The 57,671-nt window shown below is 32.5% G+C and carries 49 protein-coding genes and 11 pseudogenes (1 of these 60 running past the window's edge); 30 read left to right on the top strand and 30 right to left on the bottom strand.

Annotation, left to right across the window (positions count from 1 at the left end; all coding sequences use genetic code 11):
* From AC0OM3_RS11525 to AC0OM3_RS11495, 7 genes and pseudogenes are all read right to left on the bottom strand, one after another.
* On the bottom strand, positions 1-366 hold the 5' portion of the coding sequence (locus tag AC0OM3_RS11525; RefSeq protein ID WP_474211879.1) for a hypothetical protein. The gene continues 78 nt to the left of window position 1, outside the view; the window shows 366 of its 444 coding nt (coding positions 1-366); its start codon is at positions 364-366; its stop codon lies beyond the left edge, outside the window.
* 559 nt (positions 367-925) lie between these two features.
* On the bottom strand, positions 926-1,174 hold the full coding sequence (locus AC0OM3_RS11520; RefSeq protein WP_000514061.1) for a hypothetical protein: 249 nt from the start codon (positions 1,172-1,174) through the stop codon (positions 926-928).
* A gap of 103 nt (positions 1,175-1,277) precedes the next feature.
* Positions 1,278-1,853: a TraM recognition domain-containing protein gene (locus tag AC0OM3_RS11515; protein ID WP_474211876.1), complete on the bottom strand. Its 576-nt coding sequence runs from the start codon at positions 1,851-1,853 to the stop codon at positions 1,278-1,280.
* A 40-nt stretch (positions 1,854-1,893) separates the two neighbouring features.
* Positions 1,894-2,352, bottom strand: a complete 459-nt coding sequence (locus tag AC0OM3_RS11510) for a TRAG family protein (RefSeq protein ID WP_474211874.1) — start codon at positions 2,350-2,352, stop codon at positions 1,894-1,896.
* Positions 2,353-2,377: 25 nt separating this feature from the next.
* Entirely contained in the window at positions 2,378-2,509 is a 132-nt protein-coding gene (locus AC0OM3_RS11505; protein ID WP_474211873.1) for a hypothetical protein, read from the bottom strand.
* Position 2,510: 1 nt separating this feature from the next.
* Positions 2,511-2,855 (bottom strand): annotated as a pseudogene (locus AC0OM3_RS11500) (LPXTG cell wall anchor domain-containing protein); the annotation flags it as partial.
* 70 nt (positions 2,856-2,925) lie between these two features.
* Positions 2,926-3,135, bottom strand: coding sequence for a helix-turn-helix domain-containing protein (locus AC0OM3_RS11495; RefSeq protein WP_098391573.1), 210 nt, complete (start codon positions 3,133-3,135; stop codon positions 2,926-2,928).
* 144 nt (positions 3,136-3,279) lie between these two features.
* Between AC0OM3_RS11495 and AC0OM3_RS11490 the strand changes: the two genes are divergently transcribed.
* Positions 3,280-3,663, top strand: coding sequence for a helix-turn-helix domain-containing protein (locus AC0OM3_RS11490; protein ID WP_098391574.1), 384 nt, complete (start codon positions 3,280-3,282; stop codon positions 3,661-3,663).
* Between the two features lie 281 nt (positions 3,664-3,944).
* Here the strand turns inward: AC0OM3_RS11490 and AC0OM3_RS11485 are convergent, their stop codons facing one another.
* Together AC0OM3_RS11485 and AC0OM3_RS11480 are read right to left on the bottom strand one after the other, a co-directional pair.
* A complete protein-coding gene (locus AC0OM3_RS11485) occupies positions 3,945-4,112 on the bottom strand; it encodes a hypothetical protein (protein WP_180985046.1) in 168 nt (55 codons plus the stop codon).
* Positions 4,113-4,133: 21 nt separating this feature from the next.
* On the bottom strand, positions 4,134-5,285 hold the full coding sequence (locus tag AC0OM3_RS11480) for an AimR family lysis-lysogeny pheromone receptor (protein WP_474211872.1): 1,152 nt from the start codon (positions 5,283-5,285) through the stop codon (positions 4,134-4,136).
* A 476-nt stretch (positions 5,286-5,761) separates the two neighbouring features.
* On the opposite strand from AC0OM3_RS11480, the gene AC0OM3_RS11475 reads away from it, so the two are divergent.
* The 4 genes from AC0OM3_RS11475 (at position 5,762) to AC0OM3_RS11460 (ending at position 12,215) form a co-directional block, all read left to right on the top strand.
* Positions 5,762-6,730 (top strand): Replicase RepFR55, encoded by a 969-nt coding sequence (locus AC0OM3_RS11475; protein WP_474211871.1) that lies wholly within the window; start codon positions 5,762-5,764, stop codon positions 6,728-6,730.
* Positions 6,731-7,818: 1,088 nt separating this feature from the next.
* The gene (locus AC0OM3_RS11470) at positions 7,819-8,373 is read left to right on the top strand and encodes a MerR family transcriptional regulator (RefSeq protein ID WP_463713829.1); all 555 of its coding nucleotides are present in this window, start codon (positions 7,819-7,821) and stop codon (positions 8,371-8,373) included.
* A 2,215-nt stretch (positions 8,374-10,588) separates the two neighbouring features.
* Positions 10,589-11,776, top strand: a complete 1,188-nt coding sequence (locus tag AC0OM3_RS11465) for a ParM/StbA family protein (RefSeq protein ID WP_098207737.1) — start codon at positions 10,589-10,591, stop codon at positions 11,774-11,776.
* A gap of 1 nt (position 11,777) precedes the next feature.
* Complete coding sequence (locus AC0OM3_RS11460; RefSeq protein WP_474211868.1) at positions 11,778-12,215, top strand: hypothetical protein; 438 nt, start codon at positions 11,778-11,780, stop codon at positions 12,213-12,215.
* Positions 12,216-12,279: 64 nt separating this feature from the next.
* Here the strand turns inward: AC0OM3_RS11460 and AC0OM3_RS11455 are convergent.
* Positions 12,280-13,957, bottom strand: a pseudogene (locus AC0OM3_RS11455) (helix-turn-helix domain-containing protein).
* Between the two features lie 1,103 nt (positions 13,958-15,060).
* On the opposite strand from AC0OM3_RS11455, the gene AC0OM3_RS11450 reads away from it, so the two are divergent.
* On the top strand, positions 15,061-16,761 hold the full coding sequence (locus tag AC0OM3_RS11450; protein ID WP_474211866.1) for a hypothetical protein: 1,701 nt from the start codon (positions 15,061-15,063) through the stop codon (positions 16,759-16,761).
* Positions 16,762-17,548: 787 nt separating this feature from the next.
* Here AC0OM3_RS11450 and AC0OM3_RS11445 read toward each other — a convergent pair.
* A complete protein-coding gene (locus AC0OM3_RS11445; RefSeq protein ID WP_474211864.1) occupies positions 17,549-18,073 on the bottom strand; it encodes a histidine phosphatase family protein in 525 nt (174 codons plus the stop codon).
* A 294-nt stretch (positions 18,074-18,367) separates the two neighbouring features.
* Complete coding sequence (locus AC0OM3_RS11440) at positions 18,368-19,009, bottom strand: DUF2278 family protein (protein ID WP_474211862.1); 642 nt, start codon at positions 19,007-19,009, stop codon at positions 18,368-18,370.
* Positions 19,010-19,351: 342 nt separating this feature from the next.
* On the opposite strand from AC0OM3_RS11440, the gene AC0OM3_RS11435 reads away from it, so the two are divergent.
* The 6 genes from AC0OM3_RS11435 (at position 19,352) to AC0OM3_RS11410 (ending at position 23,607) form a co-directional block, all read left to right on the top strand.
* Positions 19,352-20,269 (top strand): endonuclease I family protein, encoded by a 918-nt coding sequence (locus tag AC0OM3_RS11435; RefSeq protein WP_474211861.1) that lies wholly within the window; start codon positions 19,352-19,354, stop codon positions 20,267-20,269.
* 128 nt (positions 20,270-20,397) lie between these two features.
* A complete protein-coding gene (locus AC0OM3_RS11430; RefSeq protein ID WP_474211859.1) occupies positions 20,398-21,156 on the top strand; it encodes a hypothetical protein in 759 nt (252 codons plus the stop codon).
* 131 nt (positions 21,157-21,287) lie between these two features.
* A complete protein-coding gene (locus AC0OM3_RS11425; protein WP_474211956.1) occupies positions 21,288-21,578 on the top strand; it encodes a hypothetical protein in 291 nt (96 codons plus the stop codon).
* Between the two features lie 7 nt (positions 21,579-21,585).
* Entirely contained in the window at positions 21,586-21,771 is a 186-nt protein-coding gene (locus AC0OM3_RS11420; protein ID WP_474211857.1) for a hypothetical protein, read from the top strand.
* Positions 21,772-21,869: 98 nt separating this feature from the next.
* Positions 21,870-23,051 (top strand): FtsK/SpoIIIE domain-containing protein, encoded by a 1,182-nt coding sequence (locus AC0OM3_RS11415; protein WP_474211855.1) that lies wholly within the window; start codon positions 21,870-21,872, stop codon positions 23,049-23,051.
* Entirely contained in the window at positions 22,990-23,607 is a 618-nt protein-coding gene (locus AC0OM3_RS11410) for a replication-relaxation family protein (RefSeq protein WP_474211853.1), read from the top strand. The genes AC0OM3_RS11415 and AC0OM3_RS11410 overlap by 62 nt, the downstream gene beginning before the upstream one ends.
* A 39-nt stretch (positions 23,608-23,646) precedes the next feature.
* Here AC0OM3_RS11410 and AC0OM3_RS11405 read toward each other — a convergent pair whose 3' ends face one another.
* On the bottom strand, positions 23,647-23,871 hold the full coding sequence (locus tag AC0OM3_RS11405) for a helix-turn-helix domain-containing protein (protein ID WP_474211851.1): 225 nt from the start codon (positions 23,869-23,871) through the stop codon (positions 23,647-23,649).
* Positions 23,872-24,243: 372 nt separating this feature from the next.
* On the bottom strand, positions 24,244-25,212 hold the full coding sequence (locus AC0OM3_RS11400; RefSeq protein ID WP_474211849.1) for a PIN domain-containing protein: 969 nt from the start codon (positions 25,210-25,212) through the stop codon (positions 24,244-24,246).
* A 192-nt stretch (positions 25,213-25,404) separates the two neighbouring features.
* Between AC0OM3_RS11400 and AC0OM3_RS11395 the strand changes: the two genes are divergently transcribed.
* The 6 genes and pseudogenes from AC0OM3_RS11395 (at position 25,405) to AC0OM3_RS11370 (ending at position 27,422) form a co-directional block, all read left to right on the top strand.
* On the top strand, positions 25,405-25,998 hold the full coding sequence (locus AC0OM3_RS11395; protein WP_474211847.1) for a Y-family DNA polymerase: 594 nt from the start codon (positions 25,405-25,407) through the stop codon (positions 25,996-25,998).
* 36 nt (positions 25,999-26,034) lie between these two features.
* Entirely contained in the window at positions 26,035-26,199 is a 165-nt protein-coding gene (locus AC0OM3_RS11390) for a hypothetical protein (protein ID WP_474211845.1), read from the top strand.
* A 6-nt stretch (positions 26,200-26,205) separates the two neighbouring features.
* Positions 26,206-26,484, top strand: coding sequence for a DinB/UmuC family translesion DNA polymerase (locus AC0OM3_RS11385; RefSeq protein ID WP_474211843.1), 279 nt, complete (start codon positions 26,206-26,208; stop codon positions 26,482-26,484).
* A 20-nt stretch (positions 26,485-26,504) separates the two neighbouring features.
* The gene (locus tag AC0OM3_RS11380; RefSeq protein ID WP_474211841.1) at positions 26,505-26,675 is read left to right on the top strand and encodes a hypothetical protein; all 171 of its coding nucleotides are present in this window, start codon (positions 26,505-26,507) and stop codon (positions 26,673-26,675) included.
* A 15-nt stretch (positions 26,676-26,690) separates the two neighbouring features.
* Positions 26,691-27,020: a YolD-like family protein gene (locus AC0OM3_RS11375; protein ID WP_463713918.1), complete on the top strand. Its 330-nt coding sequence runs from the start codon at positions 26,691-26,693 to the stop codon at positions 27,018-27,020.
* Between the two features lie 32 nt (positions 27,021-27,052).
* A pseudogene (locus tag AC0OM3_RS11370) lies at positions 27,053-27,422 on the top strand (hypothetical protein).
* A 208-nt stretch (positions 27,423-27,630) separates the two neighbouring features.
* On the opposite strand, the gene AC0OM3_RS11365 reads toward AC0OM3_RS11370, so the two are convergent.
* The 4 genes and pseudogenes from AC0OM3_RS11365 to AC0OM3_RS11350 form a co-directional block, all read right to left on the bottom strand.
* On the bottom strand, positions 27,631-27,867 hold the full coding sequence (locus AC0OM3_RS11365) for a DUF2187 domain-containing protein (protein WP_474211839.1): 237 nt from the start codon (positions 27,865-27,867) through the stop codon (positions 27,631-27,633).
* A 25-nt stretch (positions 27,868-27,892) separates the two neighbouring features.
* Positions 27,893-28,132 carry a hypothetical protein gene (locus tag AC0OM3_RS11360; protein ID WP_090978844.1) on the bottom strand — a complete coding sequence of 80 codons (240 nt, stop codon included), beginning with the start codon at positions 28,130-28,132 and terminating at the stop codon, positions 27,893-27,895.
* 344 nt (positions 28,133-28,476) lie between these two features.
* Positions 28,477-28,578 (bottom strand): annotated as a pseudogene (locus AC0OM3_RS11355) (helix-turn-helix domain-containing protein); the annotation flags it as partial.
* A gap of 324 nt (positions 28,579-28,902) precedes the next feature.
* Positions 28,903-29,109: pseudogene (locus AC0OM3_RS11350) on the bottom strand (DUF4158 domain-containing protein); the annotation flags it as partial.
* A gap of 262 nt (positions 29,110-29,371) precedes the next feature.
* Here AC0OM3_RS11350 and AC0OM3_RS11345 point away from each other — a divergent pair.
* Positions 29,372-29,752, top strand: coding sequence for a hypothetical protein (locus AC0OM3_RS11345; protein ID WP_474211837.1), 381 nt, complete (start codon positions 29,372-29,374; stop codon positions 29,750-29,752).
* 195 nt (positions 29,753-29,947) lie between these two features.
* Here the strand turns inward: AC0OM3_RS11345 and AC0OM3_RS11340 are convergent.
* Positions 29,948-31,230 (bottom strand): annotated as a pseudogene (locus tag AC0OM3_RS11340) (IS4 family transposase).
* A 183-nt stretch (positions 31,231-31,413) separates the two neighbouring features.
* Between AC0OM3_RS11340 and AC0OM3_RS11335 the strand changes: the two are divergent.
* Positions 31,414-32,168, top strand: a pseudogene (locus tag AC0OM3_RS11335) (Nif3-like dinuclear metal center hexameric protein).
* Positions 32,169-32,727: 559 nt separating this feature from the next.
* On the opposite strand, the gene AC0OM3_RS11330 reads toward AC0OM3_RS11335, so the two are convergent.
* Complete coding sequence (locus tag AC0OM3_RS11330) at positions 32,728-33,561, bottom strand: matrixin family metalloprotease (RefSeq protein WP_474211835.1); 834 nt, start codon at positions 33,559-33,561, stop codon at positions 32,728-32,730.
* Between the two features lie 236 nt (positions 33,562-33,797).
* On the opposite strand from AC0OM3_RS11330, the gene AC0OM3_RS11325 reads away from it, so the two are divergent.
* Positions 33,798-34,082, top strand: a complete 285-nt coding sequence (locus AC0OM3_RS11325; protein ID WP_102956763.1) for a hypothetical protein — start codon at positions 33,798-33,800, stop codon at positions 34,080-34,082.
* 188 nt (positions 34,083-34,270) lie between these two features.
* On the opposite strand, the gene AC0OM3_RS11320 is transcribed toward AC0OM3_RS11325, so the two are convergent.
* Positions 34,271-36,013, bottom strand: a complete 1,743-nt coding sequence (locus AC0OM3_RS11320) for a patatin-like phospholipase family protein (protein ID WP_474211833.1) — start codon at positions 36,011-36,013, stop codon at positions 34,271-34,273.
* 688 nt (positions 36,014-36,701) lie between these two features.
* Here AC0OM3_RS11320 and AC0OM3_RS11315 point away from each other — a divergent pair.
* Genes AC0OM3_RS11315 through AC0OM3_RS11305 form a run of 3 tightly spaced genes read left to right on the top strand, consistent with a single transcriptional unit; the run spans position 36,702 to position 41,757 of the window.
* Positions 36,702-38,231: a Dyp-type peroxidase gene (locus AC0OM3_RS11315; RefSeq protein ID WP_474211831.1), complete on the top strand. Its 1,530-nt coding sequence runs from the start codon at positions 36,702-36,704 to the stop codon at positions 38,229-38,231.
* 45 nt (positions 38,232-38,276) lie between these two features.
* Positions 38,277-40,745, top strand: coding sequence for a hypothetical protein (locus AC0OM3_RS11310; RefSeq protein ID WP_474211830.1), 2,469 nt, complete (start codon positions 38,277-38,279; stop codon positions 40,743-40,745).
* Positions 40,699-41,757, top strand: a complete 1,059-nt coding sequence (locus AC0OM3_RS11305; RefSeq protein WP_474211828.1) for an NAD(P)/FAD-dependent oxidoreductase — start codon at positions 40,699-40,701, stop codon at positions 41,755-41,757. Before AC0OM3_RS11310 ends, AC0OM3_RS11305 begins: the two co-directional genes overlap by 47 nt.
* A gap of 360 nt (positions 41,758-42,117) precedes the next feature.
* Here the strand turns inward: AC0OM3_RS11305 and AC0OM3_RS11300 are convergent, their stop codons facing one another.
* Both AC0OM3_RS11300 and AC0OM3_RS11295 read right to left on the bottom strand, forming a co-directional pair.
* Complete coding sequence (locus AC0OM3_RS11300) at positions 42,118-43,605, bottom strand: S8 family serine peptidase (RefSeq protein ID WP_474211827.1); 1,488 nt, start codon at positions 43,603-43,605, stop codon at positions 42,118-42,120.
* 236 nt (positions 43,606-43,841) lie between these two features.
* A complete protein-coding gene (locus AC0OM3_RS11295) occupies positions 43,842-44,882 on the bottom strand; it encodes an endonuclease/exonuclease/phosphatase family protein (RefSeq protein WP_474211825.1) in 1,041 nt (346 codons plus the stop codon).
* 539 nt (positions 44,883-45,421) lie between these two features.
* On the opposite strand from AC0OM3_RS11295, the gene AC0OM3_RS11290 reads away from it, so the two are divergent.
* The gene (locus tag AC0OM3_RS11290; RefSeq protein WP_474211824.1) at positions 45,422-46,450 is read left to right on the top strand and encodes an endonuclease/exonuclease/phosphatase family protein; all 1,029 of its coding nucleotides are present in this window, start codon (positions 45,422-45,424) and stop codon (positions 46,448-46,450) included.
* Positions 46,451-46,488: 38 nt separating this feature from the next.
* Here AC0OM3_RS11290 and AC0OM3_RS11285 read toward each other — a convergent pair.
* The 4 genes and pseudogenes from AC0OM3_RS11285 to AC0OM3_RS11270 all read right to left on the bottom strand — a co-directional run.
* Positions 46,489-46,683: pseudogene (locus AC0OM3_RS11285) on the bottom strand (Rpn family recombination-promoting nuclease/putative transposase); the annotation flags it as partial.
* 75 nt (positions 46,684-46,758) lie between these two features.
* Positions 46,759-47,307: pseudogene (locus AC0OM3_RS11280) on the bottom strand (Rpn family recombination-promoting nuclease/putative transposase); the annotation flags it as partial.
* A gap of 133 nt (positions 47,308-47,440) precedes the next feature.
* Positions 47,441-48,349 carry an Rpn family recombination-promoting nuclease/putative transposase gene (locus AC0OM3_RS11275; protein ID WP_463713930.1) on the bottom strand — a complete coding sequence of 303 codons (909 nt, stop codon included), beginning with the start codon at positions 48,347-48,349 and terminating at the stop codon, positions 47,441-47,443.
* A 237-nt stretch (positions 48,350-48,586) separates the two neighbouring features.
* Complete coding sequence (locus AC0OM3_RS11270) at positions 48,587-48,802, bottom strand: hypothetical protein (protein ID WP_474211823.1); 216 nt, start codon at positions 48,800-48,802, stop codon at positions 48,587-48,589.
* A gap of 418 nt (positions 48,803-49,220) precedes the next feature.
* Between AC0OM3_RS11270 and AC0OM3_RS11265 the strand changes: the two genes are divergently transcribed.
* Together AC0OM3_RS11265 and AC0OM3_RS11260 are read left to right on the top strand one after the other, a co-directional pair.
* Positions 49,221-49,595, top strand: a complete 375-nt coding sequence (locus AC0OM3_RS11265) for a CBO0543 family protein (RefSeq protein WP_474211821.1) — start codon at positions 49,221-49,223, stop codon at positions 49,593-49,595.
* 1,218 nt (positions 49,596-50,813) lie between these two features.
* The gene (locus AC0OM3_RS11260) at positions 50,814-51,533 is read left to right on the top strand and encodes an MOSC domain-containing protein (RefSeq protein WP_463713933.1); all 720 of its coding nucleotides are present in this window, start codon (positions 50,814-50,816) and stop codon (positions 51,531-51,533) included.
* A 333-nt stretch (positions 51,534-51,866) separates the two neighbouring features.
* Here AC0OM3_RS11260 and AC0OM3_RS11255 read toward each other — a convergent pair.
* Positions 51,867-52,715 (bottom strand): annotated as a pseudogene (locus AC0OM3_RS11255) (AraC family transcriptional regulator).
* Between the two features lie 353 nt (positions 52,716-53,068).
* On the opposite strand from AC0OM3_RS11255, the gene AC0OM3_RS11250 reads away from it, so the two are divergent.
* The gene (locus AC0OM3_RS11250) at positions 53,069-54,499 is read left to right on the top strand and encodes an IS4 family transposase (RefSeq protein ID WP_474211819.1); all 1,431 of its coding nucleotides are present in this window, start codon (positions 53,069-53,071) and stop codon (positions 54,497-54,499) included.
* 672 nt (positions 54,500-55,171) lie between these two features.
* On the top strand, positions 55,172-56,161 hold the full coding sequence (locus AC0OM3_RS11245) for an ABC transporter substrate-binding protein (protein WP_210627109.1): 990 nt from the start codon (positions 55,172-55,174) through the stop codon (positions 56,159-56,161).
* Positions 56,162-56,297: 136 nt separating this feature from the next.
* On the opposite strand, the gene AC0OM3_RS11240 is transcribed toward AC0OM3_RS11245, so the two are convergent.
* Both AC0OM3_RS11240 and AC0OM3_RS11235 read right to left on the bottom strand, forming a co-directional pair.
* The gene (locus tag AC0OM3_RS11240; protein ID WP_210627110.1) at positions 56,298-56,666 is read right to left on the bottom strand and encodes a VOC family protein; all 369 of its coding nucleotides are present in this window, start codon (positions 56,664-56,666) and stop codon (positions 56,298-56,300) included.
* Positions 56,667-56,687: 21 nt separating this feature from the next.
* Complete coding sequence (locus AC0OM3_RS11235) at positions 56,688-57,158, bottom strand: VOC family protein (RefSeq protein WP_474211816.1); 471 nt, start codon at positions 57,156-57,158, stop codon at positions 56,688-56,690.
* Positions 57,159-57,309: 151 nt separating this feature from the next.
* Here AC0OM3_RS11235 and AC0OM3_RS11230 point away from each other — a divergent pair.
* Positions 57,310-57,671, top strand: a pseudogene (locus AC0OM3_RS11230) (hypothetical protein); the annotation flags it as partial.

Genomic DNA, 57,671 nt, shown 5'->3' with positions numbered 1-57,671 from the left:
AAAATCAATATCTTTCTTCAATTTTCCTTTTTCATAATAAGCAAGGGAATCTCTTCTTTGTGATAATCCCCAATCATAAGGGTTGCTTGAACCTGGTACATCTTCACGCTTTTCATTCAATTCTTGTATCTGAACCTTTTCTTGCTGTGCTACTTTTTTTATAATATGAAGCCAATTCTCTCTTTTCTTCTTAGTGGAATTTAGCATAACAAAACCTGTGCCATCCTCACTCATGAACTTCTTCATTTCTAACGGACTAAGTTCCATTACTTCCCCTTCTCCCGAACTAAAGACAAATGTTGAACCAATACCAATTGCAATTAACAGTCCAACAACAGCGGAAATGATCCACCCTTTACGACTCATGTGTGTTCCTCCCTATGTCATATTTTTATAAGCGATTTTGAAGTGTGATGAGACACTTTTAAACTCCAACATCTGTCTTTATTTTATAACATTTAAAGGAAAGTGGGATAGAAAATGGAAATATCATTTATGGCTGGAATGACGAACCCTGTATTGGCATGCGTATAGAGACTAATCCCGACCTAGCTTCTATATGCCCAATACCGCACTACGTATTTTGGCGTGAACGTAGAACCTTATGTATCTACTGTTGTGATGTTCCTCGCTTCTTCAGAATGTCAAAATGGGATATTCCTCACGAGTACTGACACAAACAGGTCTTTGATACACTGCATTTCCCAGTGGTCACAGATGAGTTTTACGATCTTACTCACCCAACGATAATCGTATACCTAACCCCTCTAGTGACCTTTCGAAGGGAGGCACGCATATATATTGAAAGCCGTATATCATCCTTTTACATCAATACTGAAAGGAAAAGATACGCAATATATATCTAAATTGTCAAAGAGCAAATTACTTTGTGCTATGTTCTCAGCACACTTCAAAATCGCTTTTTTTATTTACACTTTTGTTTTACAGCTACTAATTCCGCATGTTTATTTTTTCGTTTAGCAATTAAGTTTTGATGTTCATCTCTAACCGAGCGCACTTGATAATAGATTTGAGCCACTTTTTCAATGCTTCCTGTGCTATTTTCAATTGCGATGGTACCTTTCAGTTCGTATGTTTTTCCATCAAAAGTTTTAACACTATGAGCTTGTGATGCCGCAATATCATAAAATGTGAGTCTTTTTTCTTTTCCCATATGAACGCCTCCTATTTTTGATAGAGAAGGGAGAAAAACGCTTCTCCCTTGTCTAGTTTTCTAGCCATCTAGATAGGATGAAATAGTAAACAAGTGCTTTAGATCATGCTAGGATTGTTGTGTTATACGAGGTTATGATGCGTTGTGCTGCCTCTTTTCCGTATATGTGCTGTAATGCGGATTGAGATTCAACTACGATTGAATGCTGAATGTGGTATGTTGCGCTTTCTTTTAAAAACTGCTCCATATGAGGGATCGGGTACAAATCATATTGATGAAATACCAGGTGAATCGGTCTTATATTCTTGCATTCTGTTAGATATTGAAGAAAATTTGATAATGCTTCTCCTCTCTCTTGATACGTACTTGTTTCCGTTTCGATACTGATATACACAACCGATTTTTGCTTTACATCCATTTCAAGCATTTCATAACCCATTAGTAAATCATGTTTGATGGTGTGATATCCTTGTTTTCGTTTTTCGTGATGGGTATCTTCATAAAAGATGCCTTTCGGATCAAAAATGAAAATAAAATCATCGGCTGTTTCCTTCACACCTTCTATGACCGTTTTATAAGCTCCAAAACGAGCTTTTATGACACCTGCAATCTTTTCCCCTTCATTCAGTTCTTTCAACGCTCTAATCACCTTTGTATACTTCTTAGCTACGCCTAACATGTATTGCACTCCTTCCTATTTCATTTTCCTCTTCTGACTACTACTGAAACCAAAAATACTCTTTTTGTTCCCCTTGCTTTTCACGTTGATGTTTTTCAAGAATGTATAGCAAAGTGATAGTTATCGCATCCCTTGTTTCTTTTGAATAAAGACCTAGCTCATGGAAGATATGATATGCTGGGTGCTCATTTTCGAGCGAATTTACTACCTCTACCAAGTTCGCTTCACTCTCATACATTTTTTCCGTGAACTCAATAACTTTTTTCACATCTAGGTAATATAGGTTTTTATGCCGTTGATCGAGATACAAAATACTTCCTGCCAATAATTTTGTAGCGGATTCTATCCAATAATCATGTTGCTTTAATGGTTTAATTACAGTTTGAGCGATTGAAATTGCTTGCATCAATTCTTCAGGTAACCAAGCACTCTTGCCCTGCATAACGCCTTCCCCAGGTTTCCCTAAATTTTTCATTTTACCGACGTAGATTTCTGACATTTCATTTCATCTCCCTCTCGGTTTCTTATATATTGCTCCCTATCCAAAAAACAACTGTCCAAATGGGAATTACGAGTATGCATCCATTTCGAAATCCAATAGCAAACCCTAACGGATTTTCATCTACTTCAGTAAAATGAGCCTCATCTTCTTTCATATCATGATTGAGCTTTCTTACAGTTTCTTACTGCAAATACAGCTCCAATAGCTCCAAGTACGACACATGCAAGACCAATCCATCTTATGTATGGATTTTCAGCTTTACCGCCTGTTGTCGGAAGATACGTTTCAATTTTCTTTGGTGTTTGTTCTAGATGTGGTTTCTCTAATTGGGGAATGACAGGTTTTGGGATTTCTTTTGGTTATTCCGGTATCTGTGGTTGTGGCACTTCTGGTTTTTCTGGCTTTTCTCATTGTGGTGTCACTGGTGGTGGTAGCTTCGGTTTCTTCTGATTCTTCACCATATGCTTAATGAATTTAGTCTTTATATTAAAAAAAACAATTATAAAATTGTATCTTTTATAGATTGTTCATTTACAATATAAATGTATAATTATTTTTCATGAAAATAAATCATTCCAACTTTGCTCGATAATATGTTGCAAAAAAAAGATTTTCGACTGGTTCTCCCAAAAAATCCGATATACTTTTTGCCCGACTAGAAATTAAACCCTTTCTACCCGATTCAACATCATACAAAGTACTTATTGGAATTTTAGAACCTTTTGAAACCTCATTAATTGTAAAACCTTTTGATTCACGAAATTCTCTTAAAATCGTCAAGTGTCTCACCCCTTATATACAGTTTATTAGTCTTTGAGCCTAAAGTCAACACTTTAAGTTCCTAATTTCAACACCTTTAGTGTCAATTTTTTACTAAAACCTTATTTTACTATGCAGAATTACGAAATTGGAGTGATAAATAAAATGAAAATCAATGAAAATATTGTAGGGAAAAATATAAAAAAATTAAGAGCTATAAAAGGAGTAAGCCGAAAAGAAATGGCTGAAGATTTAAATACTACTTATAGAACTGTATCTAGTTGGGAAACTGGAGAAAAAACACCACGTTTAAATAAATTAGAGGAAATTGCTACTTATTTAAATGTCAGTGTCCCTTCTTTATTAAAAAAAGAAATTCCGGATGAAGACCTCTTAAAAAGTATTAAAGGTGAAGATCCAGTTGAGCGTTTAGCCCGATTACTCTATGAACGATACATGAGTGTGCCAGATAAACATAAACCTCGTATTGAAGAAGAATTATTAAAATATGCTAGCCAATTAAAAGCGCAAGTTGAACAAGAGGAATAGGGAATCTCCTATTCTTCTTGTTCATAGCTCGCACATAACTCAACAATTTCACTAAAAGTTTGTAAATCAATTGTTTTCACAATCTCCACTAATTCATTTACACTTAATCCCCTTCTTCCCATTGTTGCCCCTCCTTTTTGGCTCTATATTGTGAAAAGTAGTACAAACGTTTCATAATTCCCCGTCGAAGAATTTATAAAACAGTTTATAAAATCACAAAAGACACCGTTCAAAACGATGTCTTTTGTAAAAATATTTATTTCAAATAGAATATAGAAAAATTATCCACCACCGCCGGGATCGACCATCATTCTATACATCATATACTGATTCCCAGAATTTTTAGCTTTTTGGGAGTACTGTTGTGTTTCCATTTTACCTTGTGAACTATTCACTAAGGTTAATAACAGCATAGCGGCTACTATTAATATATATAACTTTTTCACCATTTTCTCACCATCCCTTTACAACTAAATTATATTTTCTGCATATTCATCATATATTAGTTCAGCAAATTTTACATACAGGAAATCATTATTTACTTTAAACATATCAATAGACTGTTTAATTAAATGTATATCTTTTTTAGCCATTCCCAAATAACACGTTTGAAGTGGTGTTAAAGTTTTTCTTTTTGATCTAATTCCTTCAAGTATATTTATCGCTTGTTGATATTTTCCTTTTTTAACTAAAAATAAAGCGTATTCAGCCGGGTGTAATCTATCAAAATCAATTTTATTTATATCTTTCCACCAAAAAATTCTAATGAAGTTAATATCATTTAGAGCTATATTGTATTTTAAACTACCTTTAGCACCATTCAATACGTTTAACGCCTCTTGGAAGAAATATAAAGATTTTTTATAATCAGAAAACATAAGGTTTTCTCCACTCCTAATGTTCAACAAAGCTTCCATAACAGGGAAGAAATCTATATCCTTATATGTTCTTAATTCACCATTTTCTCTTACAAATTGTAGTGAGTTATTTTTCCTTAATATTGAATAACTCCAAAGCTCTTTTACCCAAAATCCGTATAAACTCTTTAAGTGAATATTGGTTATTAATTTATCATCTGTAATATTCTTCTCGACTCTTTCCTTATAACCTTGCATTAATCCAAAATCCCCTAAATCACAAAGAATTAACATACTCAGTATATCACAAAAAATTTCTACATCCGCATTAGAGCTTCTAACTTTTTGGATATTCAAGTACACTTCTCTGACATTTTTACCTTTCAAACGATCAATATATAAATTAAATATATCTGCATATCGTCTCATTTCTAAATCCCTGCTCTCTTTACATATTCCAGCGAGATATTCAATTAATAATACATGATCGTTCAAATGAGCAAGGGCAAATGCAACTTTAACATTTATGTTTAATCTATCTTCTAAAGTACCTAAATAATCAATTATTTTTTGTTCTTGTTTATCTTTATCGTTTGCAAAAATGACATAGGAAATTTTTGCAAAAGTATATACAGATATTTCTTTATCTCTGTTAATCCAATTAGAGACGGTAGATTTAGCAACTCCAATTTCTTTTGCAAGATCAGTATATGTTTTGTTTTTAGATGATAAATAATCATCAATTTCCCTGGATAATTTCTTCAAGTATTTTCACCTCGTCTTTTTTCGCGAATATTCAGAAACATACATATAAGTAAGAAAATTATAACATAGTACCCAGAAATAGGCTTTTGCTCAATTATTATACGAATATTCTGAAATTTATTGTAAATATGAATGTGAAATGCTTCTATTTTTGCACCTTATCTTTAAATATGAACTTAGGGTGTTGATATTATGTACATACAATTGTAAAATGAAAATAAATTATATATGAACCTAAGTTTTTTAGAATACAAAAAAATAAAACCCCACCGTCCAGTTTTTAATTGGCTTCTAGTTTGGCGACCGGAACCAATTAAAAACTCCTAAGATAGGGTTTTAATTCACACTATAAATATATGTGTTTTTCTTTGGTATCATACTTGATGTTAAAATTATATCATAATGCATATACAATGTGAATATAAAACCTCTGTTTTTCCTTTTTATTTGCGGTGGGAAAATAGGAGGTTTTTTCAGTGTTGTTGCGAAACTTTTTGCTTAGTCGAGCAAAAGCGGAACTAAGTCCCCACATCCATCACTTATCCAAAACTCCTGGGGCTATAAATCAATCAATCAAGAAAGTTACCACTTATATTGATAGTATTGTCCTAGAATGTGAAGGTGTTACTACGAAGGATTACCTCTCAAAACGTAAATATGAAGCCTTAGAAACAATTTTATCGTACCTAGTACAAGAAGGATATTCCCAAGTAAAGCAAAATCATATTAGCAAAAAATCTGGTATTTCAAAGCCTGTCATTAACTACGTGTTAACATGGCTGCAAGATTTGGGAGTATGCCAACAAATTAAAGTGCGAAGACACGGTAAGATTGCCCCTTCAATTTACATCTTAACCATACATAACAACTATTTAAAAATCATTGAATACTTCAAGATAAAATGGGCTGTAGCAATTGATGTGTGCTCTACTTTCACTGAATTTCTAAGTGGAAAACTCTTTAAGAAATCTGTTGTGGCCAATCACGAAGACATAAAGAATGATATACAAGTCTCGTCTAATTCTGTAGATATTTACAGCATAAACAAACAAGAAAAATCAAATACGGATTGTAAATTAAAAGAAAAGAATAACAGATTACAAGATTTAGACGATTATCTTAGTGAGGATCAGAAAAAGGCTTATTACTACATTTTAAGTCAAGAACTAAATCACCTTAGTGAAAAGGATGCATACACAATTGCTTTAAGGATGCCACCTTATATCGACCGCTATGCTAGATGGGATTTTGAAGAGTGTGTACAATGGTTTCAATATAATGAAGCTCAAAATAGCAATCCCGCGCATTTCATAAAAATGTTTGGACAAAAATCTAAGCAAAACTGGGAACGAAGAAATCAGAACGCAATAGAGAAGAAATCCCTACATGGTACAAATAAAAAAAGAGAATTTGTTTTTTATAATTTCTTAGAAGAAACTAATTAATTTAAAAAAATCATACTAGTATCTAGCCTTGCTTAAAAAAATTAAATATAGCAAGGCTATTTGTCATATCTTCTAAAAAAAAATCATAAATTTGTTGTTATTCGACACAAGAAACTCCAATATCCAAAGCATTTTATAGAACCTTTCTATGAAGTTCTGGGTAATTTACATATACAATTAACCATAATTTGTTTATGGTTAATTCATTATTAACTATCAAATTTAATTTGAGATTTACTAAGAGAAAATCCTGAATATCTTGCCAGAGTAAGTTTAAAGGCATCATAATATATTCTAATGTTTTTATTGGTTTTAATTTTTAAAACAAGATTTATTTGATATAGCATTCTGGAATTCATTCTGTTTTGTCTAATTTTAGGGAATCCGATTCAACTTGCAAAATATATAAATAATTATGTAGATATTTGTTATTGACTTCCCTAAAATCTGATAAAATTCTATTTATTTTAAATTGAATCTATGGGGTGCTTCCCCTTCTCCCTTAACTTCTGTAACATTATTTCTGTTTATGATTAAATACCACTAATAATTTATAAAAGTTTACAAATTATTAGTGGTATTTTTGGCGAAGATTAAGTCGTTTTAAGAGTCAAAAATATCATTAGAAATATCCCTATTTTAAATTGAGTATTATTTTTTACTAGTAAAACGCTACTTAAACGCATAGCGTTCCAAAAGATCCCCTTACAAACTTTTCATGTATTTCAAATTGAAAAAATATTAGCTAGATGCTAATTCTATTAATGAAAGCTTTGATTCTTACACATATATCTAGTAAAATTCTTATATCGGAATCAAACTTCTAATAATAAAATTTCAAGTAAGCCTTTAATTATCGTATTGTTTAATAAATATTTTCTTGTTTTCAAAGGTGAACGTTATCAAAACGGATAGCGTTTATAATTTAATTAACCTTAATATTAGATACATAGACTAATCTAAAAGACAAGTATCTGCCCAGGGAATCCTTTTGAAGGTAGTAAAGACCTTTAAGTCTCTATTATTAGAGGAATGATCCTACTAATAAAGAAAGAATATCTAACACACAAATAATGGAGGTGTAAAGTTTGGAATATGGATATTTTGCACAAGAAGTAGCAAAGCAACTAGATATTAATACTAATACACTTCGTAGATGGTCAATTGAACTAGAAAAAATGGAGTACATATTTGAAAGAAATGAACGTAACCAACGAATTTATTATGAAAATGATATAGATATTTTAAAACAAATGAAGGAATATCTAAATCAAAACTGGAAATTAGAAGAGGCCGCTACACGAAGCATTGATATAGTTGAAGAAAACGCAAAAAAAGTGGATAGCGTTCAGGAAGAAATTGATACTGAAGTAACACTTCAGAAACGTTCACAGACGGATATTTCAATAATTCAAGATAAGTTTTCCTATATGTTTAACCAACAAGAAAAAATTGTACAACAAAACCAAGATATTATTAATTTATTATTACAAGAAAGATCAGAAAAAGAAGAAAAAGATTTGCAAATTCAATTACTACAAGAAAAACTAGATAAAACAATTCAATTGTTAAATGAAGATCGACAAGAACAACTGGATAACACTAAGAAAACGTTCATTCAACGTTTGTTTAATCGAAACTAATTGGGATTACATTTTCTATCAAATACGTATCCCAATAAAAAAAGCGGTAATTACCGCTTTTTTTTATTTTTTAACCCATCTTCACAATACTAAAAATAGATTTTCAAAAGGAGTTCTTCTTATGTCTGTTTTTAATACCTATTTAGCTTCAAAAATAAAGTGAAATTTTAATAATACAAATCTAACTACCACTCATAAGAATTCCTGTCTTTTCTCATCTTTTCCTCAATTCCTTTTCTAAATTCAAGAAAAGAAAAAGGAAGAACGCAACATAAACGCTTAGTATTCATGCTAAATTTCAGTGTGTATATACTAAAATTCTATATAGTTATTCCCCAACTCAAAATTAAAATTCGATCTTGTATGAAATTTAGATTATTGTTCGCAATTTTATTGCGTTTTAAGACAATTCCACCGTGACAAGAATTATATACATATTTCTTTGGCCTTTCCTATGAATTGCAAAGATCCTCAGTATTAATTAATATCCATGTATTGATCATGATTTTTAAAAATTAGCACCATGTTTTTTATTGGTTTTTGGGAAGCTTGGTTAGTTTCTGTAATTCCCCAACTTTTTAATAGCTTCATATTGTAAGGCCAAAACAAGGATATCTTCCCCTACAGAAATGGGTTTAACGGTTTATGAACGCATGGCGTTCACGTTTTATAAAGCGTTAAATTAACACTTTATAAGCGCTCATCCTATAATTCTTCTAATCTTGTTGTAATGCAATTTTATGTTGAATACTTAAATTACGTTTTTTATCACAAATATCGAATAATAGCTCATTTTAAATGAAACTACAATGTTAAAATAATGTGTTCCTGAACTTTCAGCTTTATCAACACATCTTTTAACAATCCCTATAAGCTACTTTAGTATAAGCCGCATTTCTCTCAAAGGCTCATAAACATTGATATAAAAAGGATAGTCGCTACAAAAACGGATAGCGTTCAAGTGATTTTAAACACTAAAATAACACTTTGATAACGTTTATACAATAGTTAATTTAGTTACATTCTCTAAAACTTCAAATCCTCTTAAAAGTATTAAACTTTCAAGTTCAACTAACTACTTTATTTGCTAAAAAATGAGTTCCAACTTAAATAATTGAGTTGGATCATATACAAAGTACTCCCTCTAATTAATGCTTTCATTATTACTTTTTGAGCTCTTTAACTTAAGCAGTCTATCAGTTATTACTTTTGACCTAGAGAGCCATACAGAATCATATAATGTAAACTGTGAACTCACATTATATACATCGATTAAAGAAAGCAAAACACTCTAAATTAATACATTTAATATTTAATGGTTTACTTGCTTTATAGAATTACACGATAAAGAAACAAGAAAAGGATTAACTTATAATTTTTACTCTACAAAGCTCACCAAACAAAATAATATGCAAAGTAAGTTGTGGTTACCCAAATAAAGACGTTAAAAATCTAAGATTTCTGTAGCACATATTTCTATAGAGATATTAACGCGAGACTAAATCTGAGAAACGAAGCTGTTTATCTTTTAACTGTAGGGACTAAAAGAGTAGCCCGCTGAATTAGAAATTTCACACTTCAAACAGTCCTGGAGGCTGTTAAGTGGCGAATAGTTAGATAGGAATAGATAACAAACATCTTATTCCTATCCTTTTCAATGAACACCCCTATAAACGTTGGTATTAAAGGGATAATCGCCATAATAACGGATAGCGTTCATGTAATTTTAAACACTAAAATAACACTTCGATAACGTTTGTTTTGTTAGCGGATTCAAATACACCCTCAAAAAAATCAGATTTTCTTAAGAAGATTATAATTTAAACTTTTAAGTCTAACTTTAATTCCTAAAAACATCTTAAAGGAATCCATTCAATGCATATAGAAAACTTCTCCAGGGCTTATACAAATGACGTACCAAACATACAGTTAACGAAAAAATAATCAATCCAGCAAACATATTGAAATAAATTCTAATAAATATCAGTTTGATATCTATTAAATATTTATTAGATATTTATTTACAGTAAAAATCTGATCAACCAACCTAAACAACAGAATGAATCCGATTAATATTCAAATTATATCTATAATATATCTATTTTATATTTAATTACTGTATAATTATCTAAAACCATTGTTTCTACTATGATTTTAAGTTATAATATAGCTAACAAATATAAATAAAAAATAAAAATTATAGAGGTGATGTATAATGACAGATTTAAAAGGGAATAATCTTCATATAGACATTGAAGGCGATATCGGGAACGATTCTTTTAAAGGTTATATCAATGGTGAATACATAAAAATGAAAAACGTATATCAAAGCGTTTACTCGATGCCCAATGTAACAGAAACAAATACTCAAAAAAATGTAATTAATTTAGTAGACAATATGTTTGTAAATATTGCTAGCAAATCAATTAGAAGATCTGGGATGTACTTTATTGGGAATCGAGCGATGCTAACAGGGAAGAACCCAAAAAACATGAACATTAAAGTGGGCCAAAAATATAATGATGATTTGCCATTAATTAATATGCTAGGACTAATTGCAAATAAATCAGTCCAACTTGAGTGGGAAAAAACAGAACAACTACCACAATCAATTAATGTGACTGTTGATCTTATTTCAGCTATTCCAGCAAGCCAATGGACACCTGTAAACGCTAAGCACCTAGAACAACGTTTTACTAATTCAAATCATGTTGTAGTTGTTTATGTGGGAGAAGAACAAGTAACAGTCAGCTTAACATTTAACAGTGCAAACATTACCCAAGAAGGTGTTCCTCCTTTATATGCAATCCTTGAAGGCGAAGAAGATATGTTTAGTGACTTTATTAAACTATATAAAGACAAACTTGAGGTAGAGACCGTAAAAAAAGCATTCTTTAAGAACAAAAAAATCTTACATATCGATATTGGAGATGGAACAACTGAGTATATATACACAGTTGGCGTAAATCCAGTCATTGATGCTTGTAGTGGAGAAAGACGTGGAGTTGGGCATGCTACAGAAGAAGCTGTTAAGCTATTAAACCAAGAACGTGGAACAAACATTAAACGCCAACAATTCTCACAAATCCTTCAAGATCGAGATCATAAATACCATGAAGAAGCTACTGGGTACTTTAATATTACAAAAGTGGAACAGGCTGAACTTATCTTAGAAGATGCAAGTGAAAAATATGTAAGCAATACTGCTAGTGAAGCTGAAATTTTATGTGTATATGGTGGGGGAAGTGTTACTTTTAAAGATGAGTTATATAATCAACTATTAGAGTATTGTGAGCAAGTTGGTATGTACTTATTATGGATTCCAGAAAAATATGCTGTAGATATGAATGCTAGAGGGATGCAAGTAATCAAGAAAATTCTTACTCGAAAAAAGGTGAGATAATATGGCTGACAAGAAAAGAGAATCTTTCTTTTGGAATCTCAAAAAAATTGAGAACGAGGAATTCTTTAAATGGTTTGAATCTCAAGGGAATATAGCAGATTCACTATATAAACTTGTCTGTTACTTCATTGATAAACATGGCTTAGAAGATGTTGGTGATTATAAGATTCAACAACAAATGCAAAGAGAAATCTTACTTCAAGATAAAGATTTTTTAAATGAGGTTAAACGGGTCCTATTGAATGATTCAAATCTCATTATCAAAAATGATAACCAAAACATCGATAATGAGATTAAATCTCCTAATGAAGTAATTGGGGCTCCTAAAGAGAGATCCAATACTGAAGATGTAAAAAAAGAAGACGTTTCTAAATCTGAAACAAATGCTTTGAATGATGAATATGAAGATCTTGATACAGCAAGTTTATTTGGTAATTAATGCTGTCAACATAACAAAAAGAGTCCTATTTCTAGGACTCTTTTTTTAGAACTTTATTTTCAACTTACATCTTATCAATAATTAACTGTCGTTTATACCATTGATTTAAATTGCTTCTCGCCGCACTAGAGAGTCGTTTTGTTTTTTTATTATAAAATCTAGAAAGAGTAGGCTGAGATATACCTATCTCTATTGAAAGTTCTCGCATAGTTATATTCTTTTTCAGATGCACAAACTCTATTTTTTCTCTAATTACTTGTTCATTTTCACTCGTATCTAATGGTTTTTCTATAATTTTTATTGGCTGACTTTCCTCATGTATTGGATCAATCGTTTTCTTTTTTGCTAATTTTTCCATTGAACTAATTAGTTCTTGAGGTGGCAATATTACTATTCCTAACTGTGAATAATAGTTTTTAAACCAATTCTTCTTTGTCAGTTTTTCTTCTTCTAAACCATTATCATATTCCCAATGAGAAATTACCCCTTCTTTTTCTAAATCCATAAGAACATTTTCTAATTGTTCACGAATACGATTAGGTTTTTGTTTCTGGTTTATACCCATAACTGCTAACAAACCTTTATCTCCACCTATAGAATAAGGTCTTTGTATACTAGAAAACATTTGACGTATTCTCCATTGCCATGTCAAATATCGAATTAACCTTTTATGATATTTGTGTCTATAACTATTATATTCAAGTGCCTTTTTTGATAATAATGCGGTAGTACTATTAGATCCATATAAATATCCGGATAAGAAACTTCCCGGTTTGATTCGGCACGATTCTATTCCCATGTATTCGTTTGTATTTTTATCTCTCCATAGAACTACAGAATCTAATACGAATAGCCTTTTAATTACCTCACGTTTAACTTCATAATGCTTACCTGTTTCAGCACGATCATTTAATACGACTACTTCATTGTCATCATTTAGATATATAAAAATACTCGCTAGGGCCGCAATCCGCTTCGCTACTTTAATTTTATCTTCTACCCTATAATATTCAACACCATTAGCCTTGGCCTTTGAAATACTGCACATCTCTAAAACTTGTTCATATGAAAAATCGATAAATTCATCCGGCGATTTAGCTTCATTCAACCATTGAATCGTGATGGTATCTAAACAATCTGCAGTTAGATCATCCATATTACTCATTACACCGTCTACTAATGTATTCCATCTTGCTGCCTCTTCAATATTCGTTAACTTTAGATCTTCATCTTTGTGAGACTGAAAGTTGTGCTACTCCATTACTATCTTTTGTTTCAATAGGATATGTTTTTAACCGTGTGTTTTCATCTTCTTCAAATTGATTTTTAGCTATTCCATCTCTTAACTTATAATACACAGCAGAGTTATTTACTTCTAAATAGTTTTCATTCAATGTGTTTTCATCTGATTCACTTGTTGCTGTATGCACTATATTAGCTGTTTGATTTTCACGAAACTCTTGTTCAATAAAAACTCCTATTTTCTCATGAATAATTAATTTGTAAGTATCTATATTTTTAAATATATCTAGAGAAGAAACACCTTTTCTTTGTTGTTGCTCTAGCCACTGTACAAGCATTGAAAATGATGGAGAAAGGTATTCCGAAGTCACAATTTTACTTTTATCTGCTTCTACTTCAACATAATAAGAATTCCATTTACTCCACAATTGCTCATTCTGTTTATACAGTGGTTCTGTTATTGACAGTGCATCTCTAAACAATTGAAGAACGTCTTCCATATAAACTCGGCTCCTTGTATACATTTATTTATTGTCGATTTTAATTTGAAAACAATTAGCTATATGATGTTCCTTTATATAAAACTAGAAACGTAGTCGGAATCTTCCACTCTTTCATTTCACCGTTAACATCTTAAGGGCTCTAATTTGTATACTTATAGCCCGCTCTGTAACTGATTATACTAGACGCAATTGATTTTTAAAATCCAAATAGCAATTTTTTCAATAACCAATTTTTTTCCATACGCTCTTTTCCTATTAGCATTTCGGCAATATTATTCATATTTATTAAAGAGATGACAGCTAAAAAATGTAAAGATGAAAATATAAATTTCACTTTGAACAACCCAAGTTCATCGAAAATGAAAATTTATAGCCATATCATTGCCCTTTCCACCAAAATATGAAACAAAAAATTACATGATATAACTCTTTTTACTAATTCAAAATTTTTTTCTAAAAGTACTTAAAGCTTGATATATAAGCTTTTCTATTAAAGCTATACTATTAGTTATGAAAATTTATAGCTATATGATGTCCCTTTCTTTTCAGATAAAAACCTCATAAACCCTTTTATATTGGAGGTTTTCAAGTTTTCATCTCTGTTTTCACATATTTATGAAACATGAAAACCTTTAGCTGTATGATGTCCCTTTTTTTACCCAAACATGAAAATCTACCTAGCTACTTCATGTTCCTTTTGAAATTATAAAATTATAGATAAACCCCCTTAACATCACTATTCAAAAGGTTTTAGCGTTTTAATTCACAATTATAAACATGAAAATTTATAGCCATATGATGTCCCTTTTATTTTTTGAAAGATTGATATAAACGCTGATTTAATCACATTTAGAAGGTTTATTTTCTATATTTCTTCTTTTCTACCAATATGAAAATCTATAGCCATATCATGTCCATAAAAAAAAATAAAACAATCCTTTAACCCCTTGGTACACAAGGGATTAAAGGGCTTTTCATCTTTTTATTTTTTCTCTTAAAGGGACGCATTTCAGCAAATTTCGATTTGGTATAATCAAAATTGGTATATTTTATAGTTTATTGGCATTTATTTCTGAATTTATAGGTAGGAGGTGAAAAAGATGGGAAAGTCATTTATTATTCGTAATCAACGTAGTCTAAATGGACAATCTACAAATGCGGTTTTAGTAACACTGAAATCTTGGCAAAAACTTGTGGAAACTTTTGAAGAGAAATACTACAGCTATAAAGATACATACCTTGAGGATATTGTTGATCATATGACATATGAGGAGCGTATTGCCGATGTGGATGGCTTCGTAGCACAGGCTAAACCATCTTTTTCACGTCGTACACTATCTGCTATTTCGGAAACAATGGGAAGAAAGCATAAATTATATGGCATTACAAACGCAGATTTGGAAGTCTTCTTATATCTACATAAAAAATGTTACACGAATGGGGTCATTCCAAATGTAACAATACATATGATGTGGGAAGATTACAAACTATATAAAGAAGAATTTGCTTATATACAGCATTCTCAATTCTATATTGCATTAAAGAAATTAAGTATACATAACATTATTACAATTGAAAATGAATTAGATGGTCGATATACAATTAAATTAGCTCATTTTATGAATGAAGAAACTGAAAAAGCCAATGCATATGTTTATATTAGCCCAGTGGTGTTTACGAAAGCTTTCTTTGAACTATCAGTTGCATCTAAGAAGCTATTCTTAGATATTGCTATGCAACAACATAGTGAAACTACACTAAAACGTTCCTTAGACAAACAGGATGAAAAAGGGAATAAAACTCATTTTGGTGGGATGTATCGCTTTTTACATAAAAAATATCCACATCAAATCCGCGCAGTTATGACAGAATTAACAACTGCATTACCATGTACAGGGACTCCATTATTCAAAATTTGCAAATTGCAAAAAGGAGTTAAGAATAAAAAAAGATATACGACTCTATATCTATCTTTACATACAGATTTCTTATGTGCAAAAGAAACAGGGGAAGTACAGTATCGCGATCCATTCACACCAAAACTTACTTATGCTCGTAAAGCTCGTTTTATTGAATCCGTACTACAAGAGATGAATATCGGTGAATTTGCAAAAGACATGAACAAATTCATTCATGTACTTAAATATACATGCCATCGACAAATTCGAAGCGTAATTCATAGTTTACGTGACATGATAGATCGTAATGAAGAATACCCAAGTAAATTAGTCTATACTCTGAAGAAATTATTAAATCAAACATCTCAATATCAAATTCTTGATACTGCGGCTAAAGAGGGCATTTACCCTCTTATTACACAACATGTTCCAAAAGAACAAAAGGAACAAGCTGTATTTGATTTCGGATTGCATTTCTCTATGTACTCTCTTCGAAACATCAAAAAGCTGTTCCGCAAAACATATGAGTTACTAAACTATAAATTTGCTGTACCTGTTACAGAGGAATCGTATCACCGCAACTATCTAAAGTATCAAGAAGAAACGTTATTTAGAAAGTACGCCTATGAACAAGGTGCAAACCTAAATGCTTATATTGCTTTAGAAATAGAAATACGTGAACTCTTAAAAGCAAGAGGACATAAAGAGCGTATTATTCCTAGTGATGTTCGTGAATTGTTCATTGAAAAAATAGATAGATTACCGAAAGAAAAGCTTCGTGTTATTGAAGTACCAGATAGCTTCAATTTAATTACATTTATGCGTGCCTTTGAACAGTTAATACGCGCTGGTATCCCAGTAACAACAGCTGAGCAAGTAATGTCAGCAATGAACACGAACTAATTATAATCAGCTCTCTATTTTTGAAAAAATTCAAGATAGAGGGCTATTCGTGTTGATACGTATATCTAAAAGAATTTTACTTGCTCTTCACAATAAGTAACTTTACTGGATTCTATTCATAATAGAATCTTTTTTTATGCACTCATATATAAAAATAGAATAGTGCCTATCTAAATTTCCACACATACTTTCATATAGCCATGTTATAAGCTGTCTATATACATTCAAATTCCTACAAAAAATCATAAGAAAAAAATTAAATTTCGTGGATAAGTATATAAATAACATACAATGTGAGCAATTTAATGTAAATATCGTTGGTATAAATAGTATCTACGTATTTATCTACTAAAAATCATCAATATCAATGTTAGTTATGTGCTAAATCTGGATTATGTTGAATAATTAACACGTAATGTGAATATTTTGTGGATAAATACAATAAGATTGTGGACATCCAGTGTATTCATATAGAATTTTACAATTGAATAAATATGTTTATTAATGCATCAATTTGTTTCATTTTTTATGTAGGAATACTACATTTCATTTATGTTTTTTTGTAGACTAGAGATTATAATAATACCTATTTTTCCGCTGTTAGATTCCACCATTTATGATTTTTTACGCTATAGAATGTTAAAAGACATTATTACAGTAAGGATAAACGTAAATTTAGCAATCCTATATAAGTTTTATCTTTTTATTTTAAATATATATAAGATATATATTTATATTAGATTTTATTAACTACATAACAAAAAATTTTAAAACAGTTTTAATTATTTCATGCAATAAATTGATCCAAAGATATTAAACCTACAAATTCAAACCCCTTTCCTTGACCTTTTGGTTGTAAAATAACGGTATCCAGATAACAAAGACAATGATTCGTATCATTTTGGCATTGTATGGATTCGTGAAAGCAATGATCATGACCAACAAATACAGAATTTTGATTTTCAGAAGGCTTCTTTTCAAAAGAGGCAATTAAATCATTCTTTATAGGATGATTCATACCCGTTTTGTATAAATCATCAATAAATTTTAAATTTTCGTATATTTTTGTGTGCTGATCTCCATCACCAAAAGCTAGTTTTCCTGTTTCCATTGTACGAGCAATAGGACTTGTTAATACAGGATATTGAATGGGTATATGATGTTCCTTAAAAATATGTCCAATTTTTTTAGCTTGTTCTCTCCCTTCTTCACTTAATGTATTGTTAAGTGGCTTAGCGTGTCTTAAATAAAGAACATATCCACCTCTTTGAATTCGTTCAAATAATGCGAAGTTTATTTTTGTATTAGGCATTTCTTAATTCTCCCTTCTTAATAGGCTATTTATTAATTAATATAAATATTTATTGATTAGCTTTTTGTAGCATATATAAAGTTAATGATATTGCAACTTGTGAGATGAAAGTTACATAAGTCGTATTACGAGTGATATGTAGAAGTTATTACTTTGAATGTATTGGGGTTTAAAGGAACTATCAAGCTGGCATGGAAAAAGAACGCCTAGCTTGATAGTTGAGCTTATTATGAAAAATTATATTTAGATTTCTAATTTGATGAGGTGTATTGGTATACTGAAGCGGCTTTTAAATTAGCAACCACTTTTGTGATTACATTCTTCAACTGGCTTAGTAGCATGTCCTTCATCGTCTGTACACCAAGATTGTGATTGGAATGCTAAGAAAATTGCAACCCATTTGTTAGTATTTTTAAAATGTAGAAGCATCCCACCATCTTGCCAAATGCCATCATCAGGTCTATGTCTCTCAACATTCCCTTGATTCATATGAACATCATGGATGCCAGGAGGGATTTTTTCTCCATAAGCATAAATATCTACTTCTGGATTATTCTTAGCTTGTAACATATAGTGTAATAACTTGTCTAATAAATCATTATCTTCTCCTGGAGCTGTCGGTGGAAGTGGAATCATCTTACAAGGATCAAGTAAATTCCCTCTAATATAATCAAGTGCGATATTAGAATTCGTATCTCTAATTGATTTAAATCCGTATTCTAAATCAGGAAGATGTGTTATTTGATCCGAATGGAAGTCCTCTCCTGCGTAATATAATAACTCCGAGGGGCTAATGTTCGAGAAAGTATTAATAATTACCTGACGTGTTTTTCGATTATCTTTAACTCTAACATGAAGGTGCGGTGTTGGATCATTAGGGTCAGGAAGTGTATAGCCTGTCACATGTCCTTTTAGGACTCCATAATTTATTGGCATAAATCTTTCACCTTTCCAAATTTTATTTAATCAAATAGTAGTTTTAACGAATTGCTAAATTTGAAACTAGGTAAAATTTTCTAAAGAGGATACAAGTTTCTTTTTTATAGATTCTTCTCGATATATATTATAAATTCCCTTTAAGATCTTAATTAACAATTAAAAGGTAAAGCTAATTTCTTCTAAATCCTTAAGAAAAATCATAACGGGTTATAGAAACTAGATAAAATTATTATTAATCAAATATATTAGATTCTAATTCCTTTTTTTTCATGTATGAATTGTTTTACCGTTTACTCATAATATGGATGTTCTTAAACTTATTTAAAGGAGTAACGTAAAATGAATCAATTAAAAGAAGTTATAAGTAAAGCCAAAATTTTATTAGTAATATCGCTAATACTTTTGTCAGGATGTCGTATGAATGGGACAACTCAACCAGATGTTAGTCAAGAAAAAGTTTCTGACAAAAATAATTCAATAAAAAACATTCAATTGTCTCATGAAAATGAGGGAAATACTCGTACAGAGAGAAATTTAGATTCTAATTATTACCAAAATGTAAATAATCAATCAGGAGAAGAGCTTAAACGTGTATTACATGAAATCATTAAAAAACAAGACGTACTGTCTTACGAACAAGCAAAGCACGCATTAAAAGAAACAGATGAAGATCCCAATAACCCAAATAATCTTCTGTTATTTTATGCGGGGCGTTCTCAATCTAAGCAATCATTTGGGGGTAGTGGGAATTTGTGGAACCGTGAACATGTATGGTCTAAAGCACATGGTGGATTTGATACAGAGAAAGGTCCAGCAACAGATCTTCATCAACTTAGACCAGAAGATGCCTCAGTAAATGCGAAGAGAGGTAATCTTGACTTTGACTTAGATAATGGACATGTGAATAATCCTAATGCAAAATGTTCTGGAACGGAACATGATGAGGCTCCAGATACTTGTTATGACGATGATTCTTGGGAACCAAGAGATGAAATAAAAGGTGATGTTGCAAGAATAATGTTATATATGGCAGTTCGTTATGAAGGAGAATCTGGTGAAAGGGATTTAGAGTTGGTAGACAGAACAGGCACTAAAGTACCTAATCACGGAAAATTATCTACATTGTTAAACTGGCATGAGCAAGACCCTGTTGATGAATTTGAAAGAAGAAGAAATAATATCATTTATGAAAAGTATCAACATAACCGTAATCCTTTTATTGATCATCCTGAATATGTAGGACGAATTTGGGACTAATTAACTAAATCAGCATTGATTTTAAAATAATGTAATAGCTAGCTATATATATTGACGTTCAAGAAAATGAATTTGTATATCAAAAAATTTTATTCGATTATTATTAAAGTCAAAAAAAGAGGGATGAAATGTTAAAAAAAGAAAAATATGAAATTAAATTTTTCCTTAAACTTCATCGAGTATTAAATGAAAAATTTGAATTAAATTGCGAAATAATAGAAGAATTCGACATTAAGTTAAAGGATGTTGATGAGACATATATTCAATTTATTGATACAAAGAATAGGGATATGTATACACAGGGTTTGATTTTGCGAAATCGAATAAAAAGAGAAGAGAATGCATGTGAATTAACTTATAAAAAAAGATATGAAATTGTTAAGGATGATATACAAGGTGCTTTAGAAAAAGCAAAAGAAGATGGATTCGTTACAGATAAACATGAATTTAATGTGGAAATTGATTGGGGACTTACTGATAAAATATTAAACATCGTATATAAACCAGATAAACAACCACAATTATCTGGACTAGAATTGCCGCCTGTAGAAACTTTACGGGAAATGTTTTTTAATAATGGCCCACAAATATTCTTTAACTCTGGGAAAGAGATTATTAATCAATCAGTTGTTTATGGTCCTGTTTTGTCACGAAAGTTTAAAGGGATATTTAAAAACAAAGAAGTAAATTTAGAAATATGGTCCATGGCTGAATGTAAGGAGCCAATTGTGGAGATTTCTTTAGAGAAATTTAAAAGTGAAGAAAAAGACGAAGCCAGTCAATATTATAATGAATTAAAAGAACTACTAAGTACTAAAGTTAATGAAGGATGGATTTTGAAGGGAAAGTTTTCTAAAACAGATTGGGTAATGAAGAAGTGCAAATAAAGTATAACTATTATTAAAAAATACGTCATTCTAAAATAGGAATGACGTATTTTTTTAGGGACAAATTCGAAAATTCGTATCATTATCATATGTATTTAGTGTATCTAGAAATCTATATGGATGGTGATGAGATGAATCAATATCAAATGTTATATAGCACTCCGTACCTCTACTCTTCAGAAATGCTCAGGCAAATGTATAAAGGGACCAAGAAGGAAGATAACATGTATGCAATACGAGAGCACATGCTACGTCATGATGTATACCTAGACCGACAATACAGAGGTTATTATTATTTAAGTCAAAAAATTGAAGACGAGCTATTTGGCGATGAACATGCATTGTCATGGAATGAGCTACTGGATGATTATCAACTTTATAGAGATCGTAAGGGGAATTTATCTATCAAACCGAAAGGATGAGATAAACATGACAATCATTGGAGAATTAGGGATTGTTTATGGTGTGACCGGAGCTTCAATTTTAGGGATTAAATTACTAAAAAAGAAAGGTCTTTACCTTCCAGGATGGTTGCTACGTGCGGGTCTTAAATGCCTACTAATTGGAACGGTTTGGTACGTACTAATGGATATACTAGATGTGTTTCTATGTTAGTATTACATCTGGTAGTTGAAAATGATTGTAATAGCGCATCTTAAATGTTTTTTCTAAACTTCCATACAAGCTCAACTACCTTAAGGAGGTATGGAGGAATGTTATCACTTTTATTAATTCCAGCAACCTTTATAACTGTAGCTTATTTTTATCAAGGTAATGGACCGAGTGATAAGAAAAAAATTGCAACATTTTTTGAAATTGCAAAGGTATGTGTTCAACATAAAGGTGAATTACAATATCCCATTTTTATAAAAGAAATAGAAGATGGCATAAGTATGAATTATGTTTACAAGTTACCACTCGGCGTACCAAGTCAACTTATCAAAAAATTAGCTGAAGTATTAGAAGAAGGACTATATAAACCTGTTAAAATATCGTTCCATCAAAGAGAGCTTCATATTCGCGTATTTAAGCGACAACTACCTGAAATGTGGAATTGGTCTAAGGATCTATTAAAAGAGCATACATGGAGAGTTATGATGGGCAAAGCGTTAGATAAAGATGTATATCATGATTTTGAGAAGACACCGCATATGTGCGTTTCGGGTATGACACGGTTTGGAAAAACAGTATTCTTAAAAAATGTGATGACTAGTTTGATTTTGCAACAATCTCAACACGTAAAATTTTATATTATCGACTTGAAGGAAGGGCTAGAATTTAGTCCTTACAAGGAGCTATCACAAGTTGTAGAAGTAGCTGAAAACCCGGAACAGGCATTAGAAATGTTGGTAAGAGTGCGTGAAAAGATGGTAAAACAGATTGAAATGATGAAGAAGTCCTATTTTACCAATATCATAGACACATTAATTAAAGAACGTTGCTTTATTATAGTCGATGAAGGAGCAAACTTATGTCCTACACAGGGATTACCTAAAAAACAACGTGAGGTATTATTTTTGTGCCAGGAGATGTTGTCCGAAGTCGCAAGAATCGGAGGTGGTTTAGGATTTCGACTCATATTTTGCACTCAATATCCTACTTCTGATACATTACCAAGACAAATTAAACAAAACTCTGATGCGAAAATAGGCTTTCGATTACCAACAGCGGTTGCTTCTCAAGTCGCTTTGGATGAACCAGGACTGGAGGATCTGCCATCCCTGCCAGGAAGAGCATTATTTAAGACTGATCGTACAGAAGAAATCCAGGTACCTTTTTTAAAGGATAAAGATATGTGGGAGTTACTAAAGCAATACAAGGTGGTGAAGCAAAATGAGGCACCAAAAACTCAAACAGAGAGCCAGACAGATCGAGATTTTATCGAGTTTAAATAAGCTAGAATTTGCTTCTAGGAGGCAATTACAAGCTATTCATGCTCTTGGTAGTATTCGAAATGCAAATCGTATTTTGAAGGATCTACGGCAATATTGCCATGTTACCTCGCATAACCGAGAGTATGTTTATTATCTTAATAAAAAAGGTTGTACCTTACTAGGATTAGAGCCAAACGAAAGAAAAAAGAAACATCAACTTGAACATATACTTTTAAGGAATGAAGCTTGGATGTGGCTGGGATTTCCCGATTGGAAAACAGAACAAGTTATAAAATTTAGATACCAAAATGAAGAAAAAGTAATTGTGCCAGATGCTTATTATATGATAGATCAAGTACCACACTTCGTTGAAATTGATAGGCTGCAACACATGAAGAATAATGAAGAAAAAATACAGTATTATAGTTTAATTGCAAAGCTTTATAAAAAACAAAAGGATATCGTACCAAACATTTTATTTTTTACAATATCGGATTATCGAGAAAAGAAATTAGAGAGTTATGGAATAAAATATAATGTGTATGTTCGTACATTTCTATTAAAAGAAGTTTTATAAAGTTAAAAAGCACAAGGTGAATCCTACCCCTTGTGCTTTTTACATATCCCAAAAATTATGTACATTTACTTTAGAATCAAAACGTTTAATAGCTTTCATGATTTTTTGGACTATAGAAAGAGTTGGAACGTGATTTTTATCATTACACAGCCTTGTAATGGTACTACGACTAACTTTTGCTGCTGTTTCTAACTCCTTTTGTTCAATTCCATTTTGATCTAACCATTTTCCTAATTTTGTACGTTTTTGTTTATTACCTTTCATTTTTTCTCCGCTCCTTTTTCATCTATGTATCTGTAAGTCTGGACACAATTTTCTAAATTTATACGTACATAGATGAGTCAAAAAAGAAGCATATGGCTCAAAAAAGAAGCATACAATAAAAATAGATAAAAAGAATAAGAGACTTTTTGTAATTATTTTGTGGAATATAGCATACATAATAATAGCTACAAGATGTGGATACACTAAAATATAATTGCATCTTGTTGCAAAGGATATTCCTAAAAAAAAAAGCTCTCACCCCTTCATGTAAAAGGGATGAGAGCTTTTTTATAGTTTAATTGAATGGCTATAAAAATTAAGTGGGAAAATTTTGATTATCGAAATTTAGTATTGATTGTCGTTTGTTATTTCTTATAAGGTTTCACGACAGTTATCACATACATTTTTAGAATCAGCATGACGACTTTGATGATATTTTTCACATTCATCTTCATATTTTTTTTTACATTCATCCAAATATTCTTTATCAGTTACAACTTCAATTATTTCATCAATTGTCTTTGATAGTTCTAAAGAATATCTGATTTCTATACCATGTTTTTGAGCCATGTTAAGTAAGTCAGGGTGCATTTTAAAAGGTGCTCTATCTTTATCTTCGCTAAAGTCTGCTTTATTATCTGTCACAAAATATAAAATAGCATCTTTTTCTTCTTTTAATTTATCAATTAAGCTTTGAAATAAGAGAGCATCCCCCATACTGTTTTTGTTTTTATGAAATGGAGCCATGCTTTGTAAAGCCATATCAGTGGCTGCTAATTTTATTTCATCATTGGTATGTATTGGTACGCCCAAATCTAAAATTTGATCAATTAGTGAAATAGTTCCCTCGTTTACGTATTCAATTTGCTCCGTTATAACCGACTCAGCTTCTGTAATTAATGTATCTAGTTGCATTTTCTTCTCATTGTCTGTAATCATAATATCTCTGAATTTTTTTGTCTTTTTAAACATGTCGTTAAATTCGTTTCTTTTATTAATTATGAGTTTTTCTTTTTTATTTTTATCCCATTCTTTTCTTAACTGTTCTGGAATTAATAAAATAGCATCTTTTTGTTGATTAAGATCAGCTAATTTAGCGAAGAGATCAAAACTACCTTTATCGGCATTATTAATCCAAACACAAGTATCTAAGAACATATATATGTTTTTGTCCCTAAGTATTACATGACCACTAAGTAATGAATGATCACTCTCTATAGGCTCCATTCTTTTTTTGTTCCTTTTTGAAAAGTCATTGGGTTGAAACGACCTATAATTTGCACTATCTAGTGTGATATCCACTAATATATCGTAGATATCCATAACTTTCTTTTTGTTCATTTTACCTAACCCCTTTGCGTAGTAAATATAGTTTTATTGTACAGTTAACTATTAGTTTAGTGAAATTTTAGTAATTATTAACACTTTATATAATTTCACGTACCATATTAATATTTTTATAAAAGGATTGTATAAACCTAAAAACAGGGTTTATAATAAGAACAAGTGTTCTGTTTTTGGAGGGGAAAAACTATGTTTGATTACTCAAAATGCATGAATCGAATGATTTTCTGCATAGATCTTTGTTCATTTTTTGCTAGTTGTGCGTGTGTCATGAGAGGATTAGATCCATTAAAAGTAAACTTGGCTGTTGTTGGTGATGTAAATAGAAAAGGATCAATTGTACTTGCTGCCACTCCCGAACTTAAAAAAATGGGCATTTCTACAGCAACAAGATTATATGAAATTCCCAAAGATCCGAACATAATTATTGTGAATGCTACAATGAGAAGATTCGTTGAAATTTCAAATCAAATTACAGCGATTTATACAAAATATGTAGCGCTTGAAAATCTACACGTTTACTCAATAGACGAAGCGTTTCTTGATTTTCAACAAACAGCACATTTATTTGGGCGTGATCCAATTGTAATTGCTAAAAGAATTCAAAAAGAGATATATGATACAACGGGTATAACTGCATCTATTGGAATTGCACCTAACTTATTTCTTTCAAAAGTGGCTCTAGATGTAGAAAGTAAATATTCAAATTCTAGAATTGCAATGTGGTCATACGAAGATGTTTCAAAAAAGTTATGGGAAGTTAAGCCTCTTCGCAAAGTATGAGGAATTGGAAAGGCTACGGAAGAGGCATTGCACAGCATGGGACTATTTTCCTTAAAGGAAGTTGCAAAAACGCCTAAAGAAAATCTGATTAAGAGGTTTGGCAAAGTAAAGGGTGAAGAGTTATATCGCTTCTCATATGGTATAGATGAGAGCCGGATTGCAAATAAATACATTCCAAAAAGTACCTCTATAACAAAATGACAAATCTTGTTAGAGGACTGTTTCAGCCCAAATAAATTAAAATTACTTCTTTTAGAACAAATTGAAGAAACTTGTTTTCGTTTACGATCTATGGATAAATGCTGTCGTACTGTTGAGCTTTCTATAGGCTATAGCAAATACATCGGTGGAGGTTTTAAACGAGCGATTACCTTAGATCAACCGACATGCTTAACAGAAGATGTGTATGAGGCCTCATTGCAATTATTAAAAAAGTTTCATTCTGGATATCCGGTGCGCCAAATACATATAACACTAAAAATTTGACCAGAGATGATGCAATTCAAATGTCATTGTTTGAAGATACTTCTCAAAAAGACACTAAAAGGAAATTAGCAAAAACAATAGATAATATACGGCAGAAACATGGTAAAAGTTCAATTATGAGAGTTATTAGCTATATTAAAGGTGCTACACAAAGGGAAAGAAACGGAAAAATAGGTGGACATAAAGCATAAGGAGGAATTCAGATCGTGATAGATAGAGGTATGGTGAGATGGGCTCCATTTTCAGCAATAAAAGAACAGTTTGAAGGATTAAATGAATTGTATGAAAAACAAAATGAAGTACCGATACCTATTTTAGATGAACAAAAATTAGAACTTATAAATGAAATAGTGTGTTGTGCAATCGCTGAAAATAAGCAAGTAAGTATTTCATACCAAAAACAGAACAAAGTATATTCCGAAGTGGGTTATATCCATTACTACGACATGATTTGTAATGAATTAAGAATTAGGAATCAACATGATAATGTATTTTATATAAAAGTTAATCATGTAACAGATATCAAATATACATAGAGCTTAAAAAATTCTGGGATGGGGGAATTATGATGAAAAGTCAAAAAGAGCTTATTTATCATTTTAGAGAATTTTGGGATTTTGAGTATATTTGTTTGGGGAAAAAGAGGCCTGGGGTTCCCAGAATTAGAAGAAGTAATGTTGAAATATAACATGCTAAAACCTGATGAGAATTTGGAATTTAAAGAATGTTGGGTACATCGTGAATTTGTGGATGGAGAGGAATTAAGAACAGTTCAAATCATATATGAAGATAGTAAGATCAATAGAGCTGTTCGTTTATGGGGATCTAAGAGAGAGAAAGATGGAAAAGTTCTTGCAATGACCATGGATTTTTTAAATATAGATACAAAAGAACTTGAATGTGAGATAGATGTATTAAATAAAGTTGGAGATAATTAAATATTCATACGCAACTTTAGAATTGTGTCTTTACTAAAATTGACTCTGTTTCATAAAGAGTAATTTATAAAATAAACAGAACCTAAAAGTAAATTTAATAAAGATATACATAAGAAAAGAGTCCGTTATTATTAGGACTCTTTTTTCTTATAATCACTCATGTATTCCTTCATGAAATCCACACTTCCATTAGTAATTGTTTAAGATTTTAAGAAGCCTGTTTTTTACGAGAACGAATTTTTCTATACCGACCGTGTTTTACAACATGACGAACGTCTAATTCTTTATACCCCTTATTTTGGATTATTTCTGAAACATCTACGATAATTGTGTTAGTTAAAATATTTACTACATAACCATTTAATTTTAAAGAAGGATTCTTGCGATCTGAAAATTGTACATAGTCACCAATTTTAATTGTTGGAACTGAAATAGTCTTTTCCATAAAAATACCTCCAAAATTTGTAATGTTATAAACTAACTTTTAAATTATTAAGTATGTTTTTTGTTTTTAAGAATTTATTCGCTTTTATATAAAGCTCGAAAAGTTCAGCGCTTAAAGTAACAGTTATATTATCCCTCATACATTTAAGGATTATGATATCTTGTTCTTCATGTTCAAACATTTTTGCATATCCTAATACCTGATATACCCAACCATTCTTTTTATGAACATAAAATTCTCCACGTTTTGCTTTAGCTGCTTTCATATTTGCTCCTCCTCTGATTTTGAAATTTAAAACCCATAGAGAAACCCAGCAATCAAATATGTAGTAAAAAGCATCGCTATAGCAATACCAAACGTTCCAAAGAACCAAATTTGAGAATTAATACAGTCCTCAATTCCAAACCATTCACATAAGGATCTATAACTCTTTAAAGCATCTTGTTTGAAACTTATATGCTCTAATTCTTTTGATCGATTGTGTGTTATAATGGAATTACAATTGTTAACTTTAGATAAGGTATTTGCCATTCGAATCACCTTCCTAGTTAATGATGTAGGAGAAAAAGTCCTGACTATCTGGCGGTGGTAAGGGCTTTTTCTTGTTTATTACTTACGAGTTAGACTGTTCATGCCATTACGTGTGACTAACCAAACTTTTCCGCTTTTTCTTGCCTCATTTTCAAAGAACTTGCCTCGGTTGCACCACTTATTAACAGTGTTTTACGCAAGTCCTCATATTTGTTCAGCTTCTCTTGTTGTATAAACGAAAAATAGAGCTTCCTCTAATTTTTTATTTTTAATTTCATCCATTAGTTGTAGTAAATCCCTCCTTTGTTTTCTTATACTTATTATAAAATTATCCATATTGTTTTCGACAAAATAAAAAATCTAATTAAATTAGGTTTTAAATTGTGGTGCGAAATGAATTAATTTCTCTTACTTCTTCCTGGTATGGATCATTTCTCATCAAGTCTTGGTTGAATTCGTACACTAATAATTCCTTAGCGTACGAAATTCGCGTTTTGTTGGTAGGACCCCTACTTGCTTTGCAACGTATTCAATAATCTCTTGATTTATTTCCTGCCTTCCTTTTGGAAAACGATCCTGGTATTGAAAAAATTTTAGGGAAACAGCAAATCCAAGTCGTGTACTTCCATATTTATTTCCAATTAAACGCATCTTTTCTGGAATAACTGTAAAATGTTCAATGAGTTCCTCTAACTCCCAAGTTTCCTTCACATTATTGAATCTCCCCTTATGGTACTTATCATGAAAATTTTATAGAATTTTGGCATATAAAAAGCTCTGGAATCCAGAACTTTACCATCATTAATTATTACTTTGCCCCAGGTTACAGCAACGCTGGTACTAGGCTTTAAAGTTAAATAACACTTAAATAAGTCAAATATGATGTGAAAATGTATATTTAAATAAATTTTGCTAATGCTAATAGCGATCTACATTATAAATTTTTGTTGTTTAAAAAGGAGTGTAATAAATTATGCCTGAAGATACGAATACGGTTTCCATTCATCAATTTTTATTCGTTATGAAAGCAATTGCAGAAAATGATCTTTGGGATGACGTGGCATTTAGAATTGAAGAAAAGGGATACCACAAAATAGAGTTTCCTACTTGTTTAATAGCTACAGTAAGAGAAGTAATGATAGGAACGGATGGAATAAATAGACGGGGAGGAAGATTCATAAGATGTGGCTGTGGTGTCACTAATCCAGGACCACCAACTCCAGTAACTCCTAGTGGTGGTGGCGATGGTGGTACTGACGGCGGGAGACCGAGATCCGGTGGTGGTAACGATTGCGACGATGGCACTGATGGTGGAAAGAACCCGAAGGTAAACATTAAAATTGAGGTTGAATGAAAAAATACGAGATTCTTTCAAAACAACAAATGAAGGAGCTTGATATTAATGACGATGACATTTTTCAAATTCAACTGATTGAAAAGCGAGTGTGAATTAAAAACCTGGATACTATCAAATAATCTATAAAAAAGAGTCCTTTATTATTAGGACTCTTTTTTATAGGCTAATGTACTCATTTCTTTTCACTGAATTTTATTTTTGTGTTTTAATCAAATTACGTTCTGTTTCTTTACCCTGCATTTCAAACTTTGTTCCTAGTTCATCAAGTATAATATTCGTACACTGACCTAAGGTTTTTTCAGTAGTGATTGTAAAATTTTGAGTGTATTTAATTTTAATTTCCCGGTATACCCATTTCATTTCTTCTTCTGTTGCAAATTGATTCCATGCAATTTCTTTATATGGCGCAACAGAATTCATAATCAGGAAATTCATACGTGACAGGAAAATTAATAACGAAAATTTATAAGATTTAAGACTAGGATATTTCGCCTTAATTTCAATAGAGATATAATCAAAGGGAATTTCCCCAGATAGCACTTCTAAATCTATAGGTTTCTTTTCTTTTTTTACTTGTTCCTTCAACCTTTTCTCTGTTTGTTCTTTTGTTAATCGATGAAATGATAACAAGAACTGGTAATTTTTTGGTACTGTCCAATATACGCCTCTGAAATCTCCATTGTTTGACCAGGGGACAATTGATTCATGAGTTCTTCCATATCTAACTGAATATAGAGTGTCCCTTTCTTGATGGTCTCATTTTGAAAATACTGTGGCTTATCATTCTTACGATAGATTCGAGAATGTAATTTCAAACTTGAGACATAATAAGCTCCTTTATCATGGATATTCTGTAAGTCATATAGGTCGAAATAGCCTAAATCTCTTATATACAAGTCTTTGGATCGAATGGTTTGTAGCCTTGTTGAACCAAAGGTTTTATCATTTTCTCTTCCTTCTCCTATATAAACGTGCAAGAACTTCCCACTCAATAGATCATACTCTAATTGAATTTTGACTCCTGCCGTATGGCTACTTCCACCTAAAACTTGATACTGTGAAGAAAACTTATCTGGAAGCTGAAATATTGTAGAACCTAGAATCCGAATGTGTTTAAAGGTCGTAGTATATTGATGAATTATTTCTTTTGTTGAATGAATTCTTTGAGTTAGAAGATTAGCTAGAACTTGTTCTAGCAACTGTACTGCAGAAGCATTAAATCGTTTGTTAAGTCCTTCAGGACTGATAAAAACTCCCGTAGATACTTCAAGATGGCTACATAATTGTGTGAGTGATGTACTTGCAACATGTTGGCTAAGCCATACATATAAAGCAACTAACTCCTTTGCTTGATATTTACTCTTTCGCTGAAAGAATCCTTTTTCTTTAGCTAGGTGTTCTAGAACATGAGGAGACATATATCGTTGTAATTCTTCAGCAATCGGTTGAAGTTCGTCAAGAATCGAAAGATCCATAAAAAAACGCCATCCTTTCCTATAATTCTACAGAAAGGATAACGTCTATTTTGCTTTATGGATAGTGTTAATAACAAATGAATATCGTATTTGATTAACATCAGAATTTTCATACAAATATTCAGTTTTAGGTTCATAATAATATATTAAACAGGTTATTTCTAATAATGGAGGTCTTCAAATATGAATTTGAAACGCTTTGAAGAAATTATTAAACAGTTGTTTACAGTGGAACTATTAGAGGGGTTTTATGATGATTATGGTTTCATTCATGCTTCTAATCAATCTCTAAAATTGGCTACGTAACTAACATTTCACCTGAATTAATTGAACAAGCTGCAAGACATCAAGTAGACTTAATTATTACCCATCATGATGCTTGGGGTTTTATCTATGGATTACATGATGAGTGTATCAAGAAACTAAAAGAGTACAATATAAGTCACTTTTACATACATGGTCCGCTTGATTTTATTGAGTTTGGAACTTGTACATCACTTATGAATGTTATTGAGGTTGATCATATTAAGCAATATTCCTTTTACAATAATGGAGATAAACCAGGCATTGGTGAATTTAAACAGCCGATTAGCTTTTCAACACTTGTTAAAAGAATGAAAACTAATTTAAATGAACCAGTAAGAAGCTGGAAGAATAACAATAGAGAAGTCAAACGAGTAGGCGTGCTAAATGGTGCAGGTCATGCAACGAACTATATCCAGATAGCAGTAGAGGCAAACTGTGACACTTATATTACCGGTGAAGCAACTTTATATACGATTCAGTATGCTCAATTTGCCGGTATTAATCTGATTGTGGGTAGTCATACCTTTACTGAAATATATGGAGTAAGAAGTTTAGTTAAGCGTCTAAAAGAATTTGAAAATAAAGTTGAGTTTATTGAATTAGAGGAAGACCATTTTGAACTAAACTACTGAGTACCGTGTATATTCCACTGTTAAATTACATAAATTAATGCACAGTTCTTATAGTTTGTTAAAATTTACAATGTACAGCACCCTCTAGACTGTTTTCTTATACCACTTACTAGGGGACCAAGCACAAACCTATTAAGTTAAAATTTAGAGTTACCCCAAAACAAGAATTTTGTGTGAATTGTTCATTTTTTTGCTACAAGTTAGCACAAAATTTCGTTCTCGTTCTGGGGGCATTTACCTTTCTTAGCTTGATGGCGATGGGATAGCACCAACATTTCGCGGATTCTGTATGTTAAGGCTAAATCCCTTGAGATAACAATATTTTTGTTGTAATTACCAAAAACGAATATTTAAGGAACTTTATGTATTTCGAATGAAACTGATAGAAATACGATCGAAAATTAGTTTCAAAACGCATTACCAAAACAAAGCACTATAAAAAGTATAAAATATCGTTTATGAGACATTCTTAACATACAGTAAAATTAAATTTTTCATCTTAAAAATTCCTTAGCGTACGAAATGCTTGCGGGACCCCTATAAATGATATATTAAATTTTTAGACACGTGAACCGTAAATAGATTGTATTCCTGATATATCATCTTGATGTAAAGAACGCAAAATTCCACTATAACTAGGAAACATTAGTGAACCTCTAACATTAGAATGAGATAAACCAAGAGAGTGACCAAATTCATGAGCAGCTACAGTAATAAGATCAATACCTGATGCAGGTGTACTTATTGACCAAGTTTCACCATCATCAAAATGTGCATCGCCCGCAAGAGAACCACTGTTAGGAGGTGGAAAATAAGCATGTGCTAATACATTTCCACTACCATCAAATGGATTGTTATCACCATGTTCTCCTGTGACAAATGATATTAAGATATCAGCATTACCAGTTGTAACTTCTTTAAAAGTTAAAGGAGTTACTTCACTCCAAAGACTAAATGCCTTAGCGATAGCTGAACGAACCTCATCTTTTGATAAATCTGATGTAAATTTTACAAATTTATAAGTAAGATCATTTTTATTCCATTTGTTTCCTTGTGCTGCAAACTCTTCAACTCCCTCATGTAGATCGGGACATCCGCATCGTGGTAATCTCATTTGTTTTACTGTAGTTTCATCTAATTCACCGGATTGAGGTACATCATTAAATTCTTGATATTTTTTTAAAGCAGTTTCAGTAGTGTCATCAAAATTAGCTTCTAATGCAGCTATTGTAGTTTCAGTATCACTTTTTTTATAATACCCAAATGCTTGAAGAAAATCTTGTAATTCACTTACTGGTTTGCCTTTAGAATTTTTTTTTAATCCAATAGCAGATGGTAATTTCATGAAAATCCCTTCTTTTCTATTAATATTTTTGTGTGATTTTACCTTCACACAGTTTTTAATATCTGCAATTATGTATAAGATTATGCAACCAATTTAAAATGCGGGTAATAAGAGGTAGAGTTTGTTTTTTTAGCTGATGTCTATATCGTTAGTCCATTGAACAATTTTCAAATGTATTTCAACAGCTTTATATAATTTTTCTTCAAATGAATAACTTTAATATTTATATGCCAAAATATACTTTGATGTTTTAAAAATATATATTAGAAAGAAGTGAATTTTTTATGTCTAATGATAAAAAACCTACACCATCAGATCCGTGTTTAATTGGACTAAGTGTTGCTTTATCTGATTCTAATGTTATAAAAGCAATTAACAAAAAAATTGAGCATCAATATATGTTTCGTGGTTATGAATGTAAAAACGAAATTGGGATCCCTGAATTAATAAAAATTCATCTTGATTTCGATTGTAGTCCGAAGAAACCTTGTATTCAGGATCCATCTTTATATATAACAGTGAATTTCATTGATAAACATGTTGAACATATTGATGGTGAAAATACATAATGTAAATATTACTAAAAAAGCAGGAATACCTTAAAAAACCTTTGATTAATGTAGGCCTTTAAGGTTATTCCTTCTTTTTTTTAGTAAAGAGCTATTCACTTATCAATGGATAGGTGACGGCATGTGCCTAGCCTACTTTACTTTAAACTAGGGTACAACACATATCTCCTATGTATTCTTTATATTTTTTACTTTATTTTTACCTTTTCTAATACTTTAAAACTACCTAAGTATAGAAATAGTCGATTAAAGGTGATTAGATAAATTCCAATAAATATAAACCCTGTTAAAGATATAAGAAGAAATGGTAACAGATTTATCAAGAACCATACAGAAAGAATTCTGTGCGAAAAAAATTTTAATCCTTTGTATATAATAAAGAGGGTAATTAAAAAGAGGATCATTAATAATAATTGACCTTTTGATATTGATTCATTTGCCCAGTAAATAAACTTGGAACCGAAAGTACTTATAATAGTTCCACATATAAGTACAACTAATAAAATAGTTATAAACTTTACCAGCAAATTCATTCTAATAGCCTTAAAAGATCGTTTGCTTGCAGTTTCAAGGAGATTTTTATAATAAGAATCAATAATAGGTGATGAAATCCAAGAATCAATCTTAAAGAATTGATATCTTTCCGCTTTTAATGCAGTATTTGTAACAAAATTTTTTATATTTACTTTATCCAATTCATATTGACTTATTCTATAGCCGTCAAGCATTAAAGAAAAAGCTTCTACTTCTGAAAAAGAGTCCAAATCTGTTCTAATACCCGAAAGGAGGTTTTGAACATCTGTATTGACCCCGAAAGTCTCGCAGGGTTGTTCCGTGTTATAAAGTTTCGATTCTTCTTTAAGATTGTGTCTTTCATTAAAGTAAGAAACTTCCTTTACGGGCAATCCTTTCTTTAAATGTAATAGGGCAACATTATCTGAATGTTCCCTAATTATATTGGACAATTGTTGCTCTCGTAGGTTGTCTGATAGTATACTATTTGAACGTTTAATTACATTGGATATCTGTACATTAGGCTCCCTTTCATCCTTTAATTGTGCTGATGCATCACTTAATATAAAATGTGTGCAATTTAAGCGTTTATCTAGTAATCCTCTAATTCCTTGATTATCGTGAACACCGCCATCAACTAATTGTAATCGTACCTTCTCATCATAAAGATCACTAATAGCAAGAGGGGCAAAAATTCCAGGCACACAGGCCGAAGCGGCAACAGCTACACCCAATTCAAAATCTTCGTGTTTGTATATGTCATCATACGATTCTATTCTTTTTAGTCGAAAGTTTTTATCAAATTTTTTTCTAGATTGGTCAATCTGTGTTTCGCCCATATCCGAAGCACTAAAACACCAGTTATGGCCATTATTTAAGATAGTTGCATTAATAAGAAGTATTGGTACTTTTGCACTTCTATTTTCATTATCCTTAAGTGGGTGAAAAGAATTACTCTCACAGCAGGGTTTGATAATGAGCTCCTTCATTTTTATAGGATGGGTGTTATTTATATCAAGAACTTTTCTGTATAAAAATTTATCATAAAGCTCTCCAATATGATCACTTCGTGAGTAATTAGGAAGAATCATTTTTATATTTCTTACTGGATTAAGAAAGGTTCTTAAACGCAAATTCTTTTGGACTGCTTTTAGAAAATCAACTTCAATTTTTGCAACAATCTTCTGATAGTCTTCATCTTTAATTTCAACATCTTTCTTTTCTTCCAGTAGTTTTTTTAAATGAAGATAATAAAGCGCACCAATAATAGAGCCACCTGAAACCGTAGAAATTAATTCAACTGAACGAAGCAACCCCAAATCAGCCAACCTTGCGAGTACTCCGATATGATAGAAAGATGCTCTAAATCCTCCACCGGAAAGGGCAAGTCCTAATTTTTTATTATTTTCCTCTTTCATAACCAAAGTCTCCTTTTTTATTTTTTTAAACTTCGATATTAATAACTAAAATTTATGTTTTCTTTTTTTTATAATTTTTATGCTATGAACAATGAATCACTCCAGACTTGCCCGTATCAACCCTTCAAATCACAGCCTGTTATTTTTTATGCGTAATTAATAAAGCTCTCTAAGTTTTTCTGACATATTCAACATAACTCTATTTTGAAGTAAATATTTTCAAATCATATAGATTTATTTGAGTCATTTTAAAAGCTTTGAAAATATCGTGTTTGACTCGTTGTTGAAAAATACAAAACACTAGGCGGGATTTTATAAAATCTTAAGGAGAATAACATGAAAGAAAATCAATATTTTTGAGTTGTAGAAAATGGTAAGTTTCAATTTAGGCAGAACCAATGGAGTAAAATCAAAACTTTACCTGAATTCCCATGCAAGCTGCAAAATCTCCAGGGTTCTGTTGCGCGGTTTCTTAGCATCAAACTAGACGAAGAATTTATGACTTACATTCTTAAATTATATAAACCTGAATTAAATAGATTGTTATTGGGAATAATTTCTATTTGAAATGAATTGACACTATGGGTCCTAGCCTGACCAATTTCTTTTGTCGATACATTAAAGGAAGTATTGCTGTTGTAAAAGCCGTCTCCGATAGACGGTAATTTAATTAGGGAGGTTAAATCAAATGGCTCTAGATGAACCCATTATTGAGATCGACGACATTCAAGGTAATAGTTTGGCTGGTTTTAACAAAGATTTTCAGAACTTGCTTTTTTTTAAAATTACCCAGCCTGATACTGCAAAAAAGTGGATAAGGGAACTAGCACCACAAATTTCTTCTCTAAATGAAGTACTGCAGTTCAACAATTTATTCAAGTCACTACGTGTTCGATTGAATGGTGAGGACCCACATGGGCTAGCCGCAACATGGGTTAATATAGCCTTTACCTTCGAGGGATTGAAGAAATTGATTCCAGAGGAAGCAGAGCACTTTAAAAAAGATGAAGCATTTTCGCAAGGTATGGCTGCAAGGTCGAAAGTGTTGGGCGATCGATTAGATCACCAAAACTGGGTGATTGGCGGTCCGACAAATCTACCAGATCTCTTGTTAATCGTGGCTAGTGATACAGAAGATTTCCTTATTCAACGTATGAATAGTATAAAAGAGAGCTCGAAAGTAAACGGTGGTCTGGAATTGATACACGAAGAGAATGGAAGAACACTTATGGACACAAACAAGCCAGGTCATGAGCACTTTGGCTATAAGGACGGCATATCTCAACCAGGGATACGCGGGCTTAAATCAGACAAGCCAGAGGACTTCCTCACTGCACGTTTGATTGATCCAAATGATGAGCGTGCGCAGAGTTTTTCCAAGCCGGGAGAACCGCTTATCTGGCCAGGCCAGTTCGTATTGGGCTATCAGAAACAAAATAAAAATGATCTTATTCAACCAGAACCAGATTCAGATTCGGATACGTTAGCCAGCTTACCGAATTGGGCACGCAACGGCTCTTTTTTGGTATTTCGACGTTTGCAGCAAGATGTAGCGGCCTTTAATAAATTCGTAGAGAATATGTCGACAGAAGCAGGAATGAACTCTGACCTGCTAGGTGCGAAACTGATCGGCCGTTGGAAAAGCGGTGCGCCTTTGATTAGAGCAAAAGAAGAAGATAATCCGCCTATCGGCAATGATGAGTTTATAAGCAACCATTTTTCCTATGAAAATCCCGAACCTGCAATTAAATTGACACAGGACGTAGGTAATCAAGAAATTTCAAGTGCGGAAGAAGATTCAGAAGGGAAAATATGCCCATTTGCAGCGCATGTTCGTAAGCTTAATCCACGTGATGTTAGGTCTGCCGAGTTTAACCGAACGAAGATGCTTCTTCGTAGGGGCATCCCTTATGGGAAATCCTTTGAGCTAGCACCGGACGAGGAAAGAGGATTATTATTTATGACCTACCAAGCAAGTATTGAAGATCAGTTTGAATTCATGCAGCGGGATTGGGCTAATGATATCAACTTTCCATCGGATGGGGATGGCGAAGATCCCATTGTGGGGCAAAAAGACAATGATGGTGAAAAACATACATTCAAATTACCAGAAAAGGATAAGAGCATAAACTTCATGCAGGAATGGGTAACGATGACAGGAGGCGCATACTTTTTTCAGCCATCCATCAAAGCCCTTATGGATAATTTGACAATATAATCCATATTATAAAAACAAATAAAAACTCAGAAAGGGTGGAAAATGATGTCTTTGATTGAACAAGTGAGACAAATATGTAATAGACTTGCAGAACATGGCTGGAGAGATTTATTTCTTCAACATGGATTGGATATTGCAGCTGATGATTTAAAAACAGAACTTCTTAAAGAGCTTCCTAATATAAATCGACAGATAAAGGGATTTGAGGATTTTGCAAAAGAGGGCAAGCGAGGAATCGAGCCGGGGCAACCAGCAAGAAGTCTTTTTTATCATGCCTTAGCTTCTCCAAATGTCATTGTTGGCGCAAACAACTTAGAATTAACTACGTTCCCTACTTTAGCAGAAATTGAAACTGTTGAAAATTATGTCTACGGTATTAATCCTCCATCCATTTCTGAATTGTATTCTCGTATAAGCGATAATTCAGATAATCTAGAATTAGGAATCGTAGTTTTTGCATCTGAATATCGTCCTGCTCCAGATACTGTTCATCGAAAGCATGCTGATATGTGTTTTTCAAGAAGTGGCATAGCAAGAGTTGGTACGATGCAACCGTTCTACGATCCGCAACAAAGAGGATTCTTACCTATTACTGAAGAGGATTCAGATTTTACTTTTCGAGTTCTCCCAGCTCGTTATTCGGCTTATTTATCTGTTAAACGTATGGGAAATGAAAATGAATTTGGTCCGTTACGTTTCAGAAACGAGAATGCAGTCTTTCCCTTCGAAGACGTTGAAAAAAACAAAAGTGATAAAGAGAGAACATTTTGGGTGCCTTTACATAAACTTTTTAGCGGTTCAGAATGTCTTTGTCATGATAATGGAGAGCCGATCGATATTCAACTGAGTCTTAAAGCACATCATGTTAATGAAAAAGCAAAACGAATTTATCAAACTTTGAGTAAGCTTCCAAATGATATTGGAAAGTCCTACTTAAAAGATAATCTCGATAAGCCTCCTTTTAGCTTTCAGGATGGAATAGCGGAATTCTCAGGTGACAGGTCAGTTGGAAGTAATATACTTGTACCTATTCCTCACTCTAGATTGGTTGAGGAAGCTCAATATGATGATGGAAAACCTCTTACCTTAAATGTGCCAAAGAGTAATACGCAAGATGTTGAGAATGGTATATATATTAATACTTTTTCTTCTAGTTTATTAATACACATGAAGAAAAATAATGATATATTTGGTCGCCCTGCTCCTGAATATGTTTATGTACGGCACAGATTGGAATTGGGGGCGGAACCAAATCTTAATGATGAAAAGGAAATGATGAGTATTATTAAAAAAGGTGGATATGATGCAGTACTGTATAAAGATTACACTGGTGATGGGTGGATAGAAGCTAAAGGTACAGAACTCGTTGATCCGAAATCGGGAAAGCCACTTGCTCATTATGCAGCATATTCTATGATAACTGCCCCAGATTTTTTCTTAAATAGTGACCAACGTGAACTTATGAATTGGTACGACCAACAATCTGAAAGACTTAGAGAACTTACTTGGGAAGTGCCTCCTTTTACATTGTCTGATAATCGAATAGCTGTTAATCTTGAATTAAAAAGTGATAATAATACAAATTCAGCTATCTTTAATGAGAATGACGATACGATGACGGCTATTATTTCCTTGCCTTATCAGAAGGCTCCTGAGCTAACAAAACTTGACGTTCCACTGGGATCAAGGCATTCTTATCTACCTGACGCAGCATCTGGAATATTTGCTCCAGGTTGGGATGTAAGTTTTGACCGAACAAAAAGTGGAAAACAATTTCTTGCAGCTTATGGTCTTGGAAGTCCGTTTCCCGAAGATTCTAAACTATGTGCAGCCTTGAGTACTTTCTGGCCTGCAGTTGCTCCAGATGCTGCGCGAACGTTTGAAAGTACAGAAATTGAAACCTGGTGGCCAACAGTTAGTCCACTTACAGATGAAGAAATAGGTATAAAGGGAAATATACCTTGGGATGGTGTTAAGGGACCTCAAACTAAAGAGGGTAATGTGGTTGAATATCCTGCAATGGAGTATGTAGACTATGTTCAGAATGCTCTAGATAATAAATTCTCCTTGTCACTTACTGGTCGAACTGATTTACAAGAGTATAAGGAAAGATTACTTAGCATGGCGTTTGTTTACTATACATTAGGTGGAAGTAAAACAGACTGGAGTGTCTTATCATTTCAAAAAATCTCTTCCCCTATTGATAATGAAGAATTAAAGACTGCTTATAGAGAAGCTGAAAATTCACTCCCTATCGATAATGAAGAATTAAAGACTGCTTATAGAGAAGCTGAAAATTCACTTTTGGATAGTGTATATAGGTTTGAAATGTTTAGAAAAGGAAATAAACAAACGCCAAAAGATTATAAGAAAGTTTCAGTTGAAATGAAAGAACCAACCATCATGTTTGTTAGTATAACTGATGTAACAACAAATAACAAAGCTAATATTTTATTGAAAAAAATGAATGATGAACCAGATGGAAATTGGGAATATAGAAATGTCAAACTCTAATTTAGATGTAATCATTATTGGTAGTGGACCTGCTGGCACAGCTACAGCCATTACTTGTGCTCAGAGGGGCTTGAAGGTAATTATGATTGAAGGAGAGCAGTTTCCTCGCGATCGTCCTGGGGAAACACTTCACCCTGGAATTGAACCCCTTTTACAGCAATTGGGTGTCACAGAAGAGTTTGATAAAGCAGGATTCCTACGACATGAGGGAAATTGGGTGCAATGGGATGGAAAGCGCCACTTTGTCCCATTCGGTTCGGACGAGTCTGGGAAATGGCTGGGTTTTCAAGCTTGGCGCGCCGATTTCGACGCAATGCTACTGCATCAAGCTATTTCGCTAGGTGTTGACGTACGTCAACCTTGTCGTGCTTTACGCCCGATTGTTACTCATAACCGTGTTTCAGGAGTAGTAACTTCTGATGGGGAGCTTCAATCTTCATTTCTAATAGATGCGACAGGTAGGCGACAATGGCTAGCGCAGAAATTGAATTTGAAAATCAATACCTACTCTCCTCGCCTTATTGCCCGATTCGGTTATGCTACAGGGACATGTCCCGCGCGAGATGCATCGCCAGCTATTGTAGCACACGACAATGGATGGTCTTGGACTGCCAGGGTGCGTCCAAATGTGTACCAATGGACGGAATTATCTTTTGACAATGTAGCATTGAAAAGGGATTGGATTCCTGAAGAATTTCAAGGGCTGAAACCTATGGGTAAACCGAATGGCGCTGATGTTACATGGCGAGCAATTAGTCAACCTGGAGGAGCTGGATACTTTTTAGTTGGAGACGCTGCAGCTGTACTAGACCCCGCTTCTTCCCACGGTGTCCTCAAAGCAATCATGTCAGGGATGATGGCGGCACATTCAATTGCGCAAGTCATAAATGCGGGGCAAAAAGAGGACACTATAATTCTTGGATATTGCAAATGGATCCGCAATTGGTTTGAGCATGATGTGGAAAAATTAAAGCAGCTTTATGCCCTTCTTCCAAGTTTTAAGGGATTCTGAATGAGTTTGCTTATCGAACAGATTACTTGCGTAAAAAAGACCATGTAACATAAAACCCCAATCAAGTCCGGTAACGGAGAATCGGGGTTTTGATTTAATTTTTATCGCCATCGGACTGCATTTATGCTGTTAGACTGAACAGTTGATGAATGAAATCCACTTGATTTTGGATAGACTTGGTGGTCTTCCCGCGTCAAATAGACAACTGTAAAAAAGACTATATAATTTGAAAAAGTTAAAGTTGATGATGGAATAATTAGAGGTAAATTCCGATTATTGGTAAGTGACTATGGTAGTTCAATGATGAAGCGATTATAAAGATGAAGAAACTCTTCCTAGATAGGAAGAGTTTCTTCATCTTTATAGCATATTAATTGCTTCATCAACTGCTCTAGAAGCATCAACTAGACCAAACCCTGTTGCAAGATCGGGACCTTGATGAGCAGGATTCTTTTGTTGCGACTGACCTTTTGTTACATCTCTTGCAGTCTTTTTTAATATATCCCGTATTTGGAAATGACTAAGTCGGCTATTCGCTTGTTTTAATAATGCACATACACCAGCTATTTGTGGTGCAGCAGCTGAAGTGCCACTAAAAGCTGCCCATCCATCAATTGGTGAAGTCTCATCACCATTAGGATGTTTCTGTCCAGAGGCAGAAGCGAATTCATCAAACCAATCTCCTGGTTCTACTGGAAGCATTATATAATTTGCCATAGGAGGAAGGCCAGACAGACCACATATATCAGGAACTAGACGGTTCTCATATGGTTTAGTTGTGCTTTTATAACCACTCACAAATTCAGTTGCCTCCATAGATCTATTTCTATCAACAAAAACTCCTCCTACAGAGATAACATCTGGATGCATTCCAGGAAAAGGTTCGCCTCCATTACCGCTTGCAAATACAACAGTAATACCTTTATGGACTGCATTGGCTATTGCTGCTGCTAATGTTAATTGGGAAGCTGTCAATTGATTTGGTGGGGTATTTAGTCCCCAGCTACAGGTAATAATATCAGGATTTTGTGCTACTGCTAATTCAAAAGCACCTGTTGTATTAAATTTGTTCATTTTTATCATTGTAAAATCTATATCCGGTGCTAATGAAAATACATTAGCAGCTTCGCCCGTTCCATGACCTCTTTCATCATGAATTGGATCTGTCGTCTCAGGTCCAAGAATAACTGGATTTATATGATATTGTCTTTTAGTGAAAAAGGGATGTCTAAAGAAACCAGTATCGACCATTACAATCTTTATGCCTTTTCCTGTTATTCCTTTTTGGTGTGCTCGCTCTGCTAAAAGAAGCTTAGCTAAATCTTCAGGTGGCTTTAAATGATAATAATCTTTTTGGGGTGGATTAGGAGCTAATCGACCCGGTGTATTTACTGAAGTATCTTCTAAGGCTGCACTAGCAGGAGAATGTAAAAAAGCTTTTTCGCTAATTGCGATTCCTTCTAAAACATCCGCGAACTCACTATTACTTGTATCAATTAACCCCTGTATGTTTGAGTTTGTTGAATCAAGAATTGTTGTTGATGTTTTCCCTGGTACACCCTGTACTTCAAGTTCCTTCATAACAATTTTAGTATGAAAAACATTTTCAAAAACTTTAGGAGAAGCTGCGATTGAAATAGATGTTTGTCCCACATGCAGTACTTGGAATCCATTCGCTTTTAATTTTTCTACAGATTTATGAATCATGTTGTCTTTAGAGTAAAACTGCTCAACTGTTTTACTTGTAATACTTTTAGTTGTAGTAAATATCGATTCACCACCAATGGAATGCACAGAAGCTTCTGCATACAAAATAGGTGGTAAATCTGAGTTAGCATTAATTTTCATGATAAACTACCTCTTTCTATTTTTAGAGATAAATTAATTTGGTGCTTTTAAACCTCGCAGTGTATAAGAGCGATTTGTTTCTCAAACAGTTCAAACTAATCTCCTATATACCATTTAAACTTCATTGGAATATTCTTAACCGAATAATCTTCTGTAAATTTATTCATTAGATGATTGCCCTCTTATTGATATTGAAGCTACTGTTCTTTTCTAAGTAACGATGACATGTTTAAGTCCTAATATTCAAGGAGGATACTTACTGGTCTGTGGTCACTTGGCCGATTTTCACGAAAGTTTCCATTGTTTACTGTGTGATTATTATACTCAGCATGATGTATCTTTCCCGAATTTTGAACTCTTCGAAGCCCACTATCAGTTGAAAGACCTGGTGAAAGCAATATATGGTCTAGAAGAAGATGACTATTAGCTTCTCCTGTTACAAAATCATCAAATACAGCAGTATAGCGATCTTCAGGATTTTCATCATGCTGTGCATGATGAAAAATAAACTCAGGTTCAAATGTAGATCCTACCATAACATCAACAGTATTATGCGTTAAATAATTTCTTTCAAAATAATCCATACCTGGTCCATCATTAAGATCTCCAAGAATGATAATATTTTTTGTTAAATCAGCATGCAACATTCTGTCAACATACTGTCTTACTCGCATTGCCTCGGCTGAATTTCTTCTACGGTTCCTAAGAGCTTCATGTACATAATTTTGGCGAGTAGCTAAATTCTCCCACATTTCTTTTCCGAGGTTTACAAAATTTGATTTTGTATGAAGTACTATAAGTTGTAAGTGATGACCACCAATTTGAGTATTTATTACGAGTGGTAAGCGAGTGAACTCATATAACTCGAGCAATTCATCACCATCGATATCTGCTAGCCATGGATCAATTAAATTCTCAATTTCTAGATGTGGAGCTAACATTAAAGAATCAACTGCATTAGGTTTATAAAGTATTGCAAGCTTTTGTTGTCGTCCTGAATCCCCTAGAATAAATTTATAAATTGATTCCCCATTATTTGAGAGATAGTTTTGTATAAAGAGAGCCATTTCTTCAGGACGGCTTGGGCCCTCTTGTATTGCTAGTATATCTGGATCGATTTCCCGTATAGTATCTGCTACACGACTCGCGGTTTCATGAGTATTGCTTGTATGCCCATCTCTTGTAAATGTTGGTTTAAAAGCGACTTGCCCTGAACCATTTGTAAACCAATCATTCATCCATTCAATATTGAAACTAGCTATTTTGATTATAGGCATTAGATATGGTCTCCTTTCTAAACTAGGTGTAGTAAGTTATCCATAGTGATTTTGATTTACATCATGAAGTTACTGTGTCATCATCAACTTTCTTGAGGAATTCGCTTAGCTACTAACTCTCGTGTAATGCTCCGTTCATGTCGTGTATCGTTGGGTTTCTGTATATTGAATGGTTAGAACAATTTTTAAAAGAATTTCTTCAGTTAATGCTATGTTCATAGCATTGATTGGTCCGACTCGAAATCGAAATGCTTTCGGACATAAAAATAGCTGGTTATCTAAAATTTTGATTCCTTTTAAGTTCTCTTAGTTCAAATAATTTTATACTAGGGGATTCTTATTGAATGAATTATACATATACAAATTGTATAAAATTCCGAGTTTATTTTTCAGCAAACATGAGTAATTTAAGGATAATGATATCAATAAAAAATATTAGAGATTTTCCATACTATTAACATCCCCTTTATTACGGAATATGCTTGCTGTTATACACATGTCAGTATTACAAATTACATAACTAAAGAAGGTGAAAGCTTATGCAAATTCGCTGTGGGACATTTAACTTATATCAATTTGTTGAACCTCCTTTCGCATGGTATGAGACGAATAGCTGTTATTCAGCTGATGAGTGGTTAATGAAAAAAGAATGGATAAAAAAACAAATATCAGACATGAATTGCGATGTTATTGGTTTCCAAGAAGTATTCAGTACAAATGCTTTGAAAAACTTAGTTGAGGAAATAGGATTTACTCATTTTACAACAGTAGAATCTCCTGTTACAGATATTAATGAACCATTAGTATTTATAAAACCCGTAGTTGCTGTAGCTTCAAAATATCCAATACTCTCAGTTAGTCCAGTTAAAGTTCCCGATTCCACTACCGAAGAAATCCCCTTAGGAAAAACTTTCAAATTCAGTCGAATTCCTATAAAAGCTACGATACGTATTGATAGCTCTAGGGATATCGTTTGTTATGTTTCACATTTAAAATCAAAAAAAACAGCCATGAAAGATATCGTTTATAATCCTAGTGAAACATGGGATAATCAAATACTAGAAACTTTACGTGCACGTTCAATGGGACATGTAGCATCTTTACTACAACGGGGGACGGAAGCAGCAATCTTATATCATGAAATATCAGAAACTCTACACAATAATAAAGAACTTCCAATTATCTTACTTGGCGATTTAAATGATGATGAACACTCTATTCCTATAGAAGCATTAACAAATAGAGAAAAACTTTCAAAAATAGGAGATAAACCAATCCCTAAAGAGGAACAACCAATTGTCTACGATTATAAACTTTATGATGCTTTTGACTTAGCTCCAAATCAAAGCGGACAAAAAAGATTGCCTACACATTATTACGGAAAATTAGGAAATGTATTAGACTTTATTTTTGTATCTAATTCACTTAATGAGAAAAATAAAGAATACATTGGTCGAGTAAGTGAATATAAGGTGTTTGACAGGCATTTAAAATGTGATGATATTGAAAATAAAACACAATCTGATCATGCTCAAGTAGTTGCCACTATAAAATTTAAAGAAAATTAATACTCATTATAAAAGATGTAAATGCTGCAATGACAGTTCTCTGCATGAGCGAACTTATCGGCCTCATCTATAAGGGATTTTTCCTTTGCTTCATATGCTCGTCGGAAAGAAGAATCTTGATTCATACGTTCCCATTTATTCATTGCTTTTTGTAAAACAGGGTCTTGGTTCATCGCAATATCCTCCAATGTTTGGGTTAAGTGTTCATCTTCATTCACTGGTAGGAATAATAATCAACGAATAAACTAATAAATTACAACAACTAAGAAAACAGATTGAAAAATTCAATCTGTTTTCTCAGTTGTTTATTATGAATTTTCTCTCAAAATATGTTCAACTTCTTCTATACTTAATTTACTTGCTTTTGCAATCGTTTCAATTGGTATACCCAGTTCATGCATACCTTTAATCATTTGAATTTTCCCTTGTTGAACTCCTTCTTGGATGCCCTCTTGAATACCTTCTTTTTTCCCTTCATTACGAGCATGAGCAAACTTTGCAGCTTCATCCATCAACGTTTTCTCCCTTGCTTCATATGCCTGTCGGAAAGAAGAATCTTGACTCATACGTTCCCATTTATTCATTGCTTTTTGTAAAATAGGGTCTTGGTTCATCGCAATATCCTCCAATGTTTGGGTTAAGTGTTCATCTTCATTCGCTGGTAGTAGTAATAACCAACGAACAAAGGAATCTTCCCAGGGATTTACTTGTTCATTACGCCACTGTTGCATGAGTTTTGGGATCTCTACAATATGAATTTCTATGTCATCACTTAATACCTTCTGTTGTTGTTGATTCCATAGGATTCCTGTCGTGTGAAGTGCTTCGTATTTTGGAAGCATCACGAAGTTTAATATATAGGCAGGTAGAAACGCTGGTTATCATATTAATGAACCAAATGTAGGTTGGAAATATACACTTAAAAAATAATGGTAATAATCAACAAATAACACCTACAGATATATCCGTTGGTGTTATTTGTTAATTGATTTATGATTGTAAAATTTCTTGTATTTCTTCAATACGTAAATTTGTAAACCTTGCAATATCTTCTATTGGCATTCCATTTTTGTGCATACCACGAATAAGTTGCATTTTCCCTTCTTCTATTCCCTTTTCCATCCCTTTTTCCATTCCTTTTTTAATCCCTTGTTGCTCTGCATGAGCAAACTTTGCGGCTTCATCCATCAACGTTTTCTCCCTTGCTTCATATGCTTGTCGGAAAGAAGAATCTTGACTCATACGTTCCCATTTATCCATTGCTTTTTGTAAAATAGGGTCTTGGTTCATCGCAATATCCTCCAATGTCTGGGTTAAGTGTTCATCTTCATTCGCTGGTAGTAGTAATAACCAACGAACAAACGAATCTTCCCAGGGATTTACTTGTTCATTACGCCACTGTTGCATGAGTTTTGGAATCTCTACAATATGAATTTCTATGTCATCACTTAATACCTTCTGTTGTTGTTGATTCCATAGAGTTCCTGTTGTATGGAATGCCTCGTATTCAGAAAACATAACGAAATTTAACAAATTAATCGTAATTGTTTTATGGAGAGAACTATATGGCATTCCTTTTTGAAGTTGGGAAGTGTAAAGCCTTCCCCAATAATATAAACTTCTCTTAATCATATCATGATTATTATTTAACTGTATTTCCACATTTACCTTGGCTCCTGTATCTAATGTTGCGGAAATATCTAAAATCGATAATTTATCCTCTTCATGTTCTCGATGCAAGTGTGGGTCTTCTAATTGCAAAGAAACAATAGGAGATTCTAAAGAACCTTGTAACATTGCATTTAAAAACGCAATTAGAATATCCTCATTGCCACTTGTACCAAATAATTGTTTAAAAGCAAAATCAATGCGTAAATTCACTAATTGTTGGTTGGTCATGGGTTTTCCTCTCCCCATCTCATAATATGTGTTTCTTTCATTGTACAAAAAGGAGTGATACACATGCAAACAATCTCTTATTTCAACATACATAAGAGATTGAATAATTTTATAGGGATTTAACAGTGTGTATTTATTATAAACTTCATTTATTTTTCGTGTTTAATGAATGGAAATCTCTGTTTTAAATGTTTAAACGAAAAAGAAAAAAGTCTTGTTTATCACAAGACTTTTTCTTTATTTTGGTTCAATTATATATCGACTATCCTTTGAACTACATAAACTTGCAGTATCAATTTTCACGCGACATGTACCTAATCGTCGCCTTACTTCTTCTGACTGTAATTTTTCATTTGCTTCTTCTAAAGAGCTTGCTGGGATGATTGTAGATTGTAAGTTTGATACTTTGCCACCATACACTACTGAAAATTCTATTTCATATCGATGTATCATGGTTCCTTCACTCCCTTTGTTTTCCTTACAATTAACCCTGCGAATACAATTTTGAATACTTCATCTCTTAATAAAATATATGAAATAACTTTTAAAAAATTATTCAATTACTAAAAAACTTATATTAAAGGTTTATACGTTGGATTTCAGAAAAACGTTTAGAATGGTAACTTTTGAATAGATGTTTTACTTTGAGATTTATTATATTGAACATAAATGAGTTAAACAAAAAACCTAATATTTACTAGGCTTTTCACTTTATAAACTTGCAAAACAGTATGAAGGAGCAAAATAATGGGAAACTTATGTAGAAATTATGAGAGGGTGATTTAAAATATTATGGAATATTATTTTAGGGTTTATTATACCTTGGTTTTTAGGTTTATGGTTATATAAAAGGGAACCCAAAATCATTATATTGATTGCACCAATAGGAATAGCTGTAGCTTTTTTAATAAATGACTGGGGTTCTAATTATTTTTGGCAATTCAAACCTGTTTTTAGAAATGTTGCTTTATCTGCATTACCGTTAAATATAGGACTGTATCCTATCACAGTTTGTTTTTTTATTTATTTTATAGTAAAAGAGATATTTCATACTTTTATCCTTTTTTTCATATTCACCCTATTTCTCACTGGTTTAGAAGGAATCCTTTTGCATTTAGGAAGGATAATATATTTTAATGGTTGGAATATATTTTGGACATATATAAGCTATTTTGTAGCCATCTTTATTATTTATATATATTCTCGAATTTTAATGAGGTATCAAATTTTGAAAGATACAAACTAAGATCTCAATAACTTATAACTTTAAATAAGATTGATTATGTGAAAATAAAATCTATTTGGCCCACTATATCAAAAAATAAAATTGTACGTTTAGACATAATTTGGAGATATTTTAATCAGCTATTGTACGTAAAGAAGCATTTATCCAGAAAACCTTATGTTTATGAACAGAGGATAAAACTCAATAATATAAACGTTTTCCAAAAATAATTGTATTCAAAAAGTGTGTAAACAAATCAAAGTCAATTAAACTTATTTTTCACTTTCTGAACATATATTAAACATCAAAAAACGCTGTAATGATAAAGATTTGTAGTCCTTAGCATACAATTCCCCATAATAATATATTACTCCCAATTAACTTTTGCTTAGCTGCTATTTATATCGTTTTTACAAGTAAATTAAATTTACAATTTCTCGAATAAAAACCAATATTCCTTTAATACTAAGTTCAAGGTGTTTTTCCAAAAAGGCATCCCTTGTTGCAGTGTTTGTTAGAGCAGTTAATATAGATAACTGCTCTTTTTATTTTTCCTGATATTACAAAATGAAATTCTCATCAATGCAGTTGTATACTTTTTTAAATCTTGTCAAAAATATAACAAACCTGTTTTAGAACAAATTGGTTACCGAGTAGTTAGTTTATGCTAACTACTCTTTTATTGAATAAACACCCCTAATATGTTAATAATATTATTACACCAAGGTTGAATACGAATGACCATTGTGTTCTTCTTATTCACGGAGCAGTTAGCTTTTGCTAGCTGCTTTTTTTATTTTCTGGAAAAATACACTTATGAAATAGGTGAGAACTATACTATCTGTTTTATCTAATCTTATTGTTCAATACAGCAATGATACCTTTAAGTTAGACGATTTTTATAATGTTCCTTCAAAAGAAAATAAAGAAGATATAATGGATTGGTTGTCTCTACTATTGATTTAAACACGCTAAGAGTATGTAAGATTTTATACCGTTTTTTGGCTAAAACAGTAACAAACGAGAAACCTAAAACCGCGCCATAATAGGAATGTATAAAAAGATGCATAGAGTCATAGAAAAAGAAGAATTCCTTGTGAGAGTATGAGGACATCTTTCTCTTTGCTACCGATAATGAGAAGTTATGTTAACCAAGCATGTATACGATATTCATAAGGTAACTACTTCCAATTGATTATATAATTAAAGTATAAAATTATATAAAAAAGGGGTAGGGATATGATAATTGGAGAACTAAAAGAAATTGTAAGACATCCAATAAAATCATTTCGCGGAGAAAATGTTCAACAAACTTACATTGCATCCTATGGTTTATATGGAGATAGAAGCCATGCTTTTTTAGATGAAACAAGACCAGGAAAGTATTTAACCGCAACACAACTTCCTGAAATGATTGGTTATACGGCGAGTTTTATAGGAGAAGAATCTTTGGATACATATCCACCAATCAAAATCGTTTCTCCTGAAGGAAAAATATACAAGTGGGGAGATCAAGAGTTACTTACAGAATTAGAACAAAAATCAGAGCGTAAAATTAAAGATATACAATACTCACCCCAGCAAGTACCTCTAGGTGCAATTGAAGAAGAACATATATTAATTGTGACTGATACGTCATTACAAGAAATGAGCACTATGTGGGGACAAGATGTGAACCATAGGAGATTTCGTCCAAACTTGATATTCTCATTATATGAAAATATTCCTTTTGCAGAAGATACATGGTTTGGAAAATGCATACGTATAGGAGAAGTAGAACTAAAAATAGTAAGACACTGTGAACGCTGCATGATTATTACTATTGATCCTAACACATTAACATTGGAAAAAACTCTCATAAAAACTGTTGTACAAAAAAGAAATAATCATTTTGGAGTCTATGCATCAGTTATAAAACCAGGAAAAGTGAATGTTGGAGATTCTATCGTATTAGAATAACTTCCGATAACGATGCATAAAATTTTCGTTGGGGGGAATTAAAAACCTTAGCGTGATGGGCATGTGGCGAGACCCCACATCCATCAACTTAAGAATAATTAACTTTCTCCCAATTGTAAAAAAAGGCATCCTCTCTAAAGAAGTTAAATTAGACAGGATGCCTTTTTTTATGAATCTTCTGATTCAAAGTAAACTCTAATTATTTACATAGATATCTTACTCTTCAGAAGAGCTTGCTAGAAAACTAGCTTTTGTACAACGGAAAAGTAAATTTTCAGGTCATGATTTGGTTACTCAAAATATAAAAAGCCTCTTCTTTATTGAATTTGTATTTTATTTCGGTATAACAGGGACCCACAGTTCATGTCTAGGTTTATGTTTCGGACCGTAATAACATTCTATGCATGGTAAATTTGCAAGTTCATATTCAGAGGTTGGGACCCACTCAGAATATAAGCGTTTCCATGCATCCACTATGTTCGGAAAAACTGCCCATGTACTCGCAGGAATAATTAATGTTTCCATATCAGATGATACTTCTCCATCATATCTTACACCCATAAAGTAGGAAAACTCTTCATCTGTTATGGCAGCTTCTTTTCCACAAACCCCCAAAAGGCTTTCGAGTGTGCATTTTGGATTTTCCCATGACATATCTATTAATTCTTGCATAAATCCGTCCTTTTTCGCAGTGTTCCAAAGTGTAGGAATTTTTTTAAATGCGCTGCTTGTTTTTACGGGTTTACTCTTTCCCACAATTCTTAACTCAAAATCGAGGTTTTCAATTCTATAATCCATCACGTTACCTCCTTTAATAGAAATTTGGAAGGAAATTTTCGGAAAGGCTTTTAACTGCACTCCTTTATTACGAGCATTAGAAGGGGTTATTCCATGCATTTTTTTAAAAGCACGTGAGAAAGCATCGGAAGAAACGTAACCGTATTTAATCGCTACATCGATGATCCGAATATCACTTTTTTCTGAATTTCAAATGCTGAAAGTGTTAAACGTCTTCGTCTAATATATTCTGAAAGCGATACACCTGAAATTGAAGAAAACATTTCTTGAAAAATGAAACTCAGAGCAATTAGCTGCTTTTGCAATTTCCTTGTAATCTATTTCTTCATCCAAACTATTCTCAATGTAGTTCAATGCATTATTCATTCTTTCTAGCCAATCCATAAGTTTACTCCCTTTCAAATATTTACTTTAATACATAATAGATAATAATAACCGACATTTCATGCCTAAAAATGTCGGGACAAATAGTTCACCCCTAAATTGCATGTGAAATAAGAGTGAATTATTTGTTCTCTAGTGTTCATATATTCTTTTTATTTACTTCTATTATTTATCTTTTATATTTTTTATAATATTCTAACATATCTTATCAATTCTTTTATATTCTTATCTTTGTCTAGGTAACCTCTTTAGAAAGGATGATGTTCTTTGTCACTTAAGGTTTTAGACTATTTTTGAAGTTAAAAGCACGTTACTATTTTCTTATGTGAATAAGAAAGGGTGACGTGCTTTTTATGAAGGTGAATCAAAAACAAGAATTATCTTTATTCGCTGAAGAGTTATATCGATATATGTCTCCCGCTACACTTAATCAATTAGCTATAGAAGCAGGCGGGATGAAACGAAAACGGAAGTGCCATGGGCATCATTTTTTATCTTTGTGTGTATGGTTAAATCAACAAGTCGCTACTACCTCTCTTACTCAACTATGTAGTCAATTAGAAACTTCAACAGGAGTTTTATTAAGTCCGGAAGGACTTAATCGGCGATTTAACTCGGCTTCTGTAACCTTTTTTCGTACTGTATTTACTACACTTCTACAAGCTAAGATTGGAGGCGTATCTAAGATTTCTCATTCTCTTTCTTCCTACTTTGAGCGTATCCGCATCCTTGATTCTACAACCTTTCAAGTTCCAGATCGATTCGCAGCTATGTATCCTGGTGCCGGAGGATGTAGTCATAAAGCTGGTGTGAAAATTCAACTAGAGTATGACTTGTTGAGTGGAGAGTTTTCTGATGTGAAAATTGAACCAGGAAAACGAAGTGATCAGGCGTATGGTGCGACTCGAACAGACATGATACAAAAGAATGAGCTGTATATCCGTGACTTAGGATATTTTCGTCTACAAGACTTTAAGTCTATTCAAGACAAGCAGGGGTATTATTTATCCCGTCTTAAGTTACCGACTAAAATATATAGAAAAGAGTTCGAAACAGTCGTATTTAAAACAAAACCTCCTCAATTGAAACCAGTATATATACAAATTCATTTGGAAGACATTATGAAACAATTAAAACCTGGCCAAGTTTATGAATTACAAGATGTATATGTAGGGAGTAAAGACAAACTGCCTACTCGTATTGTAGTTTATAGATGTACCGAGGAGCAAAAACGGAAACGCTTACGTGACCGAGCTATTCGTGAAAAGAAAAAAGGGATTACATATACAGAGCGCACGAAGCTTTTACAAGGTATCAGGGTATATATGACAAACATTCCTACGGAATGGGTACCAAAAGAGAAAATCTATGACCTATATTCATTACGTTGGCAAATTGAGCTGTTATTTAAAATATGGAAATCTTGGTTTCAAATTCATCGTTGTAAATCTATTAAACAAGAGCGATTAGAATGTCATCTTTATGGGCAACTCATTAGTATTCTATTATGTTCTTCTACTATGTTTAAAATGCGAGAACTCCTATTACGTAAAAAACAGAAAGAACTAAGTGAATATAAAGCGATGTATATAATTAAGGATTATTTTTCACTTTTTTACCAAGCATTACACAAAAACACCCAAGAATTATCAAAGGTTCTCCTTCGTCTGTTTAACCTCCTACAGCATAACGGACGAAAATCTCATCGGTACGAGAAAAAGACAGTCTTTGATATTTTGGGTGTTGTTTATGAGTATACCACTTCTAATCATCAGGTAGCATAGTAAAAAATTGAAACCCGTCAGGGTTTATTTGATATGCCTACTTTTATAAAAACTACAAAAGATAATAAAAAATTACATGAAAAAACCACATTTTGTTTGAAAATATCCCTTAAGTTGATGGATGTGTGGCGAGACCCCTAATGCAAGATAATTAAAAGAAAAAGCTCATAATGCTAAAATTATGATTTCTAACATCTTCTTTTTTATTAAAAGTTAAGCACCCCAAATCCCCTTAAAAAAGTTGTATTTGGAATATTGTAACAAAATCAAAAAATTAGCTATTTTCGAGTTGAATTTTACTTCTAATAACGAAAATTATGTAAATAAGCTGTCCATATGGACAGCTTATTAATATTTTTGCTTAGCGTGTTTTTTCTAAAATGTTGGCGATACCTCATCACCATCAACCTAAGAAAAGCAAATACCCCAAAACGAAAATTTTATATTTCTACAGTTATTTATAAGAATTCAGCTCATTTTTTTGTTTTGGGGAAGAATGTATTTCTTAACTTGATGGCGATGGACGAGACCCCCTCTAGCTGGGTTTCTTATTTTTTGTCAGATATTTTAATGTATGTTCTAAACATCTGACAAAATACCATTGACAGTTTATTAATCTATAAAGCATTATTAATAATGAAAATCATTATTGAACTTATCGGGGGACTTACTATGCGTACATATTTAAAGACGACACTTACTTTATTGTCGGCTCTTTTCTTAGTGTTCATAGCTGCTTGTGGTAGCAATGAAGTGTCAAAAGAAAAAACAGAGTCAAAATCAAACACAGAACAAGGTTATACAGTTAAACATGCTATGGGTGAAACAAAGATCACAAAAAATCCTAAACGCGTTGTTGTTTTAACTAACGAAGGAACAGAAGCCATTTTATCCATGGGAGTAAAGCCTGTTGGTGCTGTGAAATCTTGGCTAGGAGATCCATGGTACGATCATATTAAAAGCGATATGAAAGCCGTGGAAGTTGTAGGGGTTGAACATGAAGTCAACTTAGAGAAAATTGCATCTTTGAAACCTGATTTAATTATTGGTAATAAGGTACGCCAAGAAAAGGTGTACGATAAATTAAGCGCAATTGCTCCAACAGTATTTTCAGATACACTAGGAGGTGATTGGAAGGAAAACTTTAAATTATATGCAAAAGCTTTAAATCGTGAAGAAGAAGGCAACAAAGTATTAAGTAAATTTGATGCACACCTAGAAGCTGTAAAACAAAAATTAGGTGATAAAGTAAATCAAGAAGTTTCTGTTGTCCGTTTCATGGCTGGAGCCTCTCGTATTTATTACACAGATTCTTTTTCAGGAGTTATTTTTGATCAATTAGGCTTTAAACGTGTGAAACAGCAAAAAGAGCTTTTTACTGCTAACAGTAAATTTGGCAACCTAGCTATAGATGTAGGAAAAGAAATGATTCCTAAGATGGATGGAGATGTTCTTTTTTACTTTACATATGCTCCAGAAAATGATCAAAAAGCTTTAGATAAAGCAAAAGAAATGACAAGCGATCCTCTTTGGAAAAATCTAAATGCTGTTAAAAATGGAAATGCACATGAAGTTAGTGATGCAGTTTGGAATACCGCTGGTGGTGTAATTGCAGCTAACAAAATGTTAGATGAACTTGAGAAAATTTTGCTTAGCAAATAAGGTTTCAAATTCTTAATCTTTTTATATTAAGGCCGGGGAGTATAAAAATACTTTCCGGCTTTTACTATTTTTTAATGGAGTAGCACCATACTTAAATCTAAATGTTGGTTTGTAATCACTTCGAATAGGACAAAATTCAATATGAAGTTAACCTTAAATAATAACCATCAGGGTCTACAATACGGAAATCCTTCATTCCCCAAGATTGAGTTTTAAGGTTAGATTCTACTGGATAATTTTTTTCTAATACATGTTGGTATAATTGTTCGATATTATCAAAAACTATGATAACCTCAACACCCTTACCTTTTGGATTAAGACCTCCCTTTTTTAAATAATGATTTTCATTAAGAATATAATCAGGAGTTAGTAATAAAGCAAAATCCTCTAGTTTAACCATCGCACCAGTCTCATTCTTTTTTGAGAATGCCAGACCAAGGATTTCCTCATAAAACCTAATAGATTTTTGCAAATCTTCGACAAATAGTTCCAGACGAAAGTGCATACTTACTCTCCTTCTCACTTATTATGATAAATCTTTATTCTCCAAATACTTTTCCCACTCACTCAAATACATTCTTTTTGTAATCTTATGTGGATTTTCAAGCTTACAAATAAGTTCTAAACTATTTCCATCTGGGTCATTAAAATGAATTTTAGCATGGGCATAATCGTTATGAGCCATTACAAAGGGTTCATGTGGATCAAATCCAAATGCTTCCCTCGGTTCATACCCTTTGTCTTTAAGCCATTTCACCGAATTCTTCAAATCATCCAAAGTGACTTGAAATGCTATATGTCTTATAGATGGATGATATTCAAGTTCTACTTTATCGGTTTCCCATAATCCTAACCAACTTTTGTCTTTTTCAATCCATAGAAAAGCTATTTTATCCTCTACACTATGGTTGAACTCCAAACCAAGATTTTCGTAAAATTTTATTGACGATTTTAAATTACTAACTGGTAAATGTGCTTCATACAGCCCTTTAATCATTTGATTTTCTCCCTTACTTTCTGTTCTTGAATATTAATATATCAATTAAAAAATAATATTGAATCCAATAAAAGTATTAAAATTCCATACATCTTTAGTAGCGGTGTAATATCATTTTTGTAGAAATATACAGAAAGGATGGAGTTGTTATATGAACGTTTCGGTTTCTGATAAACTACGATTATTTTCCGAAGAATTACAACGGCTTATGTCACCAAATACCCTAGAGCAGATAGCTAGAGAGATAGGATTTGTTCGACGAAAAAGTAAATATCGTGCACAAGATTTAGTAGCCCTTTGTGTTTGGTTAAGCCAAAATATAGCTCATACTTCATTGGCACAATTATGTAGTCGATTAGAAGCTAACACAGGCATTTCTATGAGTCTAGAAGGACTCAATCAACGTTTTAATATCGATCAGCGGCGCACGAAAAACGCGAAAGCGTTTCACGATAAATGCGAAAACCGTCACTTTGATACATGGGCAGTGGTGGTTATATACCGCTTTGATAC

Source organism: Bacillus sp. FAU20 (genome assembly GCF_056033865.1).
Note: the sequence above shows the minus strand (reverse complement) of the source record. Positions and strands in the feature narration are given on the sequence as shown.

Bases quoted from the DNA above. Each gene is read 5' to 3' on its own strand.
- AC0OM3_RS11405 (WP_474211851.1), bottom strand. From the start codon at position 23,871: ATGAAAGGTAATAAACAAAAACGTACAAAATTAGGAAAATGGTTAGAT.
- AC0OM3_RS11410 (WP_474211853.1), top strand. From the start codon at position 22,990: ATGAGGCACCAAAAACTCAAACAGAGAGCCAGACAGATCGAGATTTTA.
- AC0OM3_RS11290 (WP_474211824.1), top strand. From the start codon at position 45,422: ATGCAAATTCGCTGTGGGACATTTAACTTATATCAATTTGTTGAACCT.
- AC0OM3_RS11360 (WP_090978844.1), bottom strand. From the start codon at position 28,132: ATGAAAGCAGCTAAAGCAAAACGTGGAGAATTTTATGTTCATAAAAAG.
- AC0OM3_RS11440 (WP_474211862.1), bottom strand. From the start codon at position 19,009: ATGCCAATAAATTATGGAGTCCTAAAAGGACATGTGACAGGCTATACA.
- AC0OM3_RS11250 (WP_474211819.1), top strand. From the start codon at position 53,069: ATGAAGGTGAATCAAAAACAAGAATTATCTTTATTCGCTGAAGAGTTA.
- AC0OM3_RS11415 (WP_474211855.1), top strand. From the start codon at position 21,870: ATGTTATCACTTTTATTAATTCCAGCAACCTTTATAACTGTAGCTTAT.
- AC0OM3_RS11235 (WP_474211816.1), bottom strand. From the start codon at position 57,158: ATGATTAAAGGGCTGTATGAAGCACATTTACCAGTTAGTAATTTAAAA.
- AC0OM3_RS11490 (WP_098391574.1), top strand. From the start codon at position 3,280: ATGAAAATCAATGAAAATATTGTAGGGAAAAATATAAAAAAATTAAGA.
- AC0OM3_RS11270 (WP_474211823.1), bottom strand. From the start codon at position 48,802: ATGATACATCGATATGAAATAGAATTTTCAGTAGTGTATGGTGGCAAA.
- AC0OM3_RS11395 (WP_474211847.1), top strand. From the start codon at position 25,405: ATGTTTGATTACTCAAAATGCATGAATCGAATGATTTTCTGCATAGAT.
- AC0OM3_RS11345 (WP_474211837.1), top strand. From the start codon at position 29,372: ATGCCTGAAGATACGAATACGGTTTCCATTCATCAATTTTTATTCGTT.
- AC0OM3_RS11240 (WP_210627110.1), bottom strand. From the start codon at position 56,666: ATGCACTTTCGTCTGGAACTATTTGTCGAAGATTTGCAAAAATCTATT.
- AC0OM3_RS11430 (WP_474211859.1), top strand. From the start codon at position 20,398: ATGTTAAAAAAAGAAAAATATGAAATTAAATTTTTCCTTAAACTTCAT.
- AC0OM3_RS11300 (WP_474211827.1), bottom strand. From the start codon at position 43,605: ATGAAAATTAATGCTAACTCAGATTTACCACCTATTTTGTATGCAGAA.
- AC0OM3_RS11515 (WP_474211876.1), bottom strand. From the start codon at position 1,853: ATGTTAGGCGTAGCTAAGAAGTATACAAAGGTGATTAGAGCGTTGAAA.
- AC0OM3_RS11420 (WP_474211857.1), top strand. From the start codon at position 21,586: ATGACAATCATTGGAGAATTAGGGATTGTTTATGGTGTGACCGGAGCT.
- AC0OM3_RS11435 (WP_474211861.1), top strand. From the start codon at position 19,352: ATGAATCAATTAAAAGAAGTTATAAGTAAAGCCAAAATTTTATTAGTA.
- AC0OM3_RS11450 (WP_474211866.1), top strand. From the start codon at position 15,061: ATGGGAAAGTCATTTATTATTCGTAATCAACGTAGTCTAAATGGACAA.
- AC0OM3_RS11390 (WP_474211845.1), top strand. From the start codon at position 26,035: ATGGGACTATTTTCCTTAAAGGAAGTTGCAAAAACGCCTAAAGAAAAT.
- AC0OM3_RS11505 (WP_474211873.1), bottom strand. From the start codon at position 2,509: ATGAAAGAAGATGAGGCTCATTTTACTGAAGTAGATGAAAATCCGTTA.
- AC0OM3_RS11465 (WP_098207737.1), top strand. From the start codon at position 10,589: ATGACAGATTTAAAAGGGAATAATCTTCATATAGACATTGAAGGCGAT.
- AC0OM3_RS11400 (WP_474211849.1), bottom strand. From the start codon at position 25,212: ATGAACAAAAAGAAAGTTATGGATATCTACGATATATTAGTGGATATC.
- AC0OM3_RS11460 (WP_474211868.1), top strand. From the start codon at position 11,778: ATGGCTGACAAGAAAAGAGAATCTTTCTTTTGGAATCTCAAAAAAATT.
- AC0OM3_RS11245 (WP_210627109.1), top strand. From the start codon at position 55,172: ATGCGTACATATTTAAAGACGACACTTACTTTATTGTCGGCTCTTTTC.
- AC0OM3_RS11315 (WP_474211831.1), top strand. From the start codon at position 36,702: ATGGCTCTAGATGAACCCATTATTGAGATCGACGACATTCAAGGTAAT.
- AC0OM3_RS11425 (WP_474211956.1), top strand. From the start codon at position 21,288: ATGAATCAATATCAAATGTTATATAGCACTCCGTACCTCTACTCTTCA.
- AC0OM3_RS11325 (WP_102956763.1), top strand. From the start codon at position 33,798: ATGTCTAATGATAAAAAACCTACACCATCAGATCCGTGTTTAATTGGA.
- AC0OM3_RS11320 (WP_474211833.1), bottom strand. From the start codon at position 36,013: ATGAAAGAGGAAAATAATAAAAAATTAGGACTTGCCCTTTCCGGTGGA.
- AC0OM3_RS11510 (WP_474211874.1), bottom strand. From the start codon at position 2,352: ATGTCAGAAATCTACGTCGGTAAAATGAAAAATTTAGGGAAACCTGGG.
- AC0OM3_RS11380 (WP_474211841.1), top strand. From the start codon at position 26,505: ATGTCATTGTTTGAAGATACTTCTCAAAAAGACACTAAAAGGAAATTA.
- AC0OM3_RS11485 (WP_180985046.1), bottom strand. From the start codon at position 4,112: ATGGTGAAAAAGTTATATATATTAATAGTAGCCGCTATGCTGTTATTA.
- AC0OM3_RS11445 (WP_474211864.1), bottom strand. From the start codon at position 18,073: ATGCCTAATACAAAAATAAACTTCGCATTATTTGAACGAATTCAAAGA.
- AC0OM3_RS11520 (WP_000514061.1), bottom strand. From the start codon at position 1,174: ATGGGAAAAGAAAAAAGACTCACATTTTATGATATTGCGGCATCACAA.
- AC0OM3_RS11305 (WP_474211828.1), top strand. From the start codon at position 40,699: ATGATGAACCAGATGGAAATTGGGAATATAGAAATGTCAAACTCTAAT.
- AC0OM3_RS11365 (WP_474211839.1), bottom strand. From the start codon at position 27,867: ATGGAAAAGACTATTTCAGTTCCAACAATTAAAATTGGTGACTATGTA.
- AC0OM3_RS11310 (WP_474211830.1), top strand. From the start codon at position 38,277: ATGTCTTTGATTGAACAAGTGAGACAAATATGTAATAGACTTGCAGAA.
- AC0OM3_RS11260 (WP_463713933.1), top strand. From the start codon at position 50,814: ATGATAATTGGAGAACTAAAAGAAATTGTAAGACATCCAATAAAATCA.
- AC0OM3_RS11275 (WP_463713930.1), bottom strand. From the start codon at position 48,349: ATGACCAACCAACAATTAGTGAATTTACGCATTGATTTTGCTTTTAAA.
- AC0OM3_RS11295 (WP_474211825.1), bottom strand. From the start codon at position 44,882: ATGCCTATAATCAAAATAGCTAGTTTCAATATTGAATGGATGAATGAT.